At 72.7% G+C, this 55,598-nt stretch carries 56 protein-coding genes and 1 pseudogene (2 of these 57 cut by a window edge); 32 read left to right on the top strand and 25 right to left on the bottom strand.

Annotation, left to right across the window (positions count from 1 at the left end; all coding sequences use genetic code 11):
* Window positions 1-1,383, top strand: the 3' portion of a protein-coding gene (locus NBW76_RS16215) for an NAD-binding protein (protein WP_056552732.1). It extends 612 nt beyond the left edge of the window; the window shows 1,383 of its 1,995 coding nt (coding positions 613-1,995); its start codon lies beyond the left edge, outside the window; its stop codon occupies window positions 1,381-1,383.
* 17 nt (window positions 1,384-1,400) lie between these two features.
* On the opposite strand, the gene NBW76_RS16210 is transcribed toward NBW76_RS16215, so the two are convergent.
* From NBW76_RS16210 to NBW76_RS16200, 3 genes are read right to left on the bottom strand one after another with little or no spacing between them, the layout of a single operon-like run.
* Window positions 1,401-1,781 (bottom strand): SRPBCC family protein, encoded by a 381-nt coding sequence (locus NBW76_RS16210; protein WP_056552729.1) that lies wholly within the window; start codon window positions 1,779-1,781, stop codon window positions 1,401-1,403.
* Window positions 1,778-2,299 carry a hypothetical protein gene (locus NBW76_RS16205; protein ID WP_156364676.1) on the bottom strand — a complete coding sequence of 174 codons (522 nt, stop codon included), beginning with the start codon at window positions 2,297-2,299 and terminating at the stop codon, window positions 1,778-1,780. Before NBW76_RS16205 ends, NBW76_RS16210 begins: the two co-directional genes overlap by 4 nt.
* Entirely contained in the window at window positions 2,296-2,949 is a 654-nt protein-coding gene (locus NBW76_RS16200) for an RNA polymerase sigma factor (protein ID WP_082481387.1), read from the bottom strand. Before NBW76_RS16200 ends, NBW76_RS16205 begins: the two co-directional genes overlap by 4 nt.
* Before the next feature lie 188 nt (window positions 2,950-3,137).
* On the opposite strand from NBW76_RS16200, the gene NBW76_RS16195 reads away from it, so the two are divergent.
* From NBW76_RS16195 to NBW76_RS16165, 7 genes are read left to right on the top strand one after another with little or no spacing between them, the layout of a single operon-like run.
* Window positions 3,138-3,584, top strand: coding sequence for an Asp23/Gls24 family envelope stress response protein (locus NBW76_RS16195; protein WP_235492876.1), 447 nt, complete (start codon window positions 3,138-3,140; stop codon window positions 3,582-3,584).
* Window positions 3,581-3,937: a hypothetical protein gene (locus NBW76_RS16190; RefSeq protein ID WP_082481374.1), complete on the top strand. Its 357-nt coding sequence runs from the start codon at window positions 3,581-3,583 to the stop codon at window positions 3,935-3,937. The genes NBW76_RS16195 and NBW76_RS16190 overlap by 4 nt, the downstream gene beginning before the upstream one ends.
* Window positions 3,934-4,260, top strand: a complete 327-nt coding sequence (locus NBW76_RS16185; protein ID WP_056552726.1) for a hypothetical protein — start codon at window positions 3,934-3,936, stop codon at window positions 4,258-4,260. Before NBW76_RS16190 ends, NBW76_RS16185 begins: the two co-directional genes overlap by 4 nt.
* A gap of 54 nt (window positions 4,261-4,314) precedes the next feature.
* Window positions 4,315-4,494 carry a hypothetical protein gene (locus tag NBW76_RS16180; RefSeq protein WP_055969542.1) on the top strand — a complete coding sequence of 60 codons (180 nt, stop codon included), beginning with the start codon at window positions 4,315-4,317 and terminating at the stop codon, window positions 4,492-4,494.
* Window positions 4,487-4,873 (top strand): Asp23/Gls24 family envelope stress response protein, encoded by a 387-nt coding sequence (locus NBW76_RS16175; protein WP_056552723.1) that lies wholly within the window; start codon window positions 4,487-4,489, stop codon window positions 4,871-4,873. The genes NBW76_RS16180 and NBW76_RS16175 overlap by 8 nt, the downstream gene beginning before the upstream one ends.
* 32 nt (window positions 4,874-4,905) lie before the next feature.
* On the top strand, window positions 4,906-5,544 hold the full coding sequence (locus NBW76_RS16170; RefSeq protein ID WP_056552718.1) for a DUF6286 domain-containing protein: 639 nt from the start codon (window positions 4,906-4,908) through the stop codon (window positions 5,542-5,544).
* 5 nt (window positions 5,545-5,549) lie between these two features.
* Window positions 5,550-6,131, top strand: coding sequence for a hypothetical protein (locus NBW76_RS16165; protein ID WP_055969533.1), 582 nt, complete (start codon window positions 5,550-5,552; stop codon window positions 6,129-6,131).
* 773 nt (window positions 6,132-6,904) lie between these two features.
* Here NBW76_RS16165 and NBW76_RS16160 read toward each other — a convergent pair.
* From NBW76_RS16160 to hppD, 8 genes are all read right to left on the bottom strand, one after another.
* Complete coding sequence (locus tag NBW76_RS16160; RefSeq protein ID WP_056552716.1) at window positions 6,905-7,588, bottom strand: glycosyltransferase family 2 protein; 684 nt, start codon at window positions 7,586-7,588, stop codon at window positions 6,905-6,907.
* Window positions 7,581-8,135 (bottom strand): bifunctional 2-polyprenyl-6-hydroxyphenol methylase/3-demethylubiquinol 3-O-methyltransferase UbiG, encoded by a 555-nt coding sequence (locus NBW76_RS16155; protein WP_055969528.1) that lies wholly within the window; start codon window positions 8,133-8,135, stop codon window positions 7,581-7,583. Before NBW76_RS16155 ends, NBW76_RS16160 begins: the two co-directional genes overlap by 8 nt.
* Complete coding sequence (locus NBW76_RS16150) at window positions 8,132-8,842, bottom strand: PIG-L deacetylase family protein (protein WP_055969525.1); 711 nt, start codon at window positions 8,840-8,842, stop codon at window positions 8,132-8,134. The genes NBW76_RS16155 and NBW76_RS16150 overlap by 4 nt, the downstream gene beginning before the upstream one ends.
* Window positions 8,839-9,747 carry a hypothetical protein gene (locus tag NBW76_RS16145; RefSeq protein WP_056552712.1) on the bottom strand — a complete coding sequence of 303 codons (909 nt, stop codon included), beginning with the start codon at window positions 9,745-9,747 and terminating at the stop codon, window positions 8,839-8,841. Before NBW76_RS16145 ends, NBW76_RS16150 begins: the two co-directional genes overlap by 4 nt.
* Before the next feature lie 76 nt (window positions 9,748-9,823).
* Window positions 9,824-10,984, bottom strand: a complete 1,161-nt coding sequence (gene fahA / locus NBW76_RS16140; RefSeq protein WP_055969519.1) for a fumarylacetoacetase — start codon at window positions 10,982-10,984, stop codon at window positions 9,824-9,826.
* On the bottom strand, window positions 10,981-11,730 hold the full coding sequence (locus tag NBW76_RS16135; RefSeq protein WP_056552709.1) for a hypothetical protein: 750 nt from the start codon (window positions 11,728-11,730) through the stop codon (window positions 10,981-10,983). Before NBW76_RS16135 ends, fahA begins: the two co-directional genes overlap by 4 nt.
* A 20-nt stretch (window positions 11,731-11,750) precedes the next feature.
* Window positions 11,751-12,926 (bottom strand): homogentisate 1,2-dioxygenase, encoded by a 1,176-nt coding sequence (locus tag NBW76_RS16130; RefSeq protein WP_055969513.1) that lies wholly within the window; start codon window positions 12,924-12,926, stop codon window positions 11,751-11,753.
* On the bottom strand, window positions 12,926-14,158 hold the full coding sequence (hppD, locus tag NBW76_RS16125; RefSeq protein WP_056552706.1) for a 4-hydroxyphenylpyruvate dioxygenase: 1,233 nt from the start codon (window positions 14,156-14,158) through the stop codon (window positions 12,926-12,928). Before hppD ends, NBW76_RS16130 begins: the two co-directional genes overlap by 1 nt.
* Before the next feature lie 119 nt (window positions 14,159-14,277).
* Between hppD and NBW76_RS16120 the strand changes: the two genes are divergently transcribed.
* Window positions 14,278-14,763: an Lrp/AsnC family transcriptional regulator gene (locus tag NBW76_RS16120; protein WP_055969508.1), complete on the top strand. Its 486-nt coding sequence runs from the start codon at window positions 14,278-14,280 to the stop codon at window positions 14,761-14,763.
* Between the two features lie 13 nt (window positions 14,764-14,776).
* Here NBW76_RS16120 and NBW76_RS16115 read toward each other — a convergent pair whose 3' ends face one another.
* The 3 genes from NBW76_RS16115 to NBW76_RS16105 form a co-directional block, all read right to left on the bottom strand.
* Window positions 14,777-15,202: a hypothetical protein gene (locus NBW76_RS16115; RefSeq protein ID WP_056552703.1), complete on the bottom strand. Its 426-nt coding sequence runs from the start codon at window positions 15,200-15,202 to the stop codon at window positions 14,777-14,779.
* Complete coding sequence (locus tag NBW76_RS16110; RefSeq protein WP_056552700.1) at window positions 15,199-16,392, bottom strand: molybdopterin-dependent oxidoreductase; 1,194 nt, start codon at window positions 16,390-16,392, stop codon at window positions 15,199-15,201. Before NBW76_RS16110 ends, NBW76_RS16115 begins: the two co-directional genes overlap by 4 nt.
* Before the next feature lie 126 nt (window positions 16,393-16,518).
* Entirely contained in the window at window positions 16,519-17,682 is a 1,164-nt protein-coding gene (locus NBW76_RS16105; protein ID WP_056552697.1) for a pyridoxal phosphate-dependent aminotransferase, read from the bottom strand.
* Between the two features lie 244 nt (window positions 17,683-17,926).
* Here NBW76_RS16105 and NBW76_RS16100 point away from each other — a divergent pair, with 244 nt between their 5' ends.
* The 6 genes from NBW76_RS16100 to NBW76_RS16075 all read left to right on the top strand — a co-directional run bounded on the left by NBW76_RS16100 (window position 17,927) and on the right by NBW76_RS16075 (window position 23,361).
* Entirely contained in the window at window positions 17,927-18,634 is a 708-nt protein-coding gene (locus NBW76_RS16100; RefSeq protein ID WP_055969491.1) for a class E sortase, read from the top strand.
* A 14-nt stretch (window positions 18,635-18,648) separates the two neighbouring features.
* On the top strand, window positions 18,649-19,290 hold the full coding sequence (pyrE, locus tag NBW76_RS16095) for an orotate phosphoribosyltransferase (protein WP_055969488.1): 642 nt from the start codon (window positions 18,649-18,651) through the stop codon (window positions 19,288-19,290).
* An 8-nt stretch (window positions 19,291-19,298) separates the two neighbouring features.
* Window positions 19,299-19,949, top strand: coding sequence for a TrmH family RNA methyltransferase (locus NBW76_RS16090; protein ID WP_056552999.1), 651 nt, complete (start codon window positions 19,299-19,301; stop codon window positions 19,947-19,949).
* A 54-nt stretch (window positions 19,950-20,003) separates the two neighbouring features.
* Window positions 20,004-21,380 (top strand): FAD-dependent oxidoreductase, encoded by a 1,377-nt coding sequence (locus NBW76_RS16085; protein ID WP_055969485.1) that lies wholly within the window; start codon window positions 20,004-20,006, stop codon window positions 21,378-21,380.
* A gap of 51 nt (window positions 21,381-21,431) precedes the next feature.
* Entirely contained in the window at window positions 21,432-22,451 is a 1,020-nt protein-coding gene (gene fbaA / locus NBW76_RS16080; RefSeq protein ID WP_055969482.1) for a class II fructose-bisphosphate aldolase, read from the top strand.
* A 505-nt stretch (window positions 22,452-22,956) separates the two neighbouring features.
* Window positions 22,957-23,361, top strand: coding sequence for a DUF3151 domain-containing protein (locus NBW76_RS16075; RefSeq protein ID WP_055969480.1), 405 nt, complete (start codon window positions 22,957-22,959; stop codon window positions 23,359-23,361).
* Between the two features lie 31 nt (window positions 23,362-23,392).
* On the opposite strand, the gene NBW76_RS16070 is transcribed toward NBW76_RS16075, so the two are convergent.
* Window positions 23,393-24,307, bottom strand: coding sequence for a diacylglycerol kinase family protein (locus tag NBW76_RS16070; RefSeq protein ID WP_055969477.1), 915 nt, complete (start codon window positions 24,305-24,307; stop codon window positions 23,393-23,395).
* Between the two features lie 209 nt (window positions 24,308-24,516).
* On the opposite strand from NBW76_RS16070, the gene NBW76_RS16065 reads away from it, so the two are divergent.
* The 6 genes and pseudogenes from NBW76_RS16065 (at window position 24,517) to NBW76_RS16040 (ending at window position 34,432) form a co-directional block, all read left to right on the top strand.
* Window positions 24,517-25,812, top strand: coding sequence for an adenylosuccinate synthase (locus NBW76_RS16065; protein ID WP_056552695.1), 1,296 nt, complete (start codon window positions 24,517-24,519; stop codon window positions 25,810-25,812).
* A complete protein-coding gene (purD, locus tag NBW76_RS16060; RefSeq protein WP_056552692.1) occupies window positions 25,809-27,068 on the top strand; it encodes a phosphoribosylamine--glycine ligase in 1,260 nt (419 codons plus the stop codon). The genes NBW76_RS16065 and purD overlap by 4 nt, the downstream gene beginning before the upstream one ends.
* A gap of 75 nt (window positions 27,069-27,143) precedes the next feature.
* A complete protein-coding gene (gene purB / locus NBW76_RS16055) occupies window positions 27,144-28,565 on the top strand; it encodes an adenylosuccinate lyase (RefSeq protein ID WP_235492875.1) in 1,422 nt (473 codons plus the stop codon).
* Between the two features lie 14 nt (window positions 28,566-28,579).
* Window positions 28,580-31,846, top strand: a complete 3,267-nt coding sequence (locus NBW76_RS16050; RefSeq protein ID WP_156364674.1) for a CDP-glycerol glycerophosphotransferase family protein — start codon at window positions 28,580-28,582, stop codon at window positions 31,844-31,846.
* 52 nt (window positions 31,847-31,898) lie between these two features.
* A pseudogene (locus NBW76_RS16045) lies at window positions 31,899-32,747 on the top strand (phosphoribosylaminoimidazolesuccinocarboxamide synthase); the annotation flags it as partial.
* Between the two features lie 116 nt (window positions 32,748-32,863).
* Window positions 32,864-34,432 carry a long-chain fatty acid--CoA ligase gene (locus NBW76_RS16040; RefSeq protein WP_056552685.1) on the top strand — a complete coding sequence of 523 codons (1,569 nt, stop codon included), beginning with the start codon at window positions 32,864-32,866 and terminating at the stop codon, window positions 34,430-34,432.
* Window positions 34,433-34,504: 72 nt separating this feature from the next.
* Here the strand turns inward: NBW76_RS16040 and NBW76_RS16035 are convergent, their stop codons facing one another.
* The gene (locus NBW76_RS16035; protein ID WP_055969454.1) at window positions 34,505-35,230 is read right to left on the bottom strand and encodes a CPBP family intramembrane glutamic endopeptidase; all 726 of its coding nucleotides are present in this window, start codon (window positions 35,228-35,230) and stop codon (window positions 34,505-34,507) included.
* Between the two features lie 7 nt (window positions 35,231-35,237).
* The gene (locus tag NBW76_RS16030; protein WP_056552681.1) at window positions 35,238-36,095 is read right to left on the bottom strand and encodes an NAD(P)-dependent oxidoreductase; all 858 of its coding nucleotides are present in this window, start codon (window positions 36,093-36,095) and stop codon (window positions 35,238-35,240) included.
* Between the two features lie 74 nt (window positions 36,096-36,169).
* Between NBW76_RS16030 and purS the strand changes: the two genes are divergently transcribed.
* The 5 genes from purS to NBW76_RS16005 all read left to right on the top strand — a co-directional run bounded on the left by purS (window position 36,170) and on the right by NBW76_RS16005 (window position 40,288).
* Entirely contained in the window at window positions 36,170-36,412 is a 243-nt protein-coding gene (gene purS, locus NBW76_RS16025; protein ID WP_055969451.1) for a phosphoribosylformylglycinamidine synthase subunit PurS, read from the top strand.
* A gap of 25 nt (window positions 36,413-36,437) precedes the next feature.
* Entirely contained in the window at window positions 36,438-37,109 is a 672-nt protein-coding gene (purQ, locus tag NBW76_RS16020) for a phosphoribosylformylglycinamidine synthase subunit PurQ (protein WP_056552678.1), read from the top strand.
* Window positions 37,106-37,324 (top strand): SCO4848 family membrane protein, encoded by a 219-nt coding sequence (locus tag NBW76_RS16015; protein WP_055969445.1) that lies wholly within the window; start codon window positions 37,106-37,108, stop codon window positions 37,322-37,324. Before purQ ends, NBW76_RS16015 begins: the two co-directional genes overlap by 4 nt.
* Before the next feature lie 36 nt (window positions 37,325-37,360).
* Entirely contained in the window at window positions 37,361-37,912 is a 552-nt protein-coding gene (locus tag NBW76_RS16010) for an NYN domain-containing protein (protein ID WP_055969442.1), read from the top strand.
* Window positions 37,913-38,881: 969 nt separating this feature from the next.
* Entirely contained in the window at window positions 38,882-40,288 is a 1,407-nt protein-coding gene (locus tag NBW76_RS16005) for a DEAD/DEAH box helicase (RefSeq protein WP_235492873.1), read from the top strand.
* 59 nt (window positions 40,289-40,347) lie between these two features.
* Here the strand turns inward: NBW76_RS16005 and NBW76_RS16000 are convergent, their stop codons facing one another.
* Together NBW76_RS16000 and NBW76_RS15995 are read right to left on the bottom strand one after the other, a co-directional pair.
* The gene (locus tag NBW76_RS16000; RefSeq protein WP_056552675.1) at window positions 40,348-41,409 is read right to left on the bottom strand and encodes a hypothetical protein; all 1,062 of its coding nucleotides are present in this window, start codon (window positions 41,407-41,409) and stop codon (window positions 40,348-40,350) included.
* Between the two features lie 78 nt (window positions 41,410-41,487).
* Window positions 41,488-42,279 (bottom strand): M15 family metallopeptidase, encoded by a 792-nt coding sequence (locus NBW76_RS15995; RefSeq protein ID WP_235492871.1) that lies wholly within the window; start codon window positions 42,277-42,279, stop codon window positions 41,488-41,490.
* Between the two features lie 82 nt (window positions 42,280-42,361).
* Here NBW76_RS15995 and NBW76_RS15990 point away from each other — a divergent pair, with 82 nt between their 5' ends.
* The 3 genes from NBW76_RS15990 (at window position 42,362) to NBW76_RS15980 (ending at window position 45,641) form a co-directional block, all read left to right on the top strand.
* On the top strand, window positions 42,362-43,579 hold the full coding sequence (locus NBW76_RS15990; RefSeq protein ID WP_056552672.1) for an Nramp family divalent metal transporter: 1,218 nt from the start codon (window positions 42,362-42,364) through the stop codon (window positions 43,577-43,579).
* Between the two features lie 66 nt (window positions 43,580-43,645).
* Entirely contained in the window at window positions 43,646-44,725 is a 1,080-nt protein-coding gene (locus NBW76_RS15985; protein WP_056552669.1) for an alpha/beta fold hydrolase, read from the top strand.
* 52 nt (window positions 44,726-44,777) lie between these two features.
* Complete coding sequence (locus NBW76_RS15980; protein WP_055969428.1) at window positions 44,778-45,641, top strand: Fpg/Nei family DNA glycosylase; 864 nt, start codon at window positions 44,778-44,780, stop codon at window positions 45,639-45,641.
* A gap of 623 nt (window positions 45,642-46,264) precedes the next feature.
* Here the strand turns inward: NBW76_RS15980 and NBW76_RS15975 are convergent.
* The 4 genes from NBW76_RS15975 to eat are packed head-to-tail and all read right to left on the bottom strand — an operon-like array spanning window position 46,265 to window position 50,793.
* Complete coding sequence (locus tag NBW76_RS15975) at window positions 46,265-47,104, bottom strand: EamA family transporter (RefSeq protein WP_056552666.1); 840 nt, start codon at window positions 47,102-47,104, stop codon at window positions 46,265-46,267.
* Window positions 47,105-47,132: 28 nt separating this feature from the next.
* Window positions 47,133-47,927 (bottom strand): ethanolamine ammonia-lyase subunit EutC, encoded by a 795-nt coding sequence (eutC, locus tag NBW76_RS15970; RefSeq protein ID WP_056552663.1) that lies wholly within the window; start codon window positions 47,925-47,927, stop codon window positions 47,133-47,135.
* On the bottom strand, window positions 47,924-49,357 hold the full coding sequence (locus NBW76_RS15965; RefSeq protein WP_255353961.1) for an ethanolamine ammonia-lyase subunit EutB: 1,434 nt from the start codon (window positions 49,355-49,357) through the stop codon (window positions 47,924-47,926). Before NBW76_RS15965 ends, eutC begins: the two co-directional genes overlap by 4 nt.
* A 2-nt stretch (window positions 49,358-49,359) precedes the next feature.
* Window positions 49,360-50,793, bottom strand: a complete 1,434-nt coding sequence (gene eat, locus NBW76_RS15960; protein ID WP_056552661.1) for an ethanolamine permease — start codon at window positions 50,791-50,793, stop codon at window positions 49,360-49,362.
* Between the two features lie 134 nt (window positions 50,794-50,927).
* Here eat and NBW76_RS15955 point away from each other — a divergent pair, with 134 nt between their 5' ends.
* Together NBW76_RS15955 and NBW76_RS15950 are read left to right on the top strand one after the other, a co-directional pair.
* Window positions 50,928-51,569: a hypothetical protein gene (locus NBW76_RS15955; RefSeq protein WP_056552657.1), complete on the top strand. Its 642-nt coding sequence runs from the start codon at window positions 50,928-50,930 to the stop codon at window positions 51,567-51,569.
* 50 nt (window positions 51,570-51,619) lie between these two features.
* The gene (locus tag NBW76_RS15950) at window positions 51,620-52,687 is read left to right on the top strand and encodes a glycerophosphodiester phosphodiesterase family protein (protein WP_056552654.1); all 1,068 of its coding nucleotides are present in this window, start codon (window positions 51,620-51,622) and stop codon (window positions 52,685-52,687) included.
* Here the strand turns inward: NBW76_RS15950 and NBW76_RS15945 are convergent.
* Both NBW76_RS15945 and NBW76_RS15940 read right to left on the bottom strand, forming a co-directional pair.
* Window positions 52,645-52,941, bottom strand: coding sequence for a hypothetical protein (locus NBW76_RS15945; protein WP_055969411.1), 297 nt, complete (start codon window positions 52,939-52,941; stop codon window positions 52,645-52,647). The genes NBW76_RS15950 and NBW76_RS15945 overlap by 43 nt on opposite strands.
* Before the next feature lie 41 nt (window positions 52,942-52,982).
* Window positions 52,983-54,260 carry a PspC domain-containing protein gene (locus NBW76_RS15940; protein ID WP_056552650.1) on the bottom strand — a complete coding sequence of 426 codons (1,278 nt, stop codon included), beginning with the start codon at window positions 54,258-54,260 and terminating at the stop codon, window positions 52,983-52,985.
* Window positions 54,261-54,405: 145 nt separating this feature from the next.
* On the opposite strand from NBW76_RS15940, the gene NBW76_RS15935 reads away from it, so the two are divergent.
* On the top strand, window positions 54,406-55,598 hold the 5' portion of the coding sequence (locus NBW76_RS15935; RefSeq protein ID WP_235492868.1) for an ATP-binding protein. The gene runs 145 nt beyond the window's last position; only the first 1,193 of its 1,338 coding nucleotides appear in the window; the start codon lies at window positions 54,406-54,408; its stop codon lies beyond the right edge, outside the window.

Here is a 55,598-nt window from a genome sequence, read left to right as displayed (position 1 = left end):
CGCGACAAGGTCGAGATGGAGGAGTCCATCCGGGAGAAGGTGCCCGACCTGCGGGGGACACGTGTGGTGTGCCGCACGGGCTCACCGCTCGACCTGGGCGACCTCGCGCTCACCCACCACACGGCCGCGCGCTCGGTGATCGTCCTGTCACCGGAGACCGACGACCCCGACAGCGAGGTGGTCAAGACGCTGCTCGCCCTGACGCACGGCGGCGACGGCCCGCACGTGGTGGCGGAGATCCAGGACCCGCAGAACCTGGAGGCGGCACGGCTGGTGGCGGGGGAACGGGCCGTGGTCGTCGACAAGCGCGAGACGGTCGCCCGCCTCATCGTGCAGACGTCGCGCCAGTCGGGTGCTGCGGCGGTGTACACCGAGCTGTTCGACTTCGACGGCGACGAGATCTACCTCCACCGCGATCCCTCCCTGGCGGGGGCGACGTACCGCGACGCCGTGCGCGCCTACGAGACGGTGTCGGTCATCGGACTGGCCTCGCCCGACGGATCGGTCCGGCTCAACCCCGGCCAGGACGAGCCGGTCGGGGACCGCGAGCTCGTGGTGGTGGCCGAGGACGACTCCGTGCTCGCCGGTCTGCACCGGACGACGACCGAGGTCGAGACCGCACGCATCGTGACCGATCCCGTCGCACCCGAGGCGGCGAGCCGGATCCTGGTGCTGGGCTGGAACGAGCGTGCTGCCGTGGTGGTCCGCGAGCTCGACCAGTACGCCCAGCCCGGGTCGAGCCTCGACGTCGTGTGCGACCTGGGCAGCCCCGACGTGCCCGAGGTCTCCAACCTCGCCGTGATGGTGAGCCACGGCCGCACCTCCGACCGCGGCACCCTCGCTGCCCTCGACGTGGCGTCGTACCACCAGGTCGTCGTGCTCTGCTACTCCGACGACCTGCCCGTCCAGCGGGCCGACGCCCGCACGCTCGTGACCCTGCTGCACCTGCGCGACCTGCTCGCCGACGTGCCCGTCGCGGACCGGCCGTCCGTCGTCAGCGAGATGCTCGACGACCGGAACCGGGCCCTGGCCCAGGTGGCCGATGTCGACGACGTGATCGTGAGCGACGAGATCCTGAGCCTCATCCTCACCCAGCTCTCGGAGGACCGGCGCCTGGAGGCCGTCTTCGCCGACCTGCTCGACGCCGACGGTGCGGAGATCTACCTGCGGCCGGTCGGCGCGTACGTCACGCCGGGGGAGCCGGTGGGCTACGCGACGCTCGTGGAGGCGGCGGCCCGCCGGGGTGAGACCGCCCTCGGGTACCGCGTGGCCGCCGACGCCCACGATCCCGCCGCCGGGTACGGGGTGCACGTCAACCCGGCCAAGTCCACGGCGTTCCCGGTCGCCGCCGACGACCGCGTGGTCGTGCTCGCGGACGACTGACGGCCCGGGGTCCGCCCTCAGGCCGGACGGGCCAGGTGGTCGATGCGCACGAGCGCGGCAGCCAGCACGGGGAGGTAGGCCGGCGCCCACAGCGGAGCGCCCATGCTCGCGCGGCACCCGTCGCCGTCGGGTCGCACGGCGTGGGTGGTGGCCGGGACGCCGGCGACCCGCCAGGCCCAGGAACGACCGGGGTCGAACGAGGTGACCTCGAACGGGAGGCGCACGCCGACCGCCGTCCACACGTGCCCGCGGGCACCGAGCCCCAGCTCGCCGCCACCCTCCAGCGCGGCGCGCCGCACCGACGGGCCCCAGCGCGGCCAGGCGTCGAGGTCGACGAGCAGCGACCACACCACGTCGGGCGCGACGTCGACGTGGCGGTGGACGGTCAGCTGCCTCATGCGGGCTCGAGGTCCTCGTCGACCGGGTCGACGAGGCGCGGGTCGCCGAGCGTCACGTCGCCCACGTGCACGTGCGGCACGACGTCGGCCGCACCGGGCGCAGGACCGTCGCCCAGCACGTCCGTCAGCGTGGCCCGGGTCAGCGCCGTGGCCCGGTCCGCGATGTCGGGGACCGACGAGAGGTAGCGGACGACCAGCTCGACGCGGACGCCCGCGAGCACGGCGTCGGGGCCGACGTCGAGCGTCACTCGGCGCACGGCGGCGTCGGTCAGGCCCGTGTCGAGGGCTTCGCGCAGCAGGGCGACGATCGCGACCGACGAGACGCGCAGGTCGTCGTGGACGGTGTCCACCAGGACGGCGCGGCGGGGTGCGGCCAGCGCCCGCTCGAGCACGCGATCGGCGACCGCCACGACCCGCGTCGGTGGTGGGAGGGTGCGCAGCTGGGCCGCGGCGAGGGCCAGGGCGGCCTCGCCCTGGGCGAGGTCGATGCCGTCGGGTACTGCCTCCATCCCGCTCATCGCCACTGCTCCATCCGGATCGCCAGGGTGCGTCGAGCGCGGTGCAGCTGTCCGCGCACCACGGTCGGGGTCGTGTCGAGCACGTGCGCGATCTCCGCGTACGAGAATCCTTCGATCTCGCGCAGGGTCCACGCCGCCCGCTGGGTCCACGGTAGTTCACCGAGAGCGAGCGTCAACGTCTCCCACAGCTCGTGCAGCATCGCCTCGCCCTCGGGGTCGCTGCGCCGCGCCGCCCCCAGTGCCGCGTCGCCGCCGCGGGCGAGGGGCTCGAGGATCTGGTCGTCCACCGCGAGCGGGCGGGTCCGGCGCCGACGCTCGTAGGCCTCGCGCTGGACGATCGTGAACAGCCACGTCTGCACCTTCGAGCGACCCTGGAAGTCGGGCAGGGCGCGCCAGGCCTTGACCCACGCCTCCTGCACCGCGTCCTCGGCGGCCCGCTCGTCGCCGTCGAGCAGACGCGTGGCGTAGCGCAGGGTGCCCGGGAACAGTCGGTCGAACAGCTCCTCGAAGGCCGCCCGGTCGCCCAGCCCCGCACGGCGGGCGAGGGCGTTGTCGGTGACGGCCTCCAGGTCGCTCCCGCCGGACCCGGCGGAGTCGTCGGCAGCGTCGGGACCGGTCGGTCCGGACGTCGACGCCTGGCTTCCGTGCACCGCTGGCTCCCGCGTCTCGACGTGGCGACGGTGGTGTCGCCTCGTCGATGGTGGCACCGGCCCGCGGGCCCCGCCCGCCGAAACGTCGCGTCCCAGGTGACGTGCCTCACAGCGGCGTGACGATCGGCGGGGTCACCCCGTCTCACCTGTGTCCGATCAACGACGAACTCCAGAACAGGAATGATGACGTGAGCGAGAAGGCCATCGCCAAGACCACCACGACCTCCAGCGAGCTCGAGAGCACGCAGGGCCGTACGACCATCGCCGACACGGTCGTCTCCAAGATCGCCGGCATCGCGACCCGTGAGGTCACCGGCGTGTACGCGCTCGGTGGCGGCACCGCCCGCGCCGTCGGCGCGCTCCGCGAGCGGATCCCCGGCTCCTCCACCAACCACTCGCAGGGCATCTCCGTCGAGGTGGGCGAGAAGGAGGCCGCGATCGACATCCAGCTCGTCGCCGAGTACGGCGTCTCCATCGCCGACCTGGCGAAGGGCATCCGCACGAACGTCATCAACGCCGTGGAGCGCATGGTCGGCCTGAGCGTCGTCGAGGTCAACATCGAGGTGCAGGACATCCACATCGAGGCCGACGAGTCCGCCGACGACAGCACCAGCAGCGAGCCGCGGGTCCAGTGAGCGCCCCCGACCCGACCGGTCACGCCGGTGCCGCGCGCGTCGGGGAGGACGCCTCCGCGAACGACGGAGCGTCCACCCCGGCGGAGCGGGCGGCCGAGGCTGCCCTCGCGGTGCCCGGTGTCGCGGACCTGCACGCCGGGTCCTTCGGCGAGGTCGGCACGTACCTCCCGGGCCGCCGGGTGACCGGCATCCGCATCCGCGACGACCTCACCGAGGTGCACGTGGTGGCCGCCATGGGCTCGCCCCTGCGCGAGCTGGCCGACGCCGTCCGCTCGGCCGTGACCCCAGTCGTCGGGACACCGGTGCAGGTCGTCGTCGAGGACGTCGTCCCCGCACGGACGACCGAACCGTGAGCGGCGGCGCCGGGGCGCAGGAGAGGCCGTACCAGGGGCCGGTCGACTCCTCGCTGCGCGAGCAGTGGCGCCGCGAGCGCCGCGCCCTGGTGCGCCGCCACCACCCGGACGTCGGGGGAGACCCCGAGGTCCTCCAGGCCCGGCTCGCCGCGCTCGACCACCGCTTCGGCGTCCGCGAGGACGCGTTGCGGGCCGTCCCGGACTTCCTCCCCGAGTCGATGCACCGGCCTTGGACGACCGCGCGGCGCGTGCTGCGACAGGTCTCCGGTGCCGTCACGGCCCGGGTGCCGACCCCCCGACGCCGCCGCTACTTCGACATCTGACCCCTACCTCCCCCCATCGCCCGCCTCGGCGGGCCCCACGAAGGAGTACCTGACATGACCACCTCCACCGTCGGCCTCATCGCCGGCCTCCTGCTCGCCATCGCCGCCGCCGCGGGCGGCTTCGCCGGCTTCCTGTTCGCGCTCGTGCTCGGAACGGCGGGCTACCTCGTCGGCGGCCACGTCGACGGCGAGGTCGACCTGTCCGGCATCCTCGGACGCCGGGACCGTGGCTGACGTGCAGGCGCCCGTCGGGCGCGACGACCTGCCCGCGCCGGCCGAGCGCGGCCGCACCACGATCGCCGACGGCGTCGTCAGTCGTGTGGCGTCGATCGCGGCCTCGGAGATCGAGGCCGTCGTCGACACCCGCAAGGGCTGGACGAAGCTGGTCCGCAAGGGCTTGCCGCACGCCGACGCCGTCGTGGCCGGCGAGACGTCGCGCATCAAGGTCGAGGTGGCCGCCGTCTGGCCCACGCCGCTGGCGCCCCTCACCGACCGGGTCCGTGAGCACGTCACCGAGCGGGTCGACACCCTCGTCGGCGTCACCGTCAGCCGGGTCGACGTGACCGTGGCCGACGTGGTGCACCTCGACGAGCCGGCCCGCCGCGTCCTCTGATCCCACCCCATCCCCCCGTAGAAGGACCTCCCATGTCTTCCGAGACCACCAGTCCCGCGACCGGCGACCGCGCCGGCGGCGACCGCGCCGCCACCACGGCCCGGCACGCGACCACGCAGCACGCTGCACCCCTGCCGGCGGCGAAGTCCCCGGCCGGGACCGGCGCCACGCCCCTCGTGGCGCAGCTGCTCGCCCTCGCCCTCGTGGCGCTCGGCGTCGTCGCGGTCCAGCACCTGCTCGTGCAGCTCGGTGCGGTCTCGGGCGACTCGTGGCTCGACACCGTCGTGCAGGCCGCCGACGGGGTCACCGGCGACTCGCCCGCCGTGCTCGCCGCCGCGATCGTGGCGCTGGTGGTCGGCGTGCTGCTGCTGCCGATCGCCCTGAAGCCCCGGCCGCGACGCACCCTCGCGCTCACGGCCGACAGCGGCGTTCACCTGCGTCGCAAGGACCTCACCCGCGTCGTGGAGGCCGCCATCGACGGCACGGACGGCGTCACCGACGCCGACGTCTCGGTCGGCCGTCGCAAGGTCAAGGTCGTCGCCCGGTCCGTGGCCTCCACCGACCGCGACGCCGCACTCGAGTCCACCGTCCGCGAGCAGGTCGAGAAGGTCTGCGCCGCCGTCGACCCGTCGCCCCGCGTCGACGTCACCATCCGCCACGAGAAGAGCTGAGTCCCATGATCAGTCGTACCGTCCTCCTGCTCGACCGCATCGCCACCCTCGTGCTCTCGCTGCTGCTGCTCGCCGGCGGCCTGGCGGGCCTGTGGTGGTGGTCCGGACGCTCGATCTCGGGCACCACGCTGCCCGACACGAGCAGCACCTCCGCAGCGTCGGACGCCCTCGGTACCTCCTGGGTGGCCTGGGCGGTCGCCGTCGGCGGCGTCGTCGTGGCGCTCGTCGGCCTGCGCTGGATCCTTGCCCACCTGCGCCGCAACACGGTCTCGCGACTGCGCCTCAGCGGGAGCGGCCCCGACGGCCGCAACGAAGCCCTCGCCGGCAAGGCACTCGGCGCCGCTGCCGACGCCTACGCCACCACCGACGGTGTTCGGTCGGCTCGTGGCACGGTCGTGAAGGACCGCGGCCAGCTCGTGGCCCGCGTCGACGCGACCATCGAGCCCGAGGCGGACCTGGCCCACCTGGCCCGGCGCGCCGACGAGGTCTCGGCCCAGCTCAACGACGTCCTGGGTCGTGAGGACCTGCGCGCCGCCGTCCGGCTGCGGGTCGCGGCGCGAGGTCGCGCGCTCTCGCGCGTGCACTGAGCGGGAGAAGCTGGCCGGTCGGCTCCGTCGGCGTGAGTGGGTCTCTGCGTGCGGCTGTGCGGCTTCGGCTGGGCCTTCGCTTGCTGCTGCGTCGCTCGGGTGGGCGTCGACCTGCGGCTGCGTCGCTGTGGCTACGAGTGAACCTGTTCTCCGAAAGGGCCTCGACCGGCGGACGGGTCTGCGCTCGGTCGGGTTCTCGGAGCGTGGCTCCCGGTGACGCAGGATTCTGCATTGGTGCGTGAGGGGGCGAAGGATGCGGCGTTCGTGTTCGGATCCCGTCGCGAACGCAGCATCGTTCGGGGTTCTGCACGCGAACGCAGAATCTTGCGTCCGCCGGGGCGACTCGCGCGGCGGGTGGGCAGGGATTCTCCCTTCTCGCGGACCGTTCCACGCAGAAGGAGAATCACTGCCCTTCAGGGCGCCATGTCGGCGCCACGATTCTCCCTCCGCGAGGCACGGTCCACGCGAAGGAAGGATCCTGCGTGGATCCCGCACAGATGAAGAATCGTGGCCGCGCCCCGCAGACCCAGCCGAGTCGAGACCCACCGTTCCGGTCGAGGCCCTTTCGGAGGCCGCCCCGCCTCGAAGCCACAGCGACGCAGCATCGAGCGAGAACTCGGCCGCGCCCCGCAGACCCAGCCGGACCGAGGCCCACCACAGTGACGCAGCAGCGGGCGAAGGCCCACCCGAGCGGCGCAGCAGCAGTCCGGGTCCCACCCGACTGACGCACCAGCAGGGAAGAGCCAGCCACGACCCCGCCGTACCGGTCGAGCTCAGCCCGCCGGCGCCGACCACGCGCGCAGGTCGGCCGCGACGCCAGACGGTGCGCGCCCGACCAGGCGTGGCGAGGTGACCACGGAGTGTTCCGTCGTCCACACGACTCGGTGGCCCGCCGCCACCACGCGGTGCACCAGGTCGGCGTCCTCGTGGACGGGGAGGGTCGCGAACCCACCCACGGAGCGGTAGGCGGAGGCGTGCACCCCGAGGTTGGCGCCGTGCACGTGTCGGTGGCTCGCGCCGTCGACGCCCCGCTGGTAGTGGCGCCACCACGCTGCGTGTCCCGGGGTCGCATCGGGCGGGAGCACGATGGTGCCGACCACCGCATCGGCACCCGCCGCGGCGAGATGGAGGTGGTGCTCCAGCCAGGCCGGGGGGACGCGCGAGTCGGCGTCGGTCGTCGCGATCCAGGTGCGGGTCGGGTCGTGGCCCTCCAGCAGGGTGGCCACACCTGCCGCGCGGGCGGCGCCGACCCCGGGCTCGGACCGCTCCAGCACGCGTGCACCGTGTCGCCGCGCGATCGCGGCGGTGGCGTCGACGGTGGCGTTCACGACCACCACCACCTCGACCGGGACGGTCACGTGCCGGGCCGCCTCGGCCAGGGCCGCGAGGCACGCCTCGACGTGGTCGGCCTCGTCGCGGGCCGGCACCACGACGCCGATGCGATCGACCTCAGGCACGTTCCAGCACCTCGAGCCGGAAGTTGCGCTCCACGTGCGTGACGACGCCGCGCAGGCCGGCCGCGTGCAGGTCGGCGTGGGCGTCGTCGGGGCGCGACGCCGCCTCGTCGAAGTCGTGGCGCCAGTGCACGGCCAGCACCTGGCCGTCGTCGGTCAGGCTCTCGACCGTGCGGTGCGCGGTCAGGGCCCGGTCCTCGGGGGACAGGAAGTACAGCACCTCCGACAGCACCACCAGGTCGAAGGCGCCCTCCGGCCAGTCCTGTGGGATGGACCCGCGGCGGGCGTCGACGCGGTCCAGCGCGCGCTGCCCGAGCCGCTCGAGCGCGAGGTCCACGAGGTCCATGGCCACCACCTCGTCGCAGCGTCGGGCCAGCAGCTGGGTGATCTGCCCGGCCGCGCATGCCGGCTCGAAGGCGCGCCTGTACTGCGGGCGGGGCAGGCTCGCCAGGGTCAGCTCCCGCTTGCGCTCCTCGTACGGGGCGCTGTCGAGGAGCCACGGGTCGGGGTCGGTGCGGTACAGGTGCTCGAAGTACGCCGGGTCGGTCACGTAAGGACCACCTCGGGCGCGTGCAGGGCGTGGGCCAGCAGCGCCTCGGTCACCACGGGCGCGTCGGCGGGATGCGGCGAGAGTGGCTGGAGCTGGCTGCGGAAGCAGCGCAGCGCCGTCACCTTGCGGGCGTGCGCCGCAGTGTCGTAGGGGAGCAGGGCCGCTCCGCGCAGCCACGAGGCCTGCGCGGACGGGGTGGTCACCGTCCATCGCCACACGGGGTAGCGCCAGAGGGTGGCTCCCGCGGGCGCGACCTCCCGGGCCACACGGCCGACCACGTCGTGGTCGGCGTGGCCGTCGTCCTCGAACGGCGCGACGACGAGCGCCGCGTCCGCGAGCAGGGTCGTCAGGCGGTCGCGCAGCGGTGACTCGTCCTGGGGCAGGGCTGCGTCGCGCAGGCCGAGGTGGGTCACGTCCGGCCGCTCGTGCCCGAGGACGGCGAGCGCCTCGCCGAGCTCGGCCCGGCGCACGGTGCGCAGCTGGTCGGGCGTGAGGGTCGGGCTGTCGGGGTGCGAGCGCTCGCCGTCCGTCGCCACGACGAACCGCACCGGGTGTCCGGCACGTCCGGCGAGCCAGGCGCCCACCCCCAGCACCTCGTCGTCGGGATGGGCCGAGAGCACCACTACCTGGCCGGACGGCGCGGCGGCCCGGGGCAGGTTCGCGCCGCGCAGGACCTCGGACCAGGGCGCCGCCGGGTGCTGCCTCATGGGAGTCCTCCGAGCCGGGCGAGGTCACGCTCCGCGTGGTGCTGCCGCACGAAGACCTGCAGGTCGGCCACCCGTCGGGCGTGCTCGGCGTCGAACGCGAGCGGCCCCGGTCCGGTGGCGCGTCCGACGTGGTGCAGGACGGTGTCGACCACGTCGGCCACCCCGGCGCGCACCGCGAGCGCGAGTGCCTCCACCTCGGTGTCGGGCTCGGTGTCGATCCTGCGGGCCGCGTCGTCCAGCAGGGCGCCGGCGGTGTGCAGCGCCGCGCGGACGGCGCCGCGGTGCGCCAGCCCGTGCTCGTCCAGCCGGGCTGATCTCTCGAGCACGTCCGCGACGGCCCGAGCGCCGCCGGTCCACACGGCGGCGATGCCGATCGCGCCGTGCCAGAACCCGGGCCGCTGCACGTAGGCGCCGGGCGCCCCGACGGCCACCGCGTCCACGGCGTCGAGACGCAGCGTGACCGTGCGGGCGTCGGCCATGCCCGGCCCCACCCACGTCGGAGCCTGCTCGTCGACCGCGACCCCTGGTTGGTCGAGGTCCACGGCGAACAATCGGTCGTGGCCGTCGTCCTCGGCGGTCACGAGCGCGTGGGTCACCAGGTCCGCTCCCGAGCAGAAGGCCTTCGTGCCGTCGAGGTGCCACCGATCCCCGGTCCGCGTCGCACGGACGACCGCGAACGGCGGTGCCGCCGCCCAGACGGCCCACACCCCGTCGGTGTCGATGGGGTGGTCCAGCTCGGCGCCGATCGCCACGGCGTCGTGGTGCGGCTCGGCCAGCTTCGCGAGCGACAGGTCCTCGTGCCCGAGAGCGACGAGTGCGTCGAGCCGGTCGTGCGTGGCACCGCTGCCGGGAAGGGGGAGGGGGGTGCGCGTGCGTTCACGCAGCAGCTCTGCCGTCAGTCCCATCCAGCTCCCTCGTCCGGGCGACCGCAGGGCCGCCCGTCCTGTGTACCCGTTGCGAGCCGTCCGAAACGCCGGGATCTCAGGATCCGGCGATCCGCCCCGTCACGGCACCGAGTTCGATCCTCGATCCGTCGGCGCCGGGAGCGGTGGCGGTGATCGTCACGGTGTCGCCGTCCTCCAGGAAGCTGCGGGTGGTCCCGTCGGGGAGCACGATCGGCTCGGTGCCGTTCCAGGTGAGCTCGATCAGGGCGCCGCGCTCCTCGCGGGCCGGGCCGCTGACCGTCCCCGACGCGAACAGGTCGCCCGGTCGCACCGAGGCGCCGTTGACGCACAGATGGGCGAGCATCTGCGCGGGGGTCCAGTACATCGCCGCGTACGGCGGGCGGGAGACCACCTCGCCGTCGAAGCGCACCTCGAGCGCGAGGTCGAGGCCTCCGGCCGGTGCGTCGGCGTCGTCGAGGTACGGCAGGAGGGCGACGTCGCGGGTCGGCGGAGCCACGCGGGCCCCGGCCAGGGCCTCCATCGGTACCACCCACGGGGAGACCGAGGTGGCGAACGACTTGCCGAGGAACGGTCCGAGCGGCACATACTCCCAGGCCTGAAGGTCGCGTGCGGACCAGTCGTTGACCAGGCACACGCCGAACAGGCGGTCCTCGGCCTCGGCCAGGGTGAGCGGGCCGCGCACCGACGGGCCGCCGACGACGAACCCCACCTCGGCCTCGATGTCGAGCCGGGTCGAGGGTCCGAAGACGATCTCGCCGTCGGGGGTGCGGCGCTGGCCGCTGGGGCGCACGACGTCGGTGCCGGAGACCACCACCGTGCCGGCTCGGCCGTGGTACCCGATGGGCAGGTGCTTCCAGTTCGGGGTGAGCGGCTCGGAGTCGGGTCGGAACAGGCGGCCGAGGTTCGACGCGTGGTGCTCCGAGGCGTAGAAGTCCACGTAGTCGCGGACCGTCCACGGCAGGTGCAGCGTGACGTCGGCCTGGGGCACCAGGTGCTCCTCGGCGCCGGACGCGACGAGCTGCAACAGCCGGTCGCGCAGCTCGGCGCGACGTTCGGACGGGTAGGACAGGACGCCGTCGATCGTGCCGTCGGCCAGCTCCTCGGCCAGGTCCGGCAGCGCCGCGCCGACGTCGAGCACCTGCGTGCCCACGCCGACTCCCACGCGCGGCGCCGCTCCGGCCGTGCTGAAGGAGCACCACGGCAGCGTCGTGGTGCCCCAGTCGACGGGATCGCTCATGCGGTCATCCTTCCGGGAAGCAGGCCGAGGTGGGCCAGGTCGGCTGCGGGCTCGTCGACCGAGCACGTGCCGAACGAGGTGAAGAGGCGACGTGCCTGCCGGACACGGTCCTCGCCGAGCGCGGCCAGGTCGGGGCCGACGTGCTCGTCCTCGCGACGGAGCACCGCCACCGCGGCATCGTCGCCGGAGCCCGACAGCAGGGTGTCGACCGCCAGCAGCACGTTGGCGAACCCGTGGTGCACGAGGCCGTCGTCGGGGTCGGTGGAGCGGACGGCGCGATGCAGGCCGGCGGTGAGCTTGAAGGGTCGCTCCGCGCGCACGAGCGACGAGAGTGCACGTCCCAGCCGCTCGGGCGTCGGGAACGCGTGGGCGTCGGGGCCACCGGTGCGCAGCTTCACGAGCGCGCCGGCCGGTACGTCGAGCGCACGGTCCGCGTGCGTCTCGACCACGAGGCAGGCGCCGGCGGGCACGGTCACCGACGCCGGGTCGCGCGTCTCCACCGCCGCCACGTCGAGCCCGGCCGGGACGTCGAACGGGGCGTCGGCCACCACGGCCACGCGGAGGGTGGCGCCACGGGCGAGCTCGGCCGCGCGGGGGAGCGCGGAGGCCGGGAGCACGAGTGGACCGACCAGCGCGGCGACGTGGTGCCCGTGCCGTGCCAGGTGCGCGGCGACTGCCTCGTCGAGCGGGAGGTCCCCGGGCGGGAACACGGCCGCGTCGTCGAGGAACGCGTCGAACGGTCCCACGAGTACGTCGCGGGGACCACTCACTGCGACCACGAGCGGTGGTAGACGCCGTCGTCGACGGCCCGACCGCCCTCGCCCAGCTCCAACGGACGGAACGTGTCGACCATGACCGCGAGCTCGTCGAAGGACTCGGCGCCCAGGCTCGCCTCGATGGCCGCCGGCTGGGGGCCGTGCGAGTGGCCGCCCGGGTGGACCGTGACCGACCCCTTGGCGATGCCGGAGCCCTTGCGCGCCTCGTAGTCGCCGTCGACGTAGAACATGATCTCGTCGCTGTCGACGTTGGCGTGGAAGTACGGCACCGGGATCGCGAGCGGGTGGTAGTCGACCTTGCGCGGCACGAAGTTGCAGACCACGAAGTTGCTGCCCTCGAACACCTGGTGCACCGGCGGCGGCTGGTGGATGCGCCCCGTGATCGGCTCGAAGTCGTGCACGCTCAGCGCGTAGGGGTAGAGGCAGCCGTCCCAGCCGACGACGTCGAACGGGTGGTCCGGGACCACGTGCACCGTGCCCGCCAGGCCGCCCGGGCCGGAGCCGCGGTGCTTGATGAACACCTCGACCGGTCCCTCCTCACGCACCTCGGGCTCGCCGGGTCCGCGCAGGTCACGCTCGCAGTAGGGCGCGTGCTCGAGCAGCTGGCCGTAGCGCGACAGGTAGCGCTTGGGCGGGGCCACGTGGCCGTTCGCCTCGATGCAGTAGGCGCGGGTCGTGGTCTCGACCACGTAGCGATGGGTGGTGGCGCGGGGGACCACCAGGTAGTCGCCGGGGCCGTAGGTGAGGTGGCCGAGCACGGTCTCGAGCACGCCCGTGCCGGCCTCGACGAACACGATCTCGTCGCCCGTGGCGTTGCGGTACAGCGGCGACGTCGCGTCCGCCACGACGTAGGAGATCCGCACGTCGGCGTTCCCGAGCACGAGTCGTCGTCCCTGGACGACGTCGGTACCGCCCTCGTCGAACAGGTCGTGCAGGCGCAGGTGCCGCGGGAGCAGCGGCTCGTTCGGCGTCGTGGTCTGGTCCGGCAGCTCCCACCGTCGCGCCTCGAGCACCGCCGACGGCACGCCCACGTGGTAGAGCAGCGAGGAGTCCGAGCTGAACCCCTCCTCGCCCATCAGCTCCTCGCGGTACAGCGTCCCGTCGGGGGAGCGGTGCTGGGTGTGCCGCTTGGGCGGGATCGATCCGGCGCGACGGTAGTGCGCCATCAGAAGTTCCCGCGCTTGGCCTGCTCACGCTCGATGGCCTCGAACAGCGCCTGGAAGTTCCCCTTGCCGAAGCCGAGGGACCCGTGCCGCTCGATCAGCTCGAAGAACACCGTCGGCCGGTCGCCGATCGGCTTGGTGAAGATCTGCAGCAGGTAGCCGTCCTCGTCGCGGTCCACGAGGATGCCGCGGCTCTGCAGCTCCTCGATCGGCACGCGCACCTCACCGATCCGGGCCCGCAGCGCCGGGTCGGTGTAGTAGCTCTCGGGCGTGGCGAGGAACTGCACGCCGTGCTCACGCAGGTGGTCGACCGTCGCCAGGATGTCCTCGGTGGCCAGGGCGAGGTGCTGGGCGCCGGGACCGCGGTAGAACTCGAGGTACTCGTCGATCTGCGACTTCTTCTTCGCGATCGCCGGCTCGTTGAGCGGGAACTTGACCCGGTGGTTGCCGCTGGCCACCACCTTGCTCATGAGGGCGGAGTAGTCGGTGGCGATGTCGTCGCCGATGAACTCGGCCATGTTGGTGAAGCCCATGACGCGGCCGTAGAAGTCGACCCACTCGTCCATGTGGCCCAGCTCGACGTTGCCGACCACGTGGTCCAGTGCCTGGAAGACGAGGCCACTCTGCCGCCCACGGCCCGGCACCCCCGCCGGGTCGCGGTGCACGGTGGTGCGGCGCTCGACGAAGCCGGGGAGGTAGGGGCCGGTGTACCGGCTGCGGTCCACGAGCGAGTGCCGGGTGTCGCCGTAGGTGGCGATGGCCGCGACCCGCACGGTGCCGTGCTCGTCGCTCACGTCGTGGGGCTCCTCGAGCACGGTCGCACCCTGGGCGCGGGCGTGCTCGATGCAGCGGTCCACGTCGGGCACCTCGAGCGCGATGTCGACGACGCCGTCGCCGTGACGGCGGTGGTGGTCGGCGATCGTCGAGTCGGGGTCGACCGCGCCCTTCAGCACGAACCGCACCGCGCCGCTCTGCAGCACGTACGCGTGGTGGTCGCGGTTGCCGGTCTCGGGGCCGGAGTAGGCCACGACCTGCATCCCGTAGACGTTCTCGTAGTAGGCGGCGGCCTGGGTGGCGTTGCCGACCGCCCACACCAGGGCGTCCCAGCCGGTGACGGGGAAGGGGTCGGCCGAGTCGTCGTGCTCGACGAGACCGACGAGCCTGCGCAGCTGCTCGAGGTCGAGGTCGGCGAGCCGCTCGGCGTCGGTGAGGATCGTGTCTGGAGTCGTCGTCATGTGGTCCAGGTCACCGCCTTCTCGTGTGCTTGGCAACCTGCCTGGTCCGAGGTAGACAGATCGAGCGTTCCTGCCGAGTAGAGTCCCTCGAGACTGGTCAATCTGCAGAGGAATCACCCATGGATGCTCTCGACCTCGCCCTCGTCGCCGCACTGCGCGAGCACCCCCGCGCCGGGGACCTCGAGCTCTCGCGCGTGGTCAAGGTCGCGCGCGCCACGGTGCAGTCGCGCCTGGCCAAGATGGAGGCCGCCGGCGTCATCACCGGCTACGGCCCCGACGTCGACCTCACGGCGGCAGGCCACCCCGTCCTGGCCTTCGCCACCCTCGAGATCGCCCAGGGCCGGCTCGAGGACGTGCGTGCCGAGCTCGACTCGCTGCCCAACGTGCTCGAGGCCTACGTGACGAGCGGGACGGCCGACGTCGTGTGCAAGATCGCGGCGTCTTCCCACGCGGACCTGCAGGACGTGCTGCTGCACATGAGCACGTCGGGCTCGATCGTGCGGTCGACGAGCATCGTCGTGCTCAGCGAGCTGGTGGCCCCGCGCGTGCTGCCCGTCCTGGCGCGCGACGTGCAGGGCGGTGGCAGGGCGCCCCGCTACCGCTGACCGAGGGCCTGGATCACGCGTCGCGATCCGCGGCCGTGGTGGCGGGTGACCCGCGTCGGCCCGCCCAGGCGGCCAACGCCCCACCGACCGCGAGCAGCGCCGTCATCACGACCCAGCTCGCGCCGTACGGCTGGTTGAGGATCGTGTCGTTGTCGGGCTTGCCGCCCTGCCCGCTCAGCACGGGCAGGAAGGTCACGGTGAGGGTCGCCCAGACCAGGAACGCGATGCCGAGGGCCGCGTGGCGAGGAAGCAGTCGGGACGCCCCGACCCCGAGCGCGACCGTGACGGGCGCGAGCACCGCGTCGTGGACCAGCACGCCGGCGACCAGCCAGACGACGAGCGAGACCAGCTGTTCGGACGTGAACTCGCGCATGAGCCACAGCCCCCACAGCCCGCAGCCCACACCGACGAGCACGAGGATCGCGCGGGCGGCCCTCATGCGGTCACCTCGAGCCGACGGACCCACTTGGTCTGCAGCACCCCGGGCCGGTTCGGCGCGATGATGCGGCACGGGTACCCGTGGTCGAGCGACAGCGTCTCGCCGTTGAGCTCGAGGGCGAGCAGCGTGCGCTCGTCCTGCGTGAACGCGGCCGGCAGGTCGGTGTTCGCGAACGCCCCGCGGGTCTGCAGCGAGGAGACCCGCACGTCGGACCCCGGAGGTGCGTCGACCAGGGCGAGGACGTCGCGGACGGCCACGCCGGTCCACACGGCGTCCTTGCTCCACCCCTCGACGCAGGCCATGGGCAGGCGGTGCGTCCTCTGCGGCAGCTCCGCCAGCTGGTCGCGCGTGAGCGAGACGGTGCGCCCACCCGCGACGACCTCGAGCACGTAGTCGGGTGAGCTGGCACCGTCGACGGCACCGGCGGCCCTCGCGGTGCGGTTGATCGACAGGCCCTGCGGACCGTCGCCGTTGCGCACCGCGAAGACCGAGACGTTGCGCAGCCAGGGGACCGACTGTCCGGCGGTGAGCAGGACCGCGAGCCCGGACGCCGAGGCTGCGCCGAGCAGGACGGCACGGCGCGTGGGACCGTCGCCGGCATCGGGGGGCCTGTCCTCGTGGTCGTCGTCGACCTGTTCGTCGTCGATCGGGGCGCCGAGGGCGGCCCGGATCACCGGCAGCTTCACTGCCACGTGCACGAGCAGCGCCCCGATCGCCACCCAGGCCACGGCGTTGTGGGTGCGTCGGAAGCTGAAGTCCCAGGGGTACCACTGGGCGATGTTGAGCAGCCCGCTCGCGAGCATGAACACCGCCGAGGCGACCAGCGCGGCGATCGACGCGCGCTCCAACGCCTCGACCACCAGGGCGCGGCGACCCGACGGCGGGCGCACGAACAGCCGCGGGAAGACCGACCACAGCTTGACCAGCAGCAGCGGCACCGCGGCCGTGCCGGCCACGACGTGGACCCCCTGGGTCACCCGGTAGAGCCAGGCGGGCGACGGCCCGAGCGGCACCCAGTCCTGCGGGTCCTGCTGCAGGTGGCTCCAGATCCCGGTGACGAAGCACAGCCCGAACGCGACGCCGAGCGCGACGCCCACGCGCGCGCTCAGCCCCGTGCCGCGCGAGCGGCTCGTGAAGGCGTCGGGACGGGGGAGCAGCCGCTCGACGTCCTGGACGGTCGGCAGCCTCATCGCGTGTCCCGCGACGTCATGCGTCCTGCTGCCATGCGTCCCGCTCTCGTGTGCTCGACCCTGGTGTGACCGATCCTCTCGCACCTGACCGGTCCGTGTCCGACGTAGTCGCGGCCACGCAGCGCGTCACAGCGCCGCGAGACGTCGGACGGCCTCGTCGATGACGTCCGGCCTCTTGCAGAACGCCCACCTCACGAGCGGCCTGCCGGGGTTGTCCTCGAGTGGGGTGTCGGGGTCGTGGAACACCTGGTGCGGCACGGCCACGACGCCGACCCGCTCGGGCAGCGCGAGGCAGAACTCGAGCCCGTCCTCGAAGCCGAGAGGGCGGATGTCGGTGGTCGCGAAGTAGGTCCCGTCGGGAACCACGACGTCGAAGCCGACGTCGGCCAGCCCTGCGCACAGCTGGTCGCGACGGGCCCTCATGCCGTCGGTGAAGGAGGCGAAGTAGTCGTCGTCCAGGCGCAGCGCGGCGGCGATGGCCGGCTGCAGCGGTGCGCCCGACGTGAAGGTGAGGAACTGCTTGGCGCCCAGGAGCGACCGCACCAGCGACTCGGGGCCGGTGGCCCACCCGACCTTCCACCCCGTGAACGAGAAGGTCTTGCCACCGCTGGAGATGGTGAGCGTGCGCTCGCGCATGCCGGGCAGCGTGGCGATCGGCACGTGGGTCACGTCGAAGGTCAGGTGCTCGTACACCTCGTCGCTGATCACCACGAGGTCGTGGTCGCGGGCCACCTGGGCCACGGCGGCCAGCTCGTCGGGCGTGAGCACCGTGCCGGTGGGGTTGTGCGGGGTGTTGAGCAGGATCGCGGTGGTGCGCGGCGTCACGGCGGCGCGCAGCTCGTCGACGGGGAGGCGGAAGTCCGGTGCGCGCAGCGTGACCGGGCGGCGGACGGCACCGGCCATCTGCAGCACCGCCACGTAGGAGTCGTAGTAGGGCTCCAGCACGATCACCTCGTCGCCGGCCTCCACGATGCCGAGCACCGCGGCCGCGATGGCCTCGGTGGCGCCGGTCGTGACCGCGACCTCGGTCTCGGGGTCGACCTCGAGGCCGTACCAGCGGCGTTGGTGCTCGGCCACGGCGAGCCGGAGGTCATGCACGCCCGGGCCGGGTGCGTACTGGTTGGCGCCCCCGCGGAGCGCGGCCACGGCGGCGTCGATCACCGCGTCGGGGCCGTCGGTGTCGGGGAACCCCTGGCCGAGGTTCACGGCACCGGTCGAGGCCGCGAGGGCACTCATCCGCGCGAAGATCGTGGTGCCCAGTCCGTCGATCCGGCTGCTCTGCGTCCTCATCCCTCGCGACTCTACGCACCGCGGGCCCGCCCCGGTGGTCGACCTGGACGCGTGCGTCCCGAGCCCGGACAGAGCGCTGCCCCGCCGTTCTCGGGGGGTGAAACGGCGGGGCAACGGTCCTGATACTAGTGGCCCGGCGGGTCAGCGCTGGGCGGATTCGAGCCAGAAGGCCGCGCGACCGATGAGATGTGGGTCACAGTCGACGCGGGGTGGCCGCCTGGACGAGGGTGAGAGAATCGGCCCCATGACCACCGCGACCGCGCCCTCCCCGCCCGCCGGGGGTGGACGTCGTGCTCCGCGGCGGCGTCGTTTCTCCCTCGTCCGGCTCCTCGGCGTGGTGCTGATCCTGTCGGGTCTCGGCGTGCTCGGGTACGTCGCCTGGCAGTACTGGGGCACCAACGTCGTGGCCAAGCAGCAGCAGGCCGAGATCCGCCAGATCATCTCCGACGACTGGAAGAACGGCACCGACGGGAAGAACATCGGGCTCCTGCGCGTGCCGCGCTTCGGCACGGAGTACGAGGTCCCCATCGTCAAGGGCTTCGACCAGGAGTCGCTCTCCAAGGGCGTCGGCATGTACGAGGAGGCGGCCCTGCCGGGAGAGCTCGGCAACTTCGCGATCGCCGGGCACCGCGTCACCCACGGCGAGCCCTTCCGCGACTTCCTGAAGCTGAAGAAGGGCGACCTCGTCCACATCGAGACGCGCACGGCGGTGTTCACCTACCAGCTGCGCAACGACGGTGACTCGCTCACGCTCGACTTCACCGTCGGCTGGCCGCTGCAGCAGGTTCCGGACCCTGACATGCGGGGCGAGCCGCCGACCGCCAACGTGCTCACGATGCTCACCTGCTCGGAGCTCTTCCACACGCGCAACCGCAACGTCGTCTTCGGCGACCTGGTCAAGATCGTCGACAAGTCCGACCCCGAGCGGAAGATCCCGCTCCCCGGCGCCTAGGAGCCCCCGCGACCATGCAGGACTACCAGCGATCCTTCGTGGAGTTCGCGATCGGCCACGACGTGCTCCGGTTCGGCTCCTTCACGCTGAAGTCGGGCCGGACGTCGCCGTACTTCTTCAACGCCGGCGGCTTCGACACCGGCGCACGGCTCGCCGGGCTGGGCCGCTTCTACGCCGCGGCGATCGCCGAGCGCGCGCCCGACTTCGACGTGCTCCTGGGCCCCGCCTACAAGGGCATCCCCATCGCCGCGGCCACCGCGGTGCAGCTGGCCGAGCACCACGGGCGCGACGTGCCGTGGAGCTTCAACCGCAAGGAGGCCAAGGACCACGGCGAGGGCGGGATGATCGTCGGCGCACCCCTCCAGGGACGGGTCCTGCTCGTCGACGACGTGATCACCTCGGGCAAGGCGATCCGGGAGGTCGTGCCGCTGGTGGAGGACGCCGGCGCCGAGCTGGCCGGCATCGTCGTGGCCGTCGACCGGCAGGAGCGTGGCGCGGGCGACCTCTCGGCCGTCGACGAGGTGCGCCGCGACCTCGGCGTCCCGGTGGAGGCGATCGTGACGTTCGACCACGTCATCGAGTTCCTCGAGGAGTCCGGCCGCCACGCCGAGCACCTCGACGCGGCACGCGCCTACCGCGACCAGTACGGCGCGTGACCCCCTCGCTGGACCCGGGCACGAGGGGCGGGGCCGAGGGTGACGGTGTCGAAGGTGACGGCGTCGAGGTGGGTGTGGGCCCGTGGGAGGGGCCCGTGCCCGACGACCCCCGGCTCGACCCGACGCTCCTCGCCGAGGGGGACCGGCGCAACGTCGTCGACCGCTACCGGTACTGGAGCGTCGAGGCGATCGTCGCCGACCTGGACACGCGCCGGCACCCGCTGCACGTGGCGGTCGAGAACTGGCAGCACGACTTCAACATCGGCTCCGTGGTGCGCACCGCCAACGCGTTCAACGTCGCGGCCGTGCACGTCGTCGGCCGGCGCCGGTGGAACCGGCGCGGCGCGATGGTGACCGACCGCTACCTGCACGTCCACCACCACGCCGACGTCGAGGCGCTGGCGGCCTGGGCCGACGAGCAGGACCTGCCGCTGCTCGGCATCGACAACCTGCCCGGCGCGGTGCCGCTCGAGACCACCACGCTGCCCCGTGCCTGCGTGCTGCTGTTCGGCCAGGAGGGCCCGGGCCTGAGCCACGCGGCCCGTGCGGCGTGCGCGACGACCCTGTCGATCGCCCAGTTCGGCTCGACCCGGTCCATCAACGCCGGAGCCGCCGCCGCCATCGCCATGCACGCCTGGGTGCGCGAGCACGCCGGCTGACGGCCGGGCCGTCTGGGCGGGCGTGCGTCGGTGCGTCGCCCTAGGCTCGGGAGCATGAGCCGCGTCGTCGTCATCGGGGGTGACGCGGCGGGCATGACGGCCGCGTCGTCCCTCAACCGTCTCGTGCCCGACGTGGAGGTGGTGGTGCTCGAGCGCGGGCACCACACCTCCTACTCCGCCTGCGGGGTGCCGTACTGGGTCGCGGGCGAGGTCGACGGCCCCGACGCCCTCGTGGCCAGGACACCCGAGGAGCACCGCGAACGGGGCATCGACGTGCGCCTCGGCAGCGAGGCGACCGCGGTCGACACCGACGCGCGCACCGTGACCTACCGCGACCTCGCAGGCGAGCAGGTCGTCACCTACGACCGCCTCGTCGTCGCCACCGGAGCGCGTTCGATCCTGCCCGAGCTGCCGGGCATCGACGCCGGGAACGTGCAGACCGTCAAGGACCTCGTCGACGGCCAGCAGGTGCTCGACCGCATCCGCGCCGGCGCGCGCCGGGTGGCCGTCGTCGGCAGCGGCTACATCGGCATCGAGATGGCCGAGGCGTGCCTGGCCCAGGGGCTCGAGGTCACCGTGGTCGAGCGCGAGAGCACCCCGCTGCCGATCGTCGAGGACGAGATCGGTGAGCTCGTCGCCGACGCCATGCGCGAGAAGGGTGCCCAGGTGGTCACCGGTGCCGCGGTCACCGGCTTCGGCGTGGGAGCGGACGGCGCCGTCACCTCCGTGCGCACCGACGAGGACGACTACCCGGCCGACCTGGTCGTCGCGGCCTTCGGAGTCGCGCCGCGTGGCGACCTGCTCACGACCGCTGCCACTGGGCCGAAGGACGGCATCGTCACCGACGACCAGCAGCGGGTGCTCCGTCCGGACGGGTCGGTCCTGGCCGACGTCTGGGCCGCGGGTGACTGCGTGGTCACCCTCGACCGCCTCACGGGGACACCGATCCACCTGCCGCTCGGGACCCACGCCAACAAGCAGGGCATGGTGGCGGGGGAGTCCCTGGCGGCCTCGCTCGGCGCCGACTGGTCGGGACGGGTCTTCCCCGGCGCCGTGCAGACCGCCATCACCAAGTTCTGCGACCTCGAGATCGCGCGCGCCGGACTCGGCCGTGCCCAGGCCGATGACGCCGGGCTCGACGTCGTGAGCGCCTCGGTGGAGTCCACCACCGTCGCCGGCTACTACCCGGGTGCGGAGCCCATGACGTTGTGGGGGCTCGCCGAGCGTGGGACGCGGCGCCTGCTCGGCGTGCAGGTCGCGGGCGGGCGCGGCGCGGGCGCCCGGATCGACGTGGCGGCCATGGCGCTGTGGTCGCAGATGTCCGTCGACGAGCTGGTCATGACCGACCTGTCGTACGCGCCGCCGTTCTCGTCGGTGTGGAGCCCGGTGCAGGTGCTCGCCCGGGCTCTCGTGAAGCGCCTGGACCAGTAGGGTTGACGTGACCGCTCGTCCGGTCGACCAGCCGACCTCCAGGAGACCTCCATGCCCGTCGCCACTCCCGAGATCTACGCCGCGATGCTCGACAAGGCCAAGGCCGAGTCGTTCGCGTACCCGGCGATCAACGTCTCGTCGTCGCAGACGCTGAACGCCGCACTCGCGGGATTCGCCGAGGCAGGGTCCGACGGCATCATCCAGGTCTCCACCGGCGGCGCGGAGTACTTCTCCGGCCCCACCGTCAAGGACATGGTGTCCGGCTCGCTGGCGTTCGCCGCCTTCGCGCAGGAGGTGGCCAAGAAGTACCCGGTCAACGTCGCGCTGCACACCGACCACTGCCCGAAGGACAAGCTCGACGGCTTCGTCCGGCCCCTGCTGGCCGCGTCGGCCGAGCGGGTCGCCGGCGGCGGGTTGCCGTACTTCCAGTCGCACATGTGGGACGGCTCGGCCGTGCCGCTCGACGAGAACCTGGTGATCGCGCAGGAGCTGCTCGAGAAGGCTGCCGCCGCGCACATCATCCTCGAGGTCGAGATCGGCGTCGTCGGTGGCGAGGAGGACGGCGTCGAGGCCGAGATCAACGACAAGCTCTACACGACGCCCGAGGACGCCCTGGCCACCGCCGAGGCCCTCGGTCTGGGCGAGAAGGGCCGCTACCTGACGGCCCTCACGTTCGGCAACGTGCACGGCGTCTACAAGCCGGGCAACGTGAAGCTGCGGCCCGAGGTGCTCAAGGCCGCGCAGGATGCGGTCAGCCAGAAGTACGGCAAGGACGCCCCGTTCGACTTCGTCTTCCACGGCGGTTCGGGCTCGCTGCCCGAGGAGATCTCGGCGGCGGTCGACTACGGCGTCGTGAAGATGAACGTCGACACCGACACCCAGTACGCCTTCACCCGCCCGGTGGTCGGCCACATGTTCAGCAACTACGACGGCGTGCTGAAGATCGACGGCGAGGTCGGCAACAAGAAGGCCTACGACCCCCGCGCCTGGGGCAAGGCCGCCGAGGCCGGCATGGCCGCCCGCGTGGTCGAGGCCTGCCAGAACCTGCGGTCGGCCGGCACCTCCCTCTGAGGTCACGGTCTCGGGCGGTTTGACGCCTTCGCGTCGGTTTCCCGCCTCCGGATCGACGTGAAGGCGTCACAACGCGGATCGGGTGCCCGGGGAAGCCGGTCGCGCCCGGTTCGGGGCTGCGCCGGTTGCCGCGGGCATCGAGGTGGGCTCCGAAAGGGCCTCGACCGGGGCGGACCCGGCGTGCCGGCGGGGTTCCCGGGCCGCGGCTCGCGTTTCGGACACTTCCGGGGCGGTTGAAGGGGTCGGAATGCCCCGGAAGTGTCCGAATCCAGCGTTGTGACGCCTTTGCGTCGATTCCGGGCTGCGAGATCGACGTCAAGGCGTCAAAGCGCGGATCGGGTGGCCGGGAGGTTCGGCCGACCCCGACGCTCCTGTCCGTCGAGGCTCTTTCGGAGGCCGCCGCGAGACCCAGCCGCAGCAGCGCAGCATCAACGCCGAAGCCGGGCCCGACCCCACGCTGGACGCGCGAGGCGGCGAGCGGGACCCGGTGCGTAGGGTCGACACCATGACGAACCTGCTGGGCGAGCCGCCCGAGACGTTCCTGCCCGTCGACCCCGGGGCCGCGGAGCTGGCGACCGGCACGTCGCCGCAGGCCGTGGCCTCGACGACCCCGGACTCGGTCCTCGCGTGGGCCCTGCTGGCGCAGGACGCGCTCGACGACGGACGCGACCTGGAGGGCTACGCCTTCGCGCGCACGGCCTACCACCGCTCGCTGGACTCCTTGCGGCGCAACGGCTGGAAGGGTCACGGACCGGTGCCGTGGTCGCACGAGCCCAACCAGGGCTTCCTCCGCTCGCTCGCCGTGCTCGCCACGGGGTCCGAGCGGCTCGGCGACGACGCCGAGGCGCATCGCTGCCGCGAGTTCCTCCACGAGTCGAGCCCGGAGGCGTACGCCGAGCTCGTGCGCTGACCCCTCGGACCCCCGTGGGGGCAGGTGCGTGTCAGTCCGGGAGGTCCGGAGGCGCACCGGCCGGGGCGCGCAGGCGCAGGCGACCGGGCTCGACCCGCCATGCGTGCCGCGTGCTCGGCGACGCGATCTCGCCGTCCAGGTTCGCCGGCGTCGACTCGCCGGTCACCGTCACCTCGTGCACCTTCAGGTACACGACGTCGTCGCGCATCGGGTGCCGACCGCGCCGCAGTCGCCACGCGTAGGCGAGGCGCTTCCAGCGGGCGTGCGCCCACACCACGGCCACGTCGAGCGACCCGTCGAAGGGGTCGGCCTCCGGCAGGAGCGGCGCGCCGCCCCCCACGTACCGGCCGTTGCCCACCGCCACCTGGATGAGCCGACGCGGTGAGTGCACGGGCTGCCCGTCCACCGTCACCGACGCGCGGATGCCCTTGCCGACGACACCCGTGATGACGGCGCCCATGGCGTAGCCGACGGGCCCGAAGGCCTTCTTCCACGGCTCCGCCTTGATGTTGGCCTCCGCGCCCAGCCCGATGTGCGCGGCGTTCACGACGAGCCGGTCGTCGTCGTCGCGGATCAGGTCGGCGAGCCGGGGCTCGGAGTCGAGGGCCTGACGGGCCGCCTCGACCGGGTCGTCGCTGATGCCGAGCGTGCGCACGAAGTCGTTGCCCGTCCCGAGGGGGACGATCGCGAGCTCGACGTCGTCGAACTGGTCGAGGTCGTCGATCGCGGTGACCACGGCGTGGATGCTGCCGTCCCCTCCGACCGCCACGACCACGCCGCCGCGCGCCGCACGCACCGCGTCCCGCAGGTCGTCGGCGTCCTCGGTGCGGCGCACCTCGAGGGTCACGCGCGCCCGCAACGTCTCGAGCGCCTCCTCGAGGCGCGGGTCGTCGCTGCTGCCTGCCTGGGCGTTCACCACAGCGACCCAGGGTCCCGTGCCGGTCATGGCGCTCCCTCCGCGCTGGCGTCGTCGTACGAAACGCCCCCTCCCGGCGCCCTCGGAGCCTATGCCCCGACGGCACCCGGCGCAGCGTCGACCACCTCGGCATTCGCGGCTGGGACGCTCGTCCCGATACGATGCGGCAGTCAGAGCCCCGCACCGTCGGGGCTTCTCTCGCGTCACAGCGTCACTACGAACCTCGAGGGGTGCATCGCATGCCCGCAGTCGTCATCGTCGGAGCCCAGTGGGGTGACGAGGGCAAGGGCAAGGCCACCGACCTGCTCGGCAGCCGCGTCGACTACGTCGTCAAGTTCAACGGCGGCAACAACGCCGGCCACACCGTCGTCATCGGCGACGAGAAGTACGCCCTCCACCTGCTGCCGAGCGGCATCCTGTCGCCCGGGTGCACGCCGATCATCGGCAACGGCGTCGTGATCGACCTCGACGTCCTGTTCGAGGAGATCGACGCCCTCGAGGCGCGTGGCATCGACACGAGCGCCCTGCGCGTGAGCGCGAACGCCCACCTCATCGCCGACTACAACCGCACCCTCGACAAGGTGACGGAGCGCTTCCTCGGCAGCCGCAAGATCGGCACCACCGGGCGTGGCATCGGCCCCACCTACGCCGACAAGATGAACCGGCTGGGCGTGCGCGTGCAGGACCTCTTCGACGAGAAGATCCTGCGCGCCAAGGTCGAGGGCGCGCTCGAGCTGAAGAACCAGATGCTCACCAAGGTCTACAACCGTCGGGCGGTGAGCGTCGACGAGATCGTCGACCAGCTGCTCGTGCACGCCGAGCGGCTGCGGCCGATGGTCGCCGACACCGCGCTCGTGCTGCACGAGGCGCTGGACCGCGGCGAGACGGTGCTGCTCGAGGCCGGCCAGGCCACGCTCCTCGACGTCGACCACGGCACGTACCCCTTCGTCACCTCGTCGTCGGCCACCACCGGCGGCGCGTGCACCGGCTCGGGCATCGCGCCCACCCGGATCACCCGCGTCATCGGCATCGTCAAGGCGTACGCCACCCGCGTGGGGGAGGGTCCCTTCCCCACCGAGCTCTTCGACGAGGACGGCGAGCGCCTGCGCACCAACGGCGGCGAGTTCGGCACCACGACGGGCCGTCCGCGACGCTGCGGCTGGTACGACGCCCCGGTGGCGCGCTACGCGGCACGCATCAACGGCGTCACCGACTTCGTGCTCACGAAGCTCGACGTGCTCACCGGGTGGGACCGCATCCCCGTGTGCGTCGCCTACGACGTCGACGGCGAGCGGGTGGACGAGATGCCCACGACCCAGACCGGCTTCCACCACGCCAAGCCGATCTACGAGTACTTCGACGGCTGGACCGAGGACATCTCCGGCGCCCGGACCATGGACGACCTGCCCGAGGCGGCGCAGCGGTACGTGCGCGCCGTCGAGGCGATGTCGGGGGCGCGCATCTCCGCCGTCGGCGTCGGCCCGGACCGCGAGGAGACCGTGGTGCTGCACGACCTCCTGGAGGACGAGGCATGAAGACGCTGGTCGTCGGCACGGGCGGGCGCGAGCACGCCCTCGCCCTCGCGCTGTCCCGTGACCCGGGCGTGACCGAGGTGCACGCGGCCCCCGGGAACCCCGGCATCGCCGACGTCGCGAGCCTGCACGACGTCGACCCGCTCGACGGGGCGGCCGTGGCGGCGCTGGCCACCTCGCTGGGTGCCGACCTGGTGGTGGTGGGTCCCGAGGCGCCGCTGGTGGCCGGGGTCGCCGACGCCGTCCGCGACGCCGGCATCGCCTGCTTCGGCCCCTCGCGTGCCGCGGCGCAGCTGGAGGGCTCGAAGGCCTTCGCCAAGCAGGTCATGGCCGCCGCCGAGGTGCCCACCGCCCTGGCGCACGTCTGCGAGACGCCCGAGGAGGTCGTGGCCGCGCTCGACGCGTTCGGCCCGCCCTACGTCGTGAAGGACGACGCCCTCGCCGCCGGCAAGGGCGTGGTCGTCACCGAGGACCGCCAGGCCGCCGTCGCCCACGCGGCGGGGTGCGACCGCGTGGTCATCGAGGAGTTCCTCGACGGTCCGGAGGTCTCGCTCTTCGCCATCACCGACGGGGAGACGGTGCTGCCGCTGCTCCCCGCCCAGGACTTCAAGCGTGCCCTCGAGGGCGACGCCGGCCCGAACACCGGTGGCATGGGCGCCTACACGCCGCTCGACTGGACGCCCGAGGACCTCGTGGCCGAGGTCTCCCGTCGCGTGCTCGTGCCCACGGTCCAGGAGATGGCTCGTCGTGGCACCCCGTTCCAGGGTCTGCTCTACGCGGGACTGGCGCTCACGTCGCGCGGCGTGCGGGTCGTGGAGTTCAACGCGCGCTTCGGCGACCCCGAGACCCAGGCCATCCTCGCGCTGCTGCGCACGCCGCTGTCGTCGCTGCTGCACGGTGCCGCCACCGGGGAGCTCGCCTCCGTCGGCCTGCCGTCCTGGCACGACGGCACCGCCGTCACGGTGGTCATGGCCTCCGCCGGCTACCCCGCCACCTCGAGCTCGGGCGACGTGATCCTGGGCGTCGGGGCGGCCGACGCCATCGACGGTGTCGACGTGATCCACGCGGGCACCGCGCTCGACGAGGACGGTCGGCTGGTCACCGCAGGCGGTCGCGTGCTGTCGGTCACCGGAGTGGGTGAGAACCTCGAGCACGCCCGCGACCGCGCCTACGCCGGGGTCGACGCGATCTCCTTCGAGGGCGCCCAGTTCCGCTCCGACATCGCCCTCGCCGCCCAGCGCGGCGAGATCGAGGCCTGACGGTCGGCCCGGCCTCCTGGTCGGGCTCCGGGACCGTGGTGAGCCGCGGGAGGCCGCGGTGGGAGGATGGCGTCCGTGACGACGCCCAACGTTCTGGCCCACCGCTACGCCTCGCCCGAGATCGCCCGCATCTGGTCGCCCGAGCACAAGATCGTGCTCGAGCGGCAGCTGTGGATCGCGGTGCTGAAGGCACAGCGCGACCTCGGGGTGGAGACGCCCGACGGCGTGATCGAGGCGTACGAGGCCGTGGTCGACCAGGTCGACCTCGCGTCGATCGCCGAGCGTGAGAAGGTCACCCGCCACGACGTGAAGGCCCGCATCGAGGAGTTCGCCGCGCTGGCCGGCAGCGAGCACATCCACAAGGGCATGACGTCGCGCGACCTCACCGAGAACGTCGAGCAGCTCCAGGTGCGTGCCTCGCTGCAGGTGCTGCGCTCGCGCGCGGTGGCGGCCCTGGCCCGCCTGGGGCGGCTCGCGGCCGAGCACGCGGAGCTGGTCATGGCCGGGCGCAGCCACAACGTCGCCGCGCAGGCCACCACGCTCGGCAAGCGCTTCGCCACCGCGGCCGACGAGCTGCTCACCGGCGTGGGCCGGCTCGACGACCTGCTGGCCCGGTACCCGCTGCGAGGCATCAAGGGTCCGGTCGGCACCGCCCAGGACCAGCTCGACCTCCTCGGTGGGGACCAGCAGGCGCTCGCCGACCTCGAGGGACGGATCGCCGCCCACCTCGGCTTCGACCGCGTGCTCACCAGCGTCGGCCAGGTGTACCCGCGCTCGCTCGACTACGACGTGGTGACCTCGCTGGCCCAGCTCGTGGCGGCCCCCTCCAACCTGGCCACCACGATCCGCCTGATGGCGGGCAACGAGCTGGTCACGGAGGGCTTCAAGCCCGGCCAGGTGGGCTCGAGCGCCATGCCGCACAAGATGAACACCCGCTCCTGCGAGCGCGTCAACGGCCTGGCCGTCATCGTCCGCGGGTACGTCTCGATGGTGGGCGAGCTGGCCGGTGACCAGTGGAACGAGGGCGACGTGTCGTGCTCGGTGGTCCGCCGGGTGGCGCTGCCCGACGCTTTCTACGCCGCCGACGGCCTGTTCGAGACGTTCCTGACGGTGCTCGACGAGTTCGGCGTCTTCCCGGCCGTCGTCCAGCGCGAGCTCGACCGCTACCTGCCGTTCCTCGCGACGACGAAGGTGCTCATGGCGGCGGTGCGGGCCGGTGTCGGCCGCGAGGTCGCCCACGAGGTCATCAAGGAGCACGCCGTGGGCGTCGCCCTCGAGATGCGCGAGAAGGGCGCGGCCCGCAACGAGCTCTTCGACCGCCTGGCCGCCGACGAGCGCCTGGCGCTCACCCAGCCCGACCTCGCGATGCTCGTCGCCGCGCCGCTGGAGTTCACCGGTGCGGCCACGGCCCAGGTGGCCGCCGTCGTCGCGCAGGTCGACGCCGTCGTCTCGGCAGATCCGGAGGCGGCTGCCTACGCGCCTGGCGCGATCCTGTGAGGCAGGCCGCCGCCGTGCGCGCGCAGCTCGGTCGTCTGCGCCGGGCCGTCGCGCGACGTGGTGGCGGCGCGCCTTCCACGGCACCGCGCGTTCCGGTGCGCCAGCGACTCGAGCTCGAGCTCGACGGCACCGTCCTGCGCATCACGGGGCGGCTGCGCGAGACGCACCGGGTCACCGGGCTGGTCGCCCGCTGGGGTCCAGCCGGCGACGAGTCGCAGGTCCGGGTGGCGTGCGTACCCAGCAGTGACTTCGACGTGGAGCTCGACCTCGCGTCGACCGACCTCGTGCCCGCCGACGCACGCTCGGTGGCGCTGTTCCTCGACACGAGGACCGCCGACGACCCGTCGCGCGAGCTGCGCCTCGGGCGAGCGGCGCAGATCGTCCGTCGCGGCACCGACGTCGGGGTCCCGGTCGCAGGCTCGAGGCGCTGGGTCCACCTGACGGCGAAGAGCACCGTGTCCATCGTCCTCGCGGACGTGTCGCCGTCGCAGCACAAGGTCGACTCCTTCTCGCTCACCGTGGCGGAGGGGCACGCCCAGGTGAAGGCGGACCTCGCGAGCTCCGACCAGCCGTTCGCCGCGGTCACGCTGCAGCTGCGCAACCGGCGCACCGGCGCGCAGGTCGCGGTGCCGCTCGACCCGGTCGCGGACACCGAGCGTGAGCGCGCGACCGGCCACTGGGTGGTCGCGGCCACCGGGACGATCCCTGTCGAGCGGTGCCGTGACGTCGTGCAGGACGCCGAGCAGATCGATGTCGTCCTTGCGGTCGCCCACCCGTCCGAGGCGGAGCCGGTCGACGTCCCCGTCCCGGAGTCGGCGCTGGGCGAGATGGCGCCCGAGCTGGTCGTCGTCGACGGCGCACGGGTCCACGTGCTGTCCACGTACGTGACCTTCCGGGTCAAGCGGCTCGCGCTGTCCGTCCAGACGTACGACGCCGACGCCCACGCCCTGCTGACCCGACTGCGTCGCGTCGCCTGGGCGCTCTGGCTGGTCCGTCCATGGGCGCGGGTGTGGCTGGTCGGGGAGACGGGCGGCAGGGCGGACGACAACGGGTACCACTTCTTCGCGTGGGTGCGCGCGCACCACCCGCGACGTCGCGTCTACTTCGTCACCGACGCCGGCTCCGAGGGCCACGCGAGGGTGGCGCCACTCGGCCAGGTCGTGGTGCGGGGCTCTCGGCGGCACGTGTGGCTCGCCCTCGTGGCTTCCCGGTACCTCTACACCCACGGCGTGGGTGAGCTGCTGGCCGGGCGCGCCGACTGGGTGGTCAAGCGCTCCCGCGGACGCCGCGTCTTCCTGCAGCACGGCGTGACGGCGATGAAGAACGTGACGCGGCACTACGGACGACGACCCGCCCAGGGGCTCGCGTCCGACGTCGTGATCGCGTGCTCGCCGTTGGAGCGACGGATCTTCGTCGAGGACTACCTCTACGCGCCTCACCAGGTCGCGGTCACCGGGTTCGCCCGGTTCGACGCCCTGCTGGCCGACCCGCCCGAGCCCGACCGGCTGCTGCTCGTCATGCCGACGTGGCGCGACTGGTTGCGCAGTGCCGACGACCCGACGACGACGGACTACGTGCGCCAGTGGCACGACGTCCTCGACCACCCGCACCTGCGGCGTCAGCTCGAGGAGCGGGGCACGCGGGTCGTGCTCGTCCTCCACCCGAACGCCGCGATCGTCGCTGACCAGCTGGTGGCCGAGGGGGTCGAGGTCCGTGTGGCCGGCACGTTCGACCTGCAGGAGCTCCTGCGCCGTGCCTCCGTCCTGCTGACCGACTACTCCAGCGTGGCGTGGGACGCGGCGTTCCTGCGTCGGCCCGTGGGGTTCTTCCAGTTCGACCAGGCCCGCATGCTCGTCGGAGCACGCGGGCCGCACATCGACCTCGAGACCCAGCTGCCGGGTCCTGTGCTGCGCAGCGCCGACGAGACCGCGTCCTGGGTCGCGGCGGCGCTCGAGAGCGGTGCGGGGATGGCTCCGCAGATGGTCGACCGTGCGGACCGCTTCCTCCAGCACCGCGACACCGGGGCCTGCGGACGCATCTACGACGTGGTCCGACGACGCGCACGCTGGCGTGACCGGGTGTGGCGGTTCCGTGCCGACCACCGCGCCGGCTACGACCGCTTCCGCGCCGGCCCGCACTACGTCCGGCTCGCCCGCGCCGTGTTCGGCCTCGCCGCGAGGCTGCCGCGGCGCGACCTGGTCGTCTTCGAGAGTGACCGCGGTGCCCGCTACGGCGACAGCCCACGGGCGATCTTCGAGCACCTCCAGGCGCGCGGGTCGACCGCGGAGCTCGTCTACGTCTCCTACACCCCGGTCCGGCTGGCCGAAGGTCCCGGGCGCAAGGTCGGCCGCTTCACCCTCGAGTACTTCTGGCTGCTCGGCCGCGCGAGGTACTGGGTCACGAACCAGAATCTCCCCGAGCTCGTCGAGACGCCCCGCGGCACGACGTACGTCCAGACGTGGCACGGCACCCCGCTGAAGAAGATGCAGCACGACGTCGAGCGGATGGCCGGGCGCGGCGACGACTACCACGAGAAGGCTGCGCACCTCACCCGTCAGTGGGACGTGCTGGTCTCGCCCAGTCCGTACGCGAGCGCCTGCTTCGAGAGCGCCTTCAGGTTCGAGGGACGGATGCTCGAGACGGGCTACCCCCGCAACGACGCGCTGGTGGGGGCCGACGCGCAGGAGCGCCGGGCGCTCGTCCGGAGGCGCCTGGGTGTCGCAGAGGACCGACTGCTCGTGCTCTACGCCCCCACCTTCCGCGACGACCAGCGCGTCGGTGCCTACTGGCGCCAGGACCTGGAGATCGACCTCGACCGCTGGCGCGAGGAGCTCGGCGCGACGGCGACGCTCGCGGTGCGCTTCCACAACCTCGTCCGGGAGCGGCCGAGCCTGCAGGAGCACGCCGACGTGGCTCTCGACGTCAGCAGGTATCCCGACACCCAGGAGCTTCTGCTGGCGTCCGACGTCCTCGTGACCGACTACAGCTCCGTCATGTTCGACTACAGCATCCTCGCCCGGCCGATGGTGTTCCTCGCGTCCGACCTCGACCACTACCAGCGGGAGCTGAGGGGGTTCTACCTCGATCTCGAGGTCGAGGCGCCGGGCCCGGTGGTCCGCAGCGGTGAGGCCCTGCTGGAGGTCCTGCGTGACGTCCCTGGCCTGAGGACGGCGTGGGCCGAGCGGCTCGCACAGTTCCGAGCGACCTACGCCCCCTGGGACGACGGCGCTGCCGCGTCCCGCGTCGTCGACCACGTGATGTCGGACGTCCTGGCGGACTGACGTCCCGGGTCCGCTGTCGGACCATCCGGCTCTCAGGACCTAGGCTGTCGCCGTGCCTCTCGACGTCCCCGGTGCCCTGCACCTGCACTCCGGCAAGGTCCGCGACCTCTACGAGCTCGAGTCGGGCCACCTGCTCATGGTGGCGTCGGACCGGATCTCGGCCTACGACTTCGTGCTGAGCCCCGGCATCCCCGACAAGGGCGAGATCCTCACCCGCATGTCGCTGTGGTGGTTCGACCAGCTGGCCGACATCGTGCCGCACCACGTGGTCTCCACCCAGGTGCCCGAGCGGGTGCGTGGTCGCGCGCTCGTCGTCGAGAAGCTCGACATGTACCCGGTCGAGTGCGTGGTCCGTGGCTACCTGACCGGCTCCGGCCTCGCCGACTACCAGGCCACCGGCCAGGTGTGCGGCGTGCCGCTCCCGGACGGCCTGGTCGACGGGTCGCGCCTGCCGGAGCCGATCTTCACCCCCGCCTCGAAGGCCGAGCTGGGCGACCACGACGAGAACATCGACTTCGAGGCGGTCGTCGACCTCGTGGGGTCCGAGGTCGCCGAGCGGCTGCGCGACCTGACGCTCGCCGTGTACGCCCGCGCCGAGCGGGTGGCCCGCACCCGCGGCATCATCCTGGCCGACACCAAGCTCGAGTTCGGGGCCCGGCCCGACGGCACCATCGTGCTCGCCGACGAGGTCCTCACGCCCGACTCCTCGCGCTTCTGGCCGGCCGAGACCTACCAGCCGGGCCGTGCCCAGTCGTCGTTCGACAAGCAGTTCGTGCGGGACTGGCTCACCACCGAGTCGGGCTGGGACCGGGCGAGCGACACGCCGCCCCCGACGCTCCCGGCCGAGGTCGTGGAGCGCACCCGCGAGCGCTACGTACAGGCGTACGAGCAGCTCACCGGCTCCCGCTTCTGACGGCCGGTCGAGGCGCGTTCCGGGTGGGAGTCGCGTACTCGCGGTATCCGAGCGCTGGGTACTGTGGGTGACGTCGCACACACCCCCTGACCCGAGGAGCCGTCGTGGCCAATCTCGCCGCCCTGCTGGAGACCACCACCGAGAAGTACGCCGACCGGACGGCGATCGTCTTCGGCGACACCCGCCTGAACTACGCGCAGGTGAACGGTGCGGCCAACCAGGTGGCGAACCTGCTCGTGTCGCGGGGCGTCCAGCCGGGCGACAAGGTGGCGCTCTCGTGCCCGAACCTTCCGTACTTCACGATCATCTACTTCGGCATCCTCAAGGCAGGCGCCACGGTCGTTCCGCTGAACGTGCTGCTGCGCGGTCGTGAGGTCGCCTACCACCTCGACGACTCCGACGCGGTGGCCTACTTCGCGTTCGAGGGCACGCCGGACCTGCCGATCGGCGAGGCCGCGTGGGAGGGCTTCCAGGCGGTCGACGGCTGCAAGGACTTCTTCCTCATCAAGCTCGACTCCGCCGCCCCGGAGCCCATGGAGGCGCCCGAGTTCTACGCCCCGCTCGTGGCGCAGCAGCCGCCCACGTTCGAGACGGTCGAGCGCGACGACGACGACACCGCGGTCATCCTCTACACGTCGGGCACCACGGGCCAGCCCAAGGGCGCGGAGCTGCGGCACCGCAACATGCGCGACAACGCGCTGGCCGGCGCCGACCTGTTCGGCGCCGACGAGTCCAACCCCGACACCTACCTGTGCGTCCTGCCGCTGTTCCACTCCTTCGGGCAGACCTGCATCCAGAACGGCGCGGTGGCGTTCGGCGGCACCGTGGTCATGCTGCCGCGCTTCGAGGCGCAGGCGGCGCTCGGGCTCATGCTGAAGGAGCAGGTCACCTACTTCGCGGGTGTCCCCACCATGTACTGGGGCCTGCTGGGCGCGCTCGACGACAGCGTCGACGTGGCGACCATCGCGAAGAACCTGCGGGTCGCCGCAGCCGGCGGCTCGGCGCTCCCTGTCGACATCCACCGCCAGTTCTCCGAGCGCTTCGGGGTGACGATCCTCGAGGGCTACGGCCTGTCGGAGACGTCGCCCGTCGCGTCGTTCGCCCGCTACGGCGAGGAGCCGCGCGTCGGCTCCATCGGCGTGCCGATCCCCGGCGTGGAGATGAAGCTCATCGACGACGAGTGGAACGACGTGCCCGACGACGTCCAGGAGGACGGCAAGTCCGCGGTGGGCGAGATCGCCATCAAGGGCCACAACGTCATGAAGGGCTACTACGACCGTCCCGAGGCCACCGAGGAGGCCATCCACGACGGCTGGTTCCGCTCGGGCGACCTCGCGCGCAAGGACGCCGACGGCTTCTACTACATCGTCGACCGCAGCAAGGACATGATCATCCGCGGTGGCTTCAACGTGTACCCGCGTGAGCTCGAGGAGGTGCTGATCTCGCACCCGGCCGTCTCGCTGGTCGCCGTCATCGGCGTCCCCCACGAGTCGCACGGCGAGGAGATCAAGGCCGTGGTCGTCAAGGAGAAGGACCACGACGACGTCTCCGAGGCCGACCTCGTGGCGTGGGGCAAGGAGCAGTTCGCGGCCTACAAGTACCCGCGCATCGTGGAGTTCCGCGACGAGCTGCCGATGACCGCGACCGGCAAGATCCTCAAGCGCGAGATCTGAGCCCAGCTCGACCGATGATGTGCGACGGCCGGGTCCGGGGAGGCCCGGGCCCGGCCGTCCGCTCGTCCCTCGCTAGCGCAGCCCGAAGATCGGGGGGAGGGCGAGCAGCATGGTGAGCGACCACGTGCAGTGCGTGAGGACCGGCGCGAGGATGCCTCCCGAGGCGCGGCGCTGCAGTCCTACGACCACGCCGAGCAGGATCGCGGCGAACGCGAGCATCACGTTGCCCGTGGCGAGCGTCGCGACGGTGTAGGCCACGGTCGTCCAGACGACCGGGTGCCGGGGGATCGCGGCGTACGCGGCGCCGCGGAAGAACAGCTCCTCCGCCACGCCGTTGACGGCGGTGACGACGACGAGCACCGGCAACGTGCCCTCGGTCGCGAACCCCAGCACCTTCTCGACCTGGTCGGACAGCAGCGGGATGTCCCGCACGACGAGAGCGCCCACGACGAACACGCCCGCGAGCGCCAGACCGAGGGCGATGGGCTGCACGACGGGGCGGACGAGGCCGTCCTCGTCGTCGGGGTCGTCGGTGACGATGTGCCCCAGGTGGAGCCGACCGGACGCGAAGGCGCCGATGGTCCAGACCGCGGCGAGCCCGAACGTGAGCGGGTAGAACCACGGGCTGCCGGGCTCGACGCGCAACGAGATGGCGAGCACGACGGCGCCGAGCACCACGACACCGGCGGTCACCCACTGGCGCCGCCGGAGCGCCGCGGGCGACATGCGGTGGTCGCGGGACACGACCTCCCGCAGGGAGCGGTCGACCCAGCGTCGGCCCGGGTAGCTGCGCGTCACGGCGGGCTCAGCCGCGCGGCTCGAAGCCGGCGACGACCGCGGCCATGTCGTCGTCACCGTGCCCGGCGTCGGAGGCGGCGGCGAAGCGGTCCCGCACGGACGCCAGGAGCGACGTGTCCATGACGTCCGCACCGGCGTCGAGCATGAGCGAGAGGTCCTTCACGACGCCGTCGACCGCGAAGGACGGCGTGAGGTCGTCGGCGAGGATCGCACGACCCTTCACGTGGGCGTAGGGGGTGTCCACGGCCGTGCCTTCGATCGCCTCGAGGAAGAGGCCGGGGTCGACGCCCTGGACCCGTGCCAGCGTCAGCGCCTGCGCAGCGGCGGCAGTGAGCGAGGCGACCCAGGAGTTGCAGGCCAGCTTGAGGGCACTGGCCTGCCCCGCGGAGTCGCCGACGACGAGCGTGCGCGACCCGATGGCATCGAGCACGGGACGCGCCGCCGCGAGCGCCTCCTCGGGTCCGGAGGCGAGCACGGTCAGTGCACCGTCGGCGGCGGGCTTCTTCGTGCCGAGGACCGGGGCGTCGACGAGCACCCGGTCGTGCTGCTCGGCGAGGTCGTGCAGCCGGCGCGCGCCCTCGGGACCCACGGTCGCGGTCTGCAGCCACACGGCGGAGGGAGCAGACCCCGCCAGGGCCTGCTCCAGCACCTCCTGCACGGATGCCTCGTCGAACAGGGAGACCACGACCACGTCGGCGTCGGCGACCGCCTCGGCAGCGGTCGCGGCCACCTCGGCGCCCTGGTCCCGCAACGGCTCGGACTTCTCCGGGCTCCGGTTCCAGACGGTCGTCACGAGGCCGGCTCGCAGGACCGACGCGGCCATCCCGGCGCCCATGGCACCGAGCCCGATCACACTCACGCGCATGTCCCGACCGTACGTCGGACAGCGCGGTGGTGCCGAGTGAGAGGGTCGGGCCAGGACGCCGATAGGATGCCCACATGGCCCGCATCATCGTCGACGTCATGCCCAAGCCCGAGATCCTCGACCCGCAGGGCAAGGCCGTCCACGGCGCCCTTCCGCGGCTCGGTTTCGAGGGTGTCACCGACGTCCGCCAGGGCAAGCGCTTCGAGCTCGAGGTCGACGCGGCCGACGAGCCCACGCTGGCCGAGGTCGAGAAGATCGCCGGGACGCTGCTGTCCAACCCGGTCATCGAGGACTTCACCGTCCGCGTCGAGGGCTGAGGGCCCCACCCATGAGGAGCACGCCATGAAGATCGGCATCGTCACGTTCCCGGGGTCGCTCGACGACGTCGACGCACGCCGAGCCGTGCGCCTGGCCGGTGGTGAGGCGGTCGCACTCTGGCACGGCGACCACGACCTGCAGAGCGTCGACGCGGTCATCCTGCCCGGCGGCTTCTCCTACGGCGACTACCTGCGCTGCGGCGCCATCGCCCGGTTCGCCCCGGTGATGACCGAGGTCGTGGCGGCGGCCCAGGGCGGCATGCCCGTCCTCGGCATCTGCAACGGCTTCCAGATCCTCTGCGAGTCGCACCTGCTGCCCGGCGCGCTCATCCGCAACGACCACCGCACCTTCATCTGCCGCGACCAGGTCCTGTCGGTCGAGAACGCCGACACCGCGTGGACCACCGACTACACGGCCGGCCAGCACATCACCATCCCGCTCAAGAACGGTGAGGGTGGCTTCGTGGCCGACCAGGCCACGCTCGACCGGCTCGAGGGGGAGGGCCAGGTCGTCTTCCGCTACGTCGGCACCAACCCGAACGGGTCGTTGCGCGACATCGCGGGCATCACCAACGAGCGCGGCAACGTCGTGGGGCTCATGCCCCACCCCGAGCACGCCGTCGAGGACCTCTGTGGCCCCGGCACCGACGGCCTCGGCTTCTTCACCTCGGCCGTCAGGGCGCTCACCAGCGCATGAGCCTGCCCGTCGGCTGGTCCGTCGTCCTGCTCGTCACGGCAGCCTGGAACCTGTTCATCTGGCCGCAGTTCTGGCGTCGGGTGACCAAGGACGGCCGCGCCCGCGACGAGCAGGGCCGGCCCACGGCGTTCTTCCGCGTGCACGCGGTGCTGATCGGTGTCTCGCTCGCGCTCGGCGTCGCCGTGGGCGTGCTCGGGCTGCTGACCCTGCTCTGACCGGCGCGCGGCGCCGTCATGACTAGGGTGGGTGGCATGGAACGCCGCACCTACGTGCTCGTCGACGGGGAGAACATCGACGCGACCCTCGGTCAGTCGATCTTCGGCCGTCGCCCCCACCCCCACGAGCGCCCTCGGTGGGACCGGGTGCTCGCGTTCGCCGAGTCCACGTGGGACCAGCCCGCCCAGGGCCTGTTCTTCATCGCCGCGAACGGCGACGTGCCCATGTCGTTCGTGCAGGCGCTCACCGCCATGGACTACCGGCCCGTCCTGCTGTCGGGCACGCCCGACCAGAAGGTCGTCGACATCGCCATCCAGCGCACCCTCGAGGAGCTGGCCCGGCGCGACGCCGACGTCATGCTCGCGAGCAACGACGGCGACTTCGTCCCGCAGCTCGGCGCCCTCGTGGGCACCCGCAAGGTCGGTCTGCTCGCGTTCCGCGAGATGCGCAGCAGCGCCTTCGTCCCGCTCATCGAGCGCGGGCTCGAGTTCCACGACCTCGAGTACGACGTGCACGCCTTCAACGAGGAGCTCCCGCGCATCCGCGTGGTGCCGATCGACGAGTTCGACCCGGCTCAGTTCCTGTAGGCAGCCGGTGCTCCTCGCCTGCTGCTGAGTCGCTCGGCTGGGGCTTCGTCCTGCGGCTGCGTCGCTCGGCTGGGTCTTCGCCTGCTGCTGAGTCGCTGGGGTGGGCTTCGCCCGCTGCTACGTCGCTGTGGCTGCGAGTCGACCTGCGCTCCGAAAGGGCCTCGACCGGCGGGCGGGTACGGGCTCGGGCGAGCTCTCGGAGCGCGGCTCGGGGGACGCAAGATTCTGCGTTCGTGCGCGAAGGGTCGAAGGATGCTGCGTTTGCTACGGGAACCGGTGCCGAACGCAGCATCGTTCGGGCTTCTGCACGCGAAGGCAGAATCTTGCGTCCGACAGGGCGACTCGCGCGGCGGGTGGGCAGGGATTCTCCCTTTGCCCTGACCGTTCCACGACGATGGAGAATCACTGCCCCTGAGAGGCCAGATCCGTCGCCACGATGCTTCCTTCGCGAGGCACTGTCCACGAGAAGGAAGCATCGTGCGTGGATCTCACTCGAATGGAGAATCGTGGCCGCGCCCCGCAGACCCAGCCGACCCGGACCCGCTGCTCCGGTCGAGGCCCTTTCGGGGACCGACCCGGCTCGTAGCCACAGCGACGCAGCCGCAGGAGAACTCGTAGCCACAGCGACGCAGCAGCGAGTGCGAACCCGACCGCGCGCCGCAGACCCAATCAGGACGAGGATCCCGCTCCGGTCGAGGCCCTTTCGAAGACCAGCCCCGCCCAGGAGTCGCACCGACGCAGCCGCAGGGCGACGCTCGGCGACCACGGAGAAGCGGGCCGGGTGACGCAGGGCACGGGAGCGGAAGCGTCGGCCGCGGGTCCTCGGCTGCTAGGCTGAAGGTCCACGGGAGCCCCGGAACGTTCGGAGGGCCTCCCCCTCCTTGCTCGAACAGGCCGCGTCATCCGACGCAGAGCGGTTCGAGCCACCCAACGTCTGAGAGTTCTGTGAACCAGCCTTCTGGCAGCCCTGTGCTGTCCACCCGTCCCACCCCTGCCCTGACGTCGTTCAACGACCTCGGCCTCCCCTCCTCGCTCGTCAAGGCGCTCGCCCGTGAAGGCATCGTCGAGCCCACCCCGATCCAGCAGGCCGTCCTGCCGTCGGCGCTCGCCGGGCGCAACGTGCTCGGCCGCGCCCGCACCGGATCGGGCAAGACCCTGTCCTTCGGCCTGCCCGTTCTCGACCAGCTGGCCGGCGGCACCCGCCGTCCGAAGGCGCCGCGCGGCCTCATCCTGGTGCCCACGCGTGAGCTGGCCACCCAGGTCCAGCGCGCCCTGGCGCCGCTTGCGGCACCGCTGCACCTGCGCATCATGACCGTGCTCGGCGGCACCCCGATCAACAAGCAGATCCACCAGCTGCGCGACGGCGTCGACCTCGTGGTCGCCACCCCGGGTCGCCTCGCCGACCTCGTCGACCGCCGCGCGTGCACCCTCGACCACGTCGAGATCACGGTGCTCGACGAGGCCGACCACCTCTGCGACCTCGGCTTCTTCAAGCCGGTCGACGCCCTCGTGGCCATGACCCGCCAGGGCAGCCAGCGGCTGCTGCTGTCGGCCACCCTCGACGGCGACGTCGACCGTCTGGTGCGTCGTCACCTCCCGCAGCACGACCTGCACGAGATCGAGTCCGCGCAGGAGACCGAGATGCGCATGGACCACCACGTGCTCGTCAGCTCGCGCACCGAGAAGCTGGCGACCGCGGCGCGGCTGCTCGCCGACAACCCCCGCACCATCGTGTTCGCCCGTACCCGCCGCGGAGCCACGCGCCTCGCGCGTCAGCTCACCACGGCCGGCATCGAGGCGGTCGACCTGCACGGCGACCTCAACCAGGCCAAGCGCGAGCGCAACCTGGCCCGCTTCAGCAAGGGTGCGGCCGACGTCATCGTCGCGACCGACATCGCCGCCCGCGGCATCCACGTCGACGACGTGAAGCTGGTCGTCCACTACGACGTGCCGGCCGAGCACAAGGCGTACACGCACCGCTCCGGTCGTACCGCCCGCGCGGGTGAGGCCGGCACCGTCATCACGATGACCACGCGCGAGGACCTGCGCGACGTCGTCCAGCTGCAGGCCAAGGCCGGCGTCACCGCTCGCCAGCACGATGCCGCCACGGCACCGAAGCCGCTGACGCCCGAGGCGCTCGCCGCCAGCGGCATCCTGCCCGAGCGCACGCCGGGCGGAGCCGGACACCGTGCGGGTTCCGGATCCGGTCGTGGTGGCCAGGGCCGAGGCGGACAGAACCGTGGTGGTGGCCAGAGCCGGTCGCCGCGCGGCGGTGGCCAGGGCCGCCCCGCCGGCCAGGGTCGCTCTGCCGGCCAGGGTCGCCCCGGCGGCAACCGTCGCCGCAGCGGCGGTGGGCAGGCCCGCTCGGCCTCCTGACGTCCGCGAGACCGGCCCCGGTCGTCTGCCTCACCGGCAGGCGGCCGGGGCCTCTCTCGTCAGCGCCTCGGTACGACCACGTTGCGGTTGGTGGTCTTCTGACCAGCGGTCGTCGTGACCGTCTGCGCGGTGCTCTGCGTGGCGGCGTCCTGGAACCACCGGTCGCGGTAGCGCGCCTGGTCGTCGGGTGAGACCTCGACCTGCCAGCTGCCGGCCGGCAGGTCGATCGCACGCCACACGCCCTTGGTGGTGTAGGCGCGGGTGAACTCCGACGGATCGCCCACGCGGTGGATCAGCGCGATGCCCTCGACCAGCGCACCCTGGGCGTTGGTGACCCGGCCGATGATCTGCGCCGACCGGTCGACGAAGGTCCGACGGGGGACCGACGCCGACTGCGCGATGCCCACGGACACCGGCGTGACGTGCAGGCAGGACGGGTTGGCGTCACCCTCCGAGACCTTCTCGCGGCTGCCGTCGTGGCAGATGTCGAAGAAGTTGTGCGTCTTGTCGGTGTAGGTGAGGCGGTAGTCGCCACGCGGCAGCCCCTTCACCCGGAACGTGCCGTCGGACTGGACCGGCACGGTGGTGGGGTAGACGACCTGGTCGTCGGCCGCGGGTCCGCGGGTGGGAGCGTCGGCCTCGGCCACCTGGCCCTCCACGAGGACCTCGGCGTGGCTGGGCTGCGCACCGTTCGCGAACGCGACCCGACCGCTGATCGTCGACGCGCGGCGGGCGGTGATGTTCCGGGTGACGGTCGAGCCCGTGACCGGCTCGACGATCCGCCAGCCCGCGACCAGGTCGAGGTCGGGGTCGTCGTACCAGAGCTCGTAGCGGGCGTCCTTCACCACGGTCGCCGGTCGGAAGCTGAAGGCGCCCCGCGTGGTCGTGGTGGTGGTGGCGATGGTGGCGTAGCTGTCCCCGGAGTCCGGGTCGCGCAGCATCAGCCGGACCTTGACGCCGGGCTGCCACTCGCCGGCAGCGGCGATCGCACCCTTGACGATCGTCGTGGTGGCGGCCTCGGCCGGCGGTGCCGTGACCGAACCGGCCGCGACCACGCCGCAGGCCAGGCTGAGGGTGGCGAGGAGGGCGACGAGGCGCCCTGCTCGGAGACGGATGTTCATGGTTCCTCCCGATGGTTGGTGGGTGACGTCCACCAGATGCACGGTGGGCCCGGAAAGTTGTCCGCGGACGTCGAGGAGTCAGTCGCGGGGGCTCGTCCAGGCCTTCGAGGGGTAGCCGGTGTCGAAGTGCATGTAGTCGGCGACGTCGATGTTCTGCCAGATCCAGCCCTCGTCCTCGAAGAGCCGGACGGTCGCGTCGTCGGCCAGGATCTTCCCGGGGGCCGGAGTCCGCTCGGCGTGGGTGGCGCGCGGTGACCAGCAGCGGCAGCGCAGGTCCATCCAGGGGTTGAGGTCGGGGTTGATGTCGATCGCGCGGCCGTTCGCGTGCGGCGACTGCAGCACCGGCGCGTTGATCTGGTCCGGGCGGCGGCAGTTGTACGCGGAGGTGTTGTTGGCCTGCAGGCTCTTCAACGTGTCACCGTCGAAGGCCTCGACCGGGTCCATGCGCTCGATCGGGAAGCCGCGCTCGTGCAGCGAGACGAAGATGCGCCCGAGGCTGCCGACGACGTCGCGGTTCGCCACCAGCACCCCTCGGCGGTCGACGCCCTCGAAGTCGACGTAGGTGACCTCCAGCTCGCGCAGGTCGCCCCGCTCGACGGGGCACCCGGGCCGCCAGGCGCCGGTGCGGACCATCGCCGCCCACCGCGCGTCGGAGACCTCGCCGACCGTCGGCGCCGTGGGGGTCGGGGTCGGCGTCGGCGCGGTCTCGGTCTCCGCGGGCGCGCTCGTCGGCGTCGGCGTGCGCGTGGCCGGCGCGTCGTCCGCTCGGTCCGGCCCGGAGCAGCCGACCAGCACGGACGTCGCCAGCACGACGACGGTCAGGACGAGGACGGCCAGGACGCCGGGGGAGCGGTGCGAAGGTCGCGACACCCGACCACGGTAGTGCGGGATCGCCCCCGCCGGGGGTCGGTCCTCGCGCGGGAGCCGCGCGAGCGGTGGCTACGCTGCGGCCATGCTGACGGCGTCCACCCTGCGCGGCCGCATGGTCCTGCTCGGGCCGGCCTTCGTGGCAGCGGTCGCCTACGTCGACCCCGGCAACGTGGCCACCAACGTCACCGCCGGGGCCCAGTTCGGCTACACGCTGGTGTGGGTCGTGGTGCTCGCGAACGTGATGGCCGTGCTGGTGCAGTACCTCTCGGCGAAGCTGGGGCTGGTCACGCAGGCGTCGCTCGCCACCCACGTCGGGCAGCGGCTGCGTCGGGGTCCACGCCTGGCGTACTGGGTGCAGGCCGAGGCGATCGCGATCGCCACGGACCTCGCCGAGGTGGTGGGGGGCGCGATCGCGCTGTACCTGCTGTTCGACCTGCCGCTCGTGGTCGGCGCCGTGCTGACGGCAGGGGTCTCGTTGCTCGTGCTCAGGATCGGCGACGCCCGCGGGCAGGGTGCGCTCGAGCGCACGATCCTCGGGTTCCTCGCGATGATCGCCGTCGGGTTCGTGGCCGGCCTCGTCGTCAACCCACCGGCCGCGTCGGAGGTGGCCGGTGGCCTCGTGCCGACGTTCGCGGGCGCCGAGAGCGTGCTGCTCGCGTCGGGGATCATCGGCGCCACGGTGATGCCTCACGTCATCTACCTGCACTCGGGGCTCACGTCGGGCCGGCTCGGCGCACGAGGCCGCGAGGTGTCGGTGGCCGGGCTGCTGCGCGCCACGCGGACCGACGTCGTGCTCGCGCTGCTGCTCGCCGGTGTCCTCAACCTGTCGCTGCTGCTCGTCGCCGCGGCCGGCCTGCAGGGTCTGCCGGGCACCGACACCCTGACGGGGGTGCACGCGCTCGTCACGTCGGAGCTCGGGGCGGGGGTGGCGCTGCTGTTCGCGGTGGCCCTGCTCGGGTCCGGCCTCGCTTCGACGGCCGTGGGGGCGGCCGCGGGCGCGGAGGTCATGCAGGGTCTGCTCGGGATCCGCGTGCCGCTGCTGCTGCGGCGGGTGGTGACGGTGATCCCGGCCCTGGTCGTGCTCGTGCTCGGCATCGACCCGAGCCGTGCCCTGGTGGTGTCGCAGGTGGTGCTGTCGTTGGGCATCCCGTTCGCGCTCGTGCCCCTCGTGCGCCTCACCGCGAGCAGGGCCGTGATGGGCGAGCACGTGAACCGGGTGGGCACCACGGTGGCGGCGTGCGCCGTGGCGGCCGTCGTGATCGCGCTCAACCTCTCCCTCCTGGTGCTCACCTTCACGTGATCCGCTCCGCGGCCCCCGGGGGCGTTCCCCGGCGGGGGAGGGCGGCCTCTGGCATCATCGCGAGTCATGTCCCTCCCGCTCGTCCCGCGCGTCCGCGTGCCCCGTGACCTCGCAGGGGCGGCGGTGAACCTGCGGGACAAGGCGCAGGGACGTCGCATCGCCGACCTGCGGCCGACCCCGCGCACGCTCATCAAGGTGACGGAGCACGCCAGCCTCTTCCGCTACGACCCGTACCCGGGCATCGAGCAGCACGGCGAGCCGCTGCTGTTCGTCCCGCCCCTCGCGGCGCCGGCGCTGGCCTTCGACCTGCGTCGCGGGTGCAGCGTGGTGGAGTACTTCGTGCAGCAGGGACGTCCCGTGTACCTGGTCGACTATGGACCGGTCAGCTTCGAGCACCGCGAGCTCGGCATCGAGCACTGGGTGGACACGGTGATCCCGCAGGCGGTCCGCCACGTCCACGCCGACGCCGGCGACCGGCCGGTGCACCTGGCGGGGTGGTCGTTGGGTGGCATCTTCACCATCTTCACGGCTGCGTCCGACCCGTCCCTGCCGCTCGCGTCGGCCACCGCGGTCGCGTCGCCCTTCGACCTGACCCAGGTGCCGCTGATCGCGATCACGCGTCCGGTCAACGCGGTCGCAAGCGGTCTGGTCAGTGCCGCGTACCGCACGCTCGGCGGGGTCCCGGCCCCTCTGACCCGTCTGGGGTTCCAGATCTCGGCGATCGACAAGTACCTGACGAAGCCGATCTCGATGCTCACGCACGCCGACGACCGCGACTTCCTCGCCCAGCTCGAGGCGGTGGACCGGTTCACCGACAACATGTACGCCTACCCGGGGCGCACGTTCGGGCAGCTGTACCACGTGGTGGTGCGCAGCAACGCGCTCGCGACCGGCGTCGTGGAGCTGGGCGGACGCTCGATCGAGCTGGCCCGGATCGACGTCCCCGTCCTCGTGGTGGCCGGGCTGGGCGACACGCTCGCGCCGACCGGGGCCGTCAGCCACCTCGTGGACCTGCTCACGGGATCGCCCGACGTGCAGCTCGTCCAGGCGCCCGGGGGGCACCTGGGCGTGCTCACCGGGCGAGCCGCACGTCGGACGTCGTGGCCCGCCATGGAGGGCTTCTACGCCCGGCACGACTCCGACTGACACCGCCGTCGGGTCGCGCCGCGTGGTCGGTCCCGGGGCGTAGGCTCGGAGCGTGCCCGAGATGCCCGAGGTCGACGCGCTCGTGGTCTTCCTGCGTGAACGGGCCGTGGGTGCCGTCCTGGCCGACGTCGAGCTGGCGTCGTTCGCCGTGCTCAAGACGTTCGACCCGCCCGTCTCGGCCCTCGCCGGGCTCCAGGTCACGGGCGTGCACCGGCACGGCAAGTTCGTCGACCTCGACGTCGACGGTCTGCACCTCGTGATCCACCTGGCCAAGGCGGGCTGGCTGCGCTGGTCCGACCACCTCACCGACAAGCGCCTCAAGATGGGTGCCGGCCCTCTCGCCGCGCGGGTCCGGCTCGACCACGGCGACGGACCCCACGTCGGCTTCGACGTCACGGAGGCCGGCACCCGCAAGGGCCTCGCGCTGTACGCGGTGCGCGACCCGCAGGACGTGCCCGGCATCGCGGCTCTGGGCCCCGACCCCCTCGCCGAGGGCTTCTCGGTGGCGCCCCTGCTCGAGGGCCGACGCATGCAGGTCAAGAGGTTCCTGCGCGACCAGAAGATCGTGGCCGGCATCGGCAACGCCTACAGCGACGAGATCCTGCACGCCGCGAAGCTGTCGCCGTTCGCGCTCGCCTCCGAGCTCGACGCCGAGGAGGTCGGTCGGCTCGACGCCGCGATCGCGTCGGTGCTCGCCGAGGCGATGGCCGAGGCGCACGGCAAGCCCGCCTCGGAGCTCAAGGACTCCAAGCGCTCCCGCATGCGCGTGCACGGCCGGGCCGGCGAGGTGTGCCCGGTCTGCGGGGACACGGTTGCCGAGGTCGTCTTCGCCGACTCCTCGCTGCAGTACTGCCCCACCTGCCAGACCGGGGGCAAGCCGCTCAAGGACCGGTCCACGAGCAAGTTCCTCAAGTAGGCGGGCTCTCCCGGTTCGGGCCCGTCCTGCGGCTGCGTCGGTCGGGGTGGCCCACTCCTGCGGCTGCGTCGCCGCGGCTGCGAGTCGGGTCGGTCTCCGAAAGGGCCTCGACCGGCGGACGGGTCCGGGCTCGGCCGGGCTCTCGGAGCGCGGCTCCGGGGACGCAGGATTCTGCGTTCGTGAGGGAGAGGGCGGAGGATGCTGCGTTCTCTACGGGATCCCGTCACCAACGCAGCATCGTTGGGGCTTCAGCGCGTGAAGGCAGAATCCTGTGTCCACCGGGGGCGTCTCGTGCGTCGGGTGGGCAGAGATTCTCCCTACTCGTGGACCGTCCCACGACGATGGAGAATCACTGCCCCTCCGGGGCCCCTGGTCGTCGCCACGATTCTTCCTTCGCGAGGCACGGTCCACGAGAAGGAAGAACCGTGCGTGGATCACGCGCAGATGAAGAATCGTGGCCGCGCCCCGCAGACCCAGCCGAGACCAGTCCCACCGCTCCGGTCGAGGCCCTTCGGAGAGCAGCTCGACTCGCAGCCACAGCGGCGCAGCAGCAGGCGAAAGCCCAGTGGCAGCGAAGCAGCACGCGGAGTCCCGTGCACCGACGCTGCCGACGGACGATTCGGTCAGCCCAGCGCGACGAGGGTGACCGCGGTGGCGGCCAGGGCCAGGCCGACGCCCTGCCAGGCCTGGATGCGCTCCTTCAGCACCAGCGTGGCCAGAAGCACGGTCGCGGCCGGGTAGAGCGCCGAGATGACCGAGACCACCGACAGCAGGCCCTCGCGCGTGGCGAGCAGGAAGGCCGCGGTGGCGGTGGCCCCGAGGGGTCCCATCGCCAGTGCGCGCCACGCTGCGGGCTCGCGGGGGACCCACGGCTGACGCACCGACACGGCGACGGCCACGACGGCGAGCATGGCCACGGCGTTGGCGAGGGCGAGCGGCCAGAGCCCGGCATCGTCGCCCACCTGCCCGAGCGCGACGAACAGCACGCCGAAGCCGACGCCGGCCAGCAGGCCGTCGACGACGCCCCCGCGGTGCGCGGCCGCCGCGACCGCGTCCTCCTCGACCACGCGCGACACGAGGGCGATCGCGGGGAAGGCCACCACGATCCCGGCCAGGGCCAGCGCGCTCGGCCGGTCACCCGTGACGAGACCGACCGCCACGGGCAGCAGGGCGCAGACGACCGCGGACAACGGGGCCACCACGCTCATCCGTCCGCCGGCGAGACCGCGGTACAGCACCGCTGCACCCACGCCGGCCCCGACGCCGCCGGCCGACGCCCAGGCCCAGTCCGACCCGACCGCGGTGCCTCCGACGACCGCTGCGGCGGCGGCCACGCACACCGTCGACGACAGCTGCCCGACGACGGCGGTCTGCCACGGTCCCGATCGCTTGGCGAACAGCCCACCGAGGAAGTCCGAGACGCCGTACGCGAGCGCGGAGATCAGGGACAGGACGACGGCCACGCGAGCACCCTAGGGCACGGGGCGAGGTCTACGGCACGTGCTCGACGGCGGCTGCCTCGGCCGCCTCCACCGCCTGCGCGGCGGAGGAGTCCTTGAGCGCCACCCCCGACCGCCCGAGCTGCCGCGAGCCCTGCACGAGCGCCACGGCGATCCGCCCGGCCGCGTCGTAGCCCAGCCCCTCGGGCGGGTGGATGTTGGAGATGCAGTTCCGCTCGGCGTCGCTGCGGCCGGGCCTGGGGTCGTGCGTCAGGTAGATCCCGAGGCTGTCGGCCACCGACAGACCCGGCCGCTCACCGATGACGACGAGCAGCGACTGCACGCCGAGCGCCTCGCCGACGTGGTCACCGAGCGCCACGCGCGACTGCGTGGCGATCACCGGTGGGGCGATCCGGTAGAGCCCCCCGAGCGCGTCGACGAGCGTCGTGAGCACACCGATGGCGTGGTCGGTGAGGGCGCGGGGGGACAGGCCGTCCGCCAGCACGATCGCGAGGTCGGCGCCGCGATGTTGCCGCAGGTGCTCGAGGTCGGCGGGCCGACGCCCCAGGTCGGGGCGGCGCAGGTACTCGGCGCGCCCCTCCGCCAGGCTGCGCACGCGCAACGGCTCGCCGAGGCCGACCTTGCTGACCCGGGCCGCCAGGGCGTCGACGTCGAGGGGCTCGTGCACGGCGTCGCGTGCGGCGGCATGGGCGGCGCGGAACTCCAGCACCCGTCGTGTGGGCAGGGAGCTGCCTGCCCGTCCGAGACCGATGCGGGCCTGCGTGGTGCGCCGCAGACCGTCCCACGGGTCGTCGCCGGGTCGCGACGGTGGGGGAGTGCCGGTCACGACGGTCCCGCGATCGAGAGCAGTGGCGAGGCACCGAGGTCGACCGGGAGCACCCGTCCCGCGTCGTCGACCATGCCGAGACCGGCCAACCACGCCTCGAACTCCGGCGCAGGTCGTAGTCCGAGCGCCTGCCGCACGTAGAGCGCGTCGTGGAACGACAGGCTCTGGTACCCGAGCATCACGTCGTCGGCACCGGGCACGGCGATGACGAACGCGGCGCCGGCCACGCCCAGGAGCGTCAGCAGCGTGTCCATGTCGTCCTGGTCGGCCTCGGCGTGGTTGGTGTAGCAGACGTCGACGCCCATCGGCAGCCCCAGCAGCTTCCCGCAGAAGTGGTCCTCCAGGCCCGCCCGGATGATCTGCTTGCCGTCGTAGAGGTACTCCGGACCGATGAAGCCGACGACGGTGTTCACGAGCAGGGGGTCGAGCGCCCGGGCCAGCCCGTAGGCACGGGTCTCGAGCGTCTGCTGGTCGACCGCCCTCCCACCGGTGCCCAGATGGGCGCCGGCCGAGAGAGCCGACCCCTGCCCCGTCTCGAGGTACATGACCTGGTCGCCCACGGTCCCGCGGCCGAGCGACCGCCCTGCCGCGCTGGCCTCGAGCAGCAGCGGCACCGTGACGCCGAAGGACGTGTTCGCCCCCTCGGTGCCGGCGATGGACTGGAACACCAGGTCGACGGGCACTCCCTGCTCGATGAGGTCCAGCGTGGTCGTGACGTGCGAGAGCACGCACGACTGCATCGGGATGTCGAAGCGCAGACGGAGCTCGTCGAGCAGGTGCAGCAGACGTGCCGTGGTCTGCGGGGAGTCGGTGGCGGGGTTGATGCCGATGACCGCGTCACCGGACCCCATGAGCAGCCCGTCGAGCGTCGCAGCAGCGATCCCGGCAGGGTCGTCGGTGGGGTGGTTGGGCTGCAGGCGGGTCGCGATCCGCCCCGGCAGGCCGATCGTCGTGCGGAAGGCCGAGACGACCTGCGCGGCCTGGGCGACGAGCACGAGGTCCTGGTTGCGCATGAGCTTCGAGACGGCGGCCACCATCTCGGGCGTCAGTCCGGGAGCCAGGGCCGCGAGGGTGGTCGCGGCGTCGGGACGGGTGCACTGCTCGAGCAGCCAGTCGCGCAGCCCGCCCACCGTGAGGTGGGCCACCGGGGCGAACGCGGAGGCGTCGTGGGAGTCGATGATCAGGCGGGTGACCTCGTCGCTCTCGTACGGGACGACGTGCTCGTCGAGGAACGTCTGCAGCGGCTCGTCGGCCAGTGCCCACGCGGCCGCCGCGCGCTCGGCGTCGGACTCGGCGGCACACCCGGCGAGCTGGTCCCCGGAGCGAGCGGGGGTGGCCTTCGCCATGAGGTCGACGAGACCGTCGAAACGGTAGGTCGTGCCGCCGAGGCTCTGACGGCGTATCGGTCCCCCTGCCCCCGGACCGGCCACGCTCACTCCAGCTCCTGCTCGGCGCGGGCCAGTGCGGCGAACTCCTCGTCGGGGGAGGCGGCCACGAGGTGGTGGCGGCTGTAGAGGGCGAAGTACGCCATGAACGCGGTGAAGACCGCCACGCACCACAGGGCTGCGGTGCTGTCGACGAGGAACGTGGCGACGACCGACAGCGCCGCCACGGCCAGCGCGAAGCCGGTGGTCGCGATGCCGCCCGGCGTCCGGTAGGGCCGGGGCATGTCGGGCTCGCGGACCCGTAGCACCACGTGGCTCACCATCATCAGCACGTAGCTGAGGGCCGCGCCGAAGACGGCCATGTTGAGCAGGAGCGCACCCTGGCCGGTCAACGAGAGCCCGAACCCGACGATGCCCGGGACGACGAGCGCCAGCACCGGCGCCTTGCGGCGGTTCGTGACCGACAGCGCCGTCGGCAGGTAGCCGGCCCGCGACAGCGCGAACAGCTGGCGCGAGTAGGCGTAGATGATCGAGAAGAAGCTCGCGACGAGCCCCGCCAGGCCCACGTAGTTGACGACGGTCGCGGCCGTCCCGTCGCCGAGGGCCTCCACGAGGGGGTTGCCCGATGACGACATCGCCTCCGCGCCCCCGGTGCCGGGCGTGAGCACGAGGACGGCGACGCAGGTGACGAGCAGGACCGACATCGCCGCGATGATCCCGCGTGGCACGTTGCGCTCGGCGTCGGCCGCCTCCTCGGCGGCGAGCGGGACGCCCTCGATGGCGAGGAAGAACCAGATGGCGAACGGGATCGCCGCCCAGATGCCGAGGTAGCCGAAGGGCAGGAGCTCCGAGGCCCCGGCGGCGTCGGTCGGAGCGATGTCGGTGAGCCGCGAGGCGTCGAAGTCGCCGATCGCCGCGATCGCGAACACGAGCAGGCCGACGAGCGCGACGGAGGTGATGACGAACATGACCTTGAGCGCCTCGCCCACCCCGGCGAGGTGGATGCCGATGAAGAGGGCGTACACCGCCAGGTACACCCACCAGCCGTCGGTGATGCCGAACAGGCCGAGCGACTCGACGTAGGCGCCGATGAAGGTCGCGATGGCGGCAGGGGCGATCGCGTACTCGATGAGGATCGCGGTCCCGGTGGCGAAGCCGCCCCAGGGCCCGAGCGCACGCCGGGCGAACGTGTAGCCGCCACCTGCGGCGGGCAGCGCCGACGACAGCTCGGCCATGCCGAGGACGAGGGCCAGGTACATGGCGGCGACGATCACCGTCGCGATGAGCAGGCCGCCGAAGCCGCCCTCGGCGAGGCCGAAGTTCCAGCCCGAGTAGTCACCCGAGACGACGTAGCTGACGCCCAGCCCGGCCAGCAGGACCCATCCCGCCGTTCCCTGCTTCAGCTGACGCTTCTCCAGGTACTCCTGGGCGGTCGCGTCCGTCCCGGAGGCTCCGGTGGGAGCCTTCTCCTGCTGGGCCATGTCCCCTCCTCGTGTGCGTGAGGGTCGCGACGCTAACGAGACGATGTTTCGACCGCGTGTGCGTCCCGTTGCCACCGTGCGCGATCCCCGCGGCAGTCGGTGGACGGCTGGGGCGCGGGACCTACGCTGGTGCCATGACGCACGACGGTGGACCACGACGCGAGAGCTGGAGCGCGCGCACCAACCGCGCCGTGCACGGGGCGACCACCCGCGTCGACGGGCAGACGGCCGACGCCGCGCACCGTGCGGTCGCCGTCATCGTCCCGGCCGTGCGGCTGCTGCGGATCCCGTCGCTCCTGCTGGCGGTCGCACCCCTGCCGTTCCTGGCGGCCACGTTCGCGCTCGGCCTGGCGTCCGGCAGCACCGTCGGCACGGTGCTCGTGGTGGCCGCGGTCCTGCTGGCCCTGGTGCCCGCGGCCTTCGCGGCGCGTCGCCACCGTGTGCTCCGGGCGGTCGAGGAGCCCGAGCAGCTGGCCACCGAGCTCGGCATCGCGGTGAGCCTGAGCGACAAGGTCGACGAGACGCGCGGCGCACTCACCTCGATCGCCGGCGGCGGGGGCTGGCGGGTGCTGTCCCGGCTCAAGGGCGTGTGGTCGGGCGTCGGCATGACCGGGCGGTGGATCGAGGGCGTGGGCGACCTCCCGCGCGCCCGCTACTTCGTGCCGCCCAAGATCGGTACCTCGGTCAGCCTGGTCGTCGCCACGCTCTGGACCGTGCCGATCTCGGCGCTGCTGGCCTTCTTCGCCCTCGTCGCGGCCATCGCCGGGACGCTCTGACCGCAGCGAGGTCCCCCGACGAGCTCGTCGGGAGTGCTTCACTGGATGTCATGAGCGGTCCGGCGCCCTGGCCACCCGTCCCAGCCGTCATCGGTCATCGCGGTGTGCCGGGCCTCCGCCTGGAGCACACCCGCGCGTCCTACGAGCTGGCGATCGAGCAGGGGGCCGACTACATCGAGCCCGACGTGGTCGCCACGCGCGACGGCCACCTCGTCGTGCGGCACGAGAACGAGATCGGGCACACCACCGACATCGCCGCGCGCCCGGAGTTCGCCGACCGGCGCACCACGAAGCGGATCGACGGCGTCTGGCTGAGCGGCTGGTTCACCGAGGACCTCACGCTCGAGGAGGTCAAGACCCTGCGCGTGCGCGAGCGTCTCCCGCAGCTGCGCCCGCAGAACCTCCCCCTCGCCGGCACGCAGCAGGTGCTGACGTTCGAGGAGGTCCTGGAGATCGCCCGCCGGGCCGATCGTCGGGTGGGGGTCTACGTGGAGACCAAGCACCCCACCTACTTCCGCGGGCTGGGTCTCGACCTGGACGACCGGCTGATCGACGCGCTGGAGGCCGCCGACCTGAACCGTCCGGACGCCGACGTCCCGGTGGTGATCCAGTCGATGGAGACCGCCAACCTGCGCGGGTTGCGGCCGCGCACACCGCTCACGCTCGTCCAGCTGCTCGACCGCAAGGACGCGCCGTGGGACCTGGTGGCGGCCGGTGACCCGCGTACCTACGCGGACCTGACCACGAGCGACCAGCTGGCCGAGCTCGCCCGCCACGTCGACGGCATCGGACCGAACAAGACGCTGGTCATCGCGCGGCGACGGGGTCACTGGCTGGACGGGGAGACCGGCCTGGTGGAGCGCGCGCACGCCGCGGGTCTGCTCGTGCACATCTGGACGATGCGCGACGAGAACAACTTCCTGCCCGCCGACTTCCGCTCCAGCGCCGACGTGGCCGCCCGCGGCGACGCCGAGGCCGAGTACCTCGCGTTCTTCGATGCCGGGGTGGACGGGGTGTTCACCGACTACGCCGCCACCGCGGTGGCGGCGCGTGACCGTTGGCTCGTCGCCGGAGGTCAGTCGCGGCGGTCGGGATCGATGTCGTCGGTCTCGTCGTAGTCCGCGACGTCCGGGGCGACAGGCGCCGCGGCCCGCGGCGCACGGCCGCGCCGGCTGACGACGAGCGTCGCGGCCAGGCCGAGGACGCCCAGGACGATGAGTCCGACCGCGACGGCGCGCCCGATCTGGTCACCGTCGAGCACGTCCTGGCCCCGCGCAGCCCACAGGCCGGCCGCGGCGAGGAAGAACAGGCCGAAGAGCGTGTTGAAGGGCCGCACGCGGGGGCGTCGGGTCGAGGTCGGCGAGGTGGTCATGGTGCTCCTGTCGGAAAGAGGGTCGGGGGTGGGCGCGGCGGTCATGGGCGACGCACCTCCACCTGACCGAGCGAGTGGTCGACGTCGATCGTGAGGGCCGGACCTGTGGCGGAGGCCCGCAGTCGCCGGTCGACCCCGCTGTCGCGCTCCCCGAGGACCACGAGGTCACCGGCGCGGACCGACGCGTCGACCACGACGGGCACGCCGTCGGGCACGACGACCACGGTCTGGCCCATGCCGGTCTCGATCTCGATCGTCCGCCCGAGCAGGGCCTCCGGGTCGGACACGTCGGTCAGGTCCAGCTCGAACTGGCCGAAGCCGAAGGAGTAGCTGTCGCGGACCTGCGACGCGCTCTGCGGGGCGACGTCCAGCTCCCCGCCGCGAAGCGTGGGGACCAGGGTGCCCAGCGCGAGCACGGGCAGCAGGAGCAGCCCGATGAGCACGAGCGGGAGACCTCCTCGCGCGAAGGTGCAGAGCACGAGGCCCAGACCGACGACCGCGAGGGCCACGGCCACGTAGGTCGGCCACGTCGGGTCGGCCACGAGGCGCACCACGGCGAGGGCGATCGCGATCGACGACAGGGTGAGCAGCGTCGGGATCCAGCTGTACGGCTCACGTGGTTCCCGCGGGGGCGGGGGCTGGATCGAGCGGCGCGGCTCCGACGGAGGAGTGGGTGGGAGGCCCGCGGTCGGGTGCTCGCCGGGGGCCGTGTCGAGGACGACCGTGTCGGTGGGGGTCGACGACCACGTGGTGGCGGGATCGGTCACGGTCGGGCGGTTGGAGCCTGCGGGGTCCGACCCGGTGTCGACGCCGTGGCCCTCGTGCCCGCGCCGCCGGCCCCCGCGCCGGACCAGCCAGACGACCAGGGCGACAGGTCCGCCGATGACGAGCGCGGCCCAGAAGAGCCCGTCCCCGTCCCCGCCCCAGCCCCAGCCACCGTCGCCGAGCACACCGAGCACGGCCAGCACCGCGGCCACCACGAGTCCGGTGTCGCGCACCTGCGCCTCGCTGGTGTCGAGCCCGAACCACTCACCGACGTGGCTGCGCGGCTCGTCGTCGGCGGGCAGCAGCAACCACCCTGCGACGTAGAGGATGACGCCGGCGAGTCCCACGAAGCACAGGACGACCGTGAGCACCCGCACGACGACCGGGTCGATGTCGAAGCGGCGGGCGACGCCGTCGCAGACGCCGGCGAGCATCCGGTCGTCGGAGCTGCGGCGCACCTCGGAGAAGGCACGGAAGCCGCGACGCGGGCCGGGTGCGTGGGGACTCGCGCCCGGGTCGGGCGCCTGGTCGGTGGGAGGGGGCTGCGTGGTCATGGCTCCATCGTCGGCCGGGCAGGGCGTGCGGCACCATCGGGCGCGACCCTGGTCCGACCCTGGTTCCCGAACCCGGGGGACCTCGGGGGACCACGGGTGCGACACCTGGTGGCGCCGGCTCGCGCGCACGTGTGACGATGCCGAGGTGAGCCAGACCGCCCGCGGAGCCAGGACCCCTCCTGGTCCGTCCTCCGACCGCCCTCGGGTGCGGCGCGCCTACCGTCCGGCGGACCATCGCGTCGTCGGCGGGGTCGCGATGGGGCTGGCCGAGCACCTCGACGTGCCGGTCCTGTGGGTGCGCGTCGGCTTCGTGGTCACCACCTGGTTCAACGGCGTCGGCGTCCTGGCCTACCTGCTGCTGTGGCGGTTCATGCCACTGCGCCGACCGGAGCTGTCGCCCGGGCTGGAGTCCGCGAGCCGTCGTGGCATGCGCGCCGCGGGCCGCCCCGGCGTCCTCGAGATCGTGCAGACCGTCGCCGTGCTCGCCGTGGGCGTCGGGGTACTCTTCCTCGTGCAGGGCGGAGGTCGGCTCACCGGGTCGCTGCTGATCCCGCTGCTCATCGTGGTGGTCGGGGTGGCGGTCATCTGGCGCCAGATCGACGACGCCGCCTGGCAGACCTGGCTCACCCGCACGACAGGGTGGGGCTTCGTGGCCCGCGTCGCGGTCGGGCTCGGCCTGGTCGCCCTCGGCGCCGTGTACCTCGTGACGCAGGAGCGTGGCCTGTCCGCGGTGCGCGACCTCGGGTCGGCCCTCGCCATCGCGGTCGTGGGTCTGCTCCTGCTCCTCGGGCCCTGGATCATCTCGCTCGTGACGGCCCTCGGGAGCGAGCGCCGCGAGCGCATCCGCACGCAGGAGCGCGCCGACGTGGCCGCGCACCTGCACGACTCCGTCCTCCAGACGCTGGCGCTGCTGCAGAAGAACGCCGACGACCCCGCCGCCGTCGCCACCTTGGCGCGACGTCAGGAGCGCGAGCTCCGGTCCTGGCTCTACGGGGACGAGGAGTCCCCGGGTGACTCCCTGGCTGCGGCCCTGCGGGAGGTCCGCAGCGAGGTGGAGGAGACGCACCAGCTGGTGGTCGAGCTGGTGGTGGTGGGCGACACGGCGCTCGACGCCGACCTGGTGGCGCTCGTCCGCGCCACGCGCGAGGCCGTCGTGAACGCCGCCAAGCACGCCCAGGTGGATCGCGTCGACGTGTACGCCGAGGTCGGCAGCACGCAGGTCGAGGTGTTCGTGCGCGACCGCGGGACCGGCTTCGACCCCGACCTGATCGCCGACGACCGGATGGGCGTCCGGGGCTCCATCGTGGGCCGGATGGAGCGTCATGGCGGCACCGCCCG

The organism is Aeromicrobium sp. Leaf245, assembly GCF_942548115.1.
Lineage (GTDB): Bacteria > Actinomycetota > Actinomycetes > Propionibacteriales > Nocardioidaceae > Aeromicrobium.
Note: the sequence above shows the minus strand (reverse complement) of the source record. Positions and strands in the feature narration are given on the sequence as shown.

Bases quoted from the DNA above. Each gene is read 5' to 3' on its own strand.
- NBW76_RS15990 (WP_056552672.1), top strand. From the start codon at position 42,362: ATGCTGACGGCGTCCACCCTGCGCGGCCGCATGGTCCTGCTCGGGCCG.
- NBW76_RS15945 (WP_055969411.1), bottom strand. From the start codon at position 52,941: ATGACCACCTCGCCGACCTCGACCCGACGCCCCCGCGTGCGGCCCTTC.
- fahA (WP_055969519.1), bottom strand. From the start codon at position 10,984: ATGAGCGATCCCGTCGACTGGGGCACCACGACGCTGCCGTGGTGCTCC.
- NBW76_RS16165 (WP_055969533.1), top strand. From the start codon at position 5,550: ATGATCAGTCGTACCGTCCTCCTGCTCGACCGCATCGCCACCCTCGTG.
- NBW76_RS16085 (WP_055969485.1), top strand. From the start codon at position 20,004: ATGAGCCGCGTCGTCGTCATCGGGGGTGACGCGGCGGGCATGACGGCC.
- NBW76_RS16120 (WP_055969508.1), top strand. From the start codon at position 14,278: ATGGATGCTCTCGACCTCGCCCTCGTCGCCGCACTGCGCGAGCACCCC.
- NBW76_RS16205 (WP_156364676.1), bottom strand. From the start codon at position 2,299: ATGAGCGGGATGGAGGCAGTACCCGACGGCATCGACCTCGCCCAGGGC.
- NBW76_RS16130 (WP_055969513.1), bottom strand. From the start codon at position 12,926: ATGGCGCACTACCGTCGCGCCGGATCGATCCCGCCCAAGCGGCACACC.
- NBW76_RS16210 (WP_056552729.1), bottom strand. From the start codon at position 1,781: ATGAGGCAGCTGACCGTCCACCGCCACGTCGACGTCGCGCCCGACGTG.
- NBW76_RS16010 (WP_055969442.1), top strand. From the start codon at position 37,361: ATGGAACGCCGCACCTACGTGCTCGTCGACGGGGAGAACATCGACGCG.
- eat (WP_056552661.1), bottom strand. From the start codon at position 50,793: ATGGCCCAGCAGGAGAAGGCTCCCACCGGAGCCTCCGGGACGGACGCG.
- fbaA (WP_055969482.1), top strand. From the start codon at position 21,432: ATGCCCGTCGCCACTCCCGAGATCTACGCCGCGATGCTCGACAAGGCC.
- NBW76_RS16100 (WP_055969491.1), top strand. From the start codon at position 17,927: ATGACCACCGCGACCGCGCCCTCCCCGCCCGCCGGGGGTGGACGTCGT.
- NBW76_RS16065 (WP_056552695.1), top strand. From the start codon at position 24,517: ATGCCCGCAGTCGTCATCGTCGGAGCCCAGTGGGGTGACGAGGGCAAG.
- NBW76_RS16105 (WP_056552697.1), bottom strand. From the start codon at position 17,682: ATGAGGACGCAGAGCAGCCGGATCGACGGACTGGGCACCACGATCTTC.
- NBW76_RS16000 (WP_056552675.1), bottom strand. From the start codon at position 41,409: ATGAACATCCGTCTCCGAGCAGGGCGCCTCGTCGCCCTCCTCGCCACC.
- purD (WP_056552692.1), top strand. From the start codon at position 25,809: ATGAAGACGCTGGTCGTCGGCACGGGCGGGCGCGAGCACGCCCTCGCC.
- NBW76_RS16180 (WP_055969542.1), top strand. From the start codon at position 4,315: ATGACCACCTCCACCGTCGGCCTCATCGCCGGCCTCCTGCTCGCCATC.
- NBW76_RS15950 (WP_056552654.1), top strand. From the start codon at position 51,620: ATGAGCGGTCCGGCGCCCTGGCCACCCGTCCCAGCCGTCATCGGTCAT.
- NBW76_RS16150 (WP_055969525.1), bottom strand. From the start codon at position 8,842: ATGAGGCAGCACCCGGCGGCGCCCTGGTCCGAGGTCCTGCGCGGCGCG.
- NBW76_RS16115 (WP_056552703.1), bottom strand. From the start codon at position 15,202: ATGAGGGCCGCCCGCGCGATCCTCGTGCTCGTCGGTGTGGGCTGCGGG.
- NBW76_RS16145 (WP_056552712.1), bottom strand. From the start codon at position 9,747: ATGGGACTGACGGCAGAGCTGCTGCGTGAACGCACGCGCACCCCCCTC.
- NBW76_RS16030 (WP_056552681.1), bottom strand. From the start codon at position 36,095: ATGCGCGTGAGTGTGATCGGGCTCGGTGCCATGGGCGCCGGGATGGCC.
- purQ (WP_056552678.1), top strand. From the start codon at position 36,438: ATGAAGATCGGCATCGTCACGTTCCCGGGGTCGCTCGACGACGTCGAC.
- NBW76_RS16170 (WP_056552718.1), top strand. From the start codon at position 4,906: ATGTCTTCCGAGACCACCAGTCCCGCGACCGGCGACCGCGCCGGCGGC.
- NBW76_RS16110 (WP_056552700.1), bottom strand. From the start codon at position 16,392: ATGAGGCTGCCGACCGTCCAGGACGTCGAGCGGCTGCTCCCCCGTCCC.
- NBW76_RS15955 (WP_056552657.1), top strand. From the start codon at position 50,928: ATGACGCACGACGGTGGACCACGACGCGAGAGCTGGAGCGCGCGCACC.
- NBW76_RS16075 (WP_055969480.1), top strand. From the start codon at position 22,957: ATGACGAACCTGCTGGGCGAGCCGCCCGAGACGTTCCTGCCCGTCGAC.
- NBW76_RS15985 (WP_056552669.1), top strand. From the start codon at position 43,646: ATGTCCCTCCCGCTCGTCCCGCGCGTCCGCGTGCCCCGTGACCTCGCA.
- hppD (WP_056552706.1), bottom strand. From the start codon at position 14,158: ATGACGACGACTCCAGACACGATCCTCACCGACGCCGAGCGGCTCGCC.
- purS (WP_055969451.1), top strand. From the start codon at position 36,170: ATGGCCCGCATCATCGTCGACGTCATGCCCAAGCCCGAGATCCTCGAC.
- NBW76_RS16015 (WP_055969445.1), top strand. From the start codon at position 37,106: ATGAGCCTGCCCGTCGGCTGGTCCGTCGTCCTGCTCGTCACGGCAGCC.
- pyrE (WP_055969488.1), top strand. From the start codon at position 18,649: ATGCAGGACTACCAGCGATCCTTCGTGGAGTTCGCGATCGGCCACGAC.
- NBW76_RS16070 (WP_055969477.1), bottom strand. From the start codon at position 24,307: ATGACCGGCACGGGACCCTGGGTCGCTGTGGTGAACGCCCAGGCAGGC.
- NBW76_RS15940 (WP_056552650.1), bottom strand. From the start codon at position 54,260: ATGACCACGCAGCCCCCTCCCACCGACCAGGCGCCCGACCCGGGCGCG.